At 63.7% G+C, this 57,671-nt stretch carries 46 protein-coding genes (2 of these 46 cut by a window edge); 12 read left to right on the top strand and 34 right to left on the bottom strand.

Translation table 11 applies throughout. The annotated features are described in order from the left end of the window. On the bottom strand, window positions 1-529 hold the beginning of the coding sequence (locus ISP15_RS06540; protein ID WP_404546298.1) for a murein hydrolase activator EnvC family protein. 674 nt of this gene lie to the left of the window's left edge; only the first 529 of its 1,203 coding nucleotides appear in the window; it begins with the start codon at window positions 527-529; the stop codon falls past the left edge of the window. Window positions 530-809: 280 nt separating this feature from the next. Here ISP15_RS06540 and gltB point away from each other — a divergent pair, with 280 nt between their 5' ends. The 5 genes from gltB to ISP15_RS06515 all read left to right on the top strand — a co-directional run bounded on the left by gltB (window position 810) and on the right by ISP15_RS06515 (window position 12,242). Then, complete coding sequence (gene gltB / locus ISP15_RS06535; protein WP_404546358.1) at window positions 810-5,240, top strand: glutamate synthase large subunit; 4,431 nt, start codon at window positions 810-812, stop codon at window positions 5,238-5,240. Continuing rightward, the gene (locus tag ISP15_RS06530) at window positions 5,237-6,670 is read left to right on the top strand and encodes an FAD-dependent oxidoreductase (RefSeq protein WP_404546296.1); all 1,434 of its coding nucleotides are present in this window, start codon (window positions 5,237-5,239) and stop codon (window positions 6,668-6,670) included. Before gltB ends, ISP15_RS06530 begins: the two co-directional genes overlap by 4 nt. 460 nt (window positions 6,671-7,130) lie before the next feature. Continuing rightward, a complete protein-coding gene (locus tag ISP15_RS06525; protein WP_404546294.1) occupies window positions 7,131-9,986 on the top strand; it encodes a TonB-dependent receptor in 2,856 nt (951 codons plus the stop codon). A gap of 351 nt (window positions 9,987-10,337) precedes the next feature. Further along, window positions 10,338-11,219, top strand: a complete 882-nt coding sequence (locus ISP15_RS06520) for a methylglyoxal synthase (RefSeq protein ID WP_404546292.1) — start codon at window positions 10,338-10,340, stop codon at window positions 11,217-11,219. Window positions 11,220-11,480: 261 nt separating this feature from the next. Beyond that, on the top strand, window positions 11,481-12,242 hold the full coding sequence (locus ISP15_RS06515) for an NRDE family protein (RefSeq protein ID WP_404546290.1): 762 nt from the start codon (window positions 11,481-11,483) through the stop codon (window positions 12,240-12,242). 30 nt (window positions 12,243-12,272) lie between these two features. On the opposite strand, the gene ISP15_RS06510 is transcribed toward ISP15_RS06515, so the two are convergent. From ISP15_RS06510 to folE, 12 genes are all read right to left on the bottom strand, one after another. Beyond that, a complete protein-coding gene (locus tag ISP15_RS06510) occupies window positions 12,273-12,674 on the bottom strand; it encodes a YchJ family protein (RefSeq protein WP_404546288.1) in 402 nt (133 codons plus the stop codon). Between the two features lie 392 nt (window positions 12,675-13,066). Next, window positions 13,067-13,663: a DUF938 domain-containing protein gene (locus ISP15_RS06505; RefSeq protein ID WP_404546286.1), complete on the bottom strand. Its 597-nt coding sequence runs from the start codon at window positions 13,661-13,663 to the stop codon at window positions 13,067-13,069. A 42-nt stretch (window positions 13,664-13,705) separates the two neighbouring features. Further along, window positions 13,706-13,903, bottom strand: a complete 198-nt coding sequence (locus ISP15_RS06500; RefSeq protein ID WP_404546285.1) for a hypothetical protein — start codon at window positions 13,901-13,903, stop codon at window positions 13,706-13,708. Between the two features lie 110 nt (window positions 13,904-14,013). Continuing rightward, window positions 14,014-14,592, bottom strand: a complete 579-nt coding sequence (locus ISP15_RS06495; protein ID WP_404546283.1) for a HutD/Ves family protein — start codon at window positions 14,590-14,592, stop codon at window positions 14,014-14,016. Further along, on the bottom strand, window positions 14,589-16,691 hold the full coding sequence (gene dinG, locus ISP15_RS06490; protein WP_404546281.1) for an ATP-dependent DNA helicase DinG: 2,103 nt from the start codon (window positions 16,689-16,691) through the stop codon (window positions 14,589-14,591). Before dinG ends, ISP15_RS06495 begins: the two co-directional genes overlap by 4 nt. Continuing rightward, window positions 16,681-18,336: an NAD(P)/FAD-dependent oxidoreductase gene (locus ISP15_RS06485; RefSeq protein ID WP_404546279.1), complete on the bottom strand. Its 1,656-nt coding sequence runs from the start codon at window positions 18,334-18,336 to the stop codon at window positions 16,681-16,683. Before ISP15_RS06485 ends, dinG begins: the two co-directional genes overlap by 11 nt. A 118-nt stretch (window positions 18,337-18,454) precedes the next feature. After that, on the bottom strand, window positions 18,455-19,114 hold the full coding sequence (locus ISP15_RS06480; RefSeq protein WP_404546277.1) for a DsbA family oxidoreductase: 660 nt from the start codon (window positions 19,112-19,114) through the stop codon (window positions 18,455-18,457). Window positions 19,115-19,244: 130 nt separating this feature from the next. Then, a complete protein-coding gene (locus ISP15_RS06475) occupies window positions 19,245-22,046 on the bottom strand; it encodes a TonB-dependent receptor domain-containing protein (protein ID WP_404546275.1) in 2,802 nt (933 codons plus the stop codon). Between the two features lie 318 nt (window positions 22,047-22,364). Continuing rightward, entirely contained in the window at window positions 22,365-22,871 is a 507-nt protein-coding gene (locus ISP15_RS06470; RefSeq protein WP_404546273.1) for a DUF1993 domain-containing protein, read from the bottom strand. Next, the gene (locus tag ISP15_RS06465; protein ID WP_404546271.1) at window positions 22,868-24,211 is read right to left on the bottom strand and encodes a TCR/Tet family MFS transporter; all 1,344 of its coding nucleotides are present in this window, start codon (window positions 24,209-24,211) and stop codon (window positions 22,868-22,870) included. The genes ISP15_RS06470 and ISP15_RS06465 overlap by 4 nt, the downstream gene beginning before the upstream one ends. Window positions 24,212-24,709: 498 nt before the next feature. Then, a complete protein-coding gene (locus tag ISP15_RS06460; protein ID WP_404546269.1) occupies window positions 24,710-25,036 on the bottom strand; it encodes an EF-hand domain-containing protein in 327 nt (108 codons plus the stop codon). Continuing rightward, window positions 25,036-25,638, bottom strand: coding sequence for a GTP cyclohydrolase I FolE (gene folE, locus ISP15_RS06455; protein ID WP_404546267.1), 603 nt, complete (start codon window positions 25,636-25,638; stop codon window positions 25,036-25,038). Before folE ends, ISP15_RS06460 begins: the two co-directional genes overlap by 1 nt. 127 nt (window positions 25,639-25,765) lie before the next feature. Between folE and ISP15_RS06450 the strand changes: the two genes are divergently transcribed. Next, complete coding sequence (locus tag ISP15_RS06450) at window positions 25,766-26,584, top strand: shikimate 5-dehydrogenase (RefSeq protein ID WP_404546265.1); 819 nt, start codon at window positions 25,766-25,768, stop codon at window positions 26,582-26,584. 177 nt (window positions 26,585-26,761) lie between these two features. On the opposite strand, the gene rmuC is transcribed toward ISP15_RS06450, so the two are convergent. Further along, window positions 26,762-28,198, bottom strand: a complete 1,437-nt coding sequence (gene rmuC / locus ISP15_RS06445; protein ID WP_404546263.1) for a DNA recombination protein RmuC — start codon at window positions 28,196-28,198, stop codon at window positions 26,762-26,764. A 105-nt stretch (window positions 28,199-28,303) separates the two neighbouring features. On the opposite strand from rmuC, the gene ISP15_RS06440 reads away from it, so the two are divergent. Continuing rightward, complete coding sequence (locus ISP15_RS06440; RefSeq protein ID WP_404546261.1) at window positions 28,304-28,948, top strand: Pr6Pr family membrane protein; 645 nt, start codon at window positions 28,304-28,306, stop codon at window positions 28,946-28,948. A 9-nt stretch (window positions 28,949-28,957) separates the two neighbouring features. On the opposite strand, the gene ISP15_RS06435 is transcribed toward ISP15_RS06440, so the two are convergent. The 4 genes from ISP15_RS06435 to ISP15_RS06420 form a co-directional block, all read right to left on the bottom strand. Further along, the gene (locus tag ISP15_RS06435) at window positions 28,958-30,130 is read right to left on the bottom strand and encodes a class I SAM-dependent rRNA methyltransferase (RefSeq protein WP_404546260.1); all 1,173 of its coding nucleotides are present in this window, start codon (window positions 30,128-30,130) and stop codon (window positions 28,958-28,960) included. Window positions 30,131-30,202: 72 nt separating this feature from the next. Further along, a complete protein-coding gene (locus tag ISP15_RS06430) occupies window positions 30,203-30,640 on the bottom strand; it encodes a hypothetical protein (protein WP_404546258.1) in 438 nt (145 codons plus the stop codon). A gap of 24 nt (window positions 30,641-30,664) precedes the next feature. Then, window positions 30,665-31,612, bottom strand: coding sequence for a serine/threonine protein kinase (locus tag ISP15_RS06425; RefSeq protein ID WP_404546256.1), 948 nt, complete (start codon window positions 31,610-31,612; stop codon window positions 30,665-30,667). 51 nt (window positions 31,613-31,663) lie between these two features. Then, complete coding sequence (locus tag ISP15_RS06420; RefSeq protein ID WP_404546254.1) at window positions 31,664-32,104, bottom strand: hotdog fold thioesterase; 441 nt, start codon at window positions 32,102-32,104, stop codon at window positions 31,664-31,666. Here ISP15_RS06420 and ISP15_RS06415 point away from each other — a divergent pair. Further along, complete coding sequence (locus ISP15_RS06415) at window positions 32,103-33,236, top strand: 2Fe-2S iron-sulfur cluster-binding protein (protein WP_404546252.1); 1,134 nt, start codon at window positions 32,103-32,105, stop codon at window positions 33,234-33,236. The genes ISP15_RS06420 and ISP15_RS06415 overlap by 2 nt on opposite strands. A 9-nt stretch (window positions 33,237-33,245) precedes the next feature. Here the strand turns inward: ISP15_RS06415 and ISP15_RS06410 are convergent, their stop codons facing one another. From ISP15_RS06410 to ISP15_RS06400, 3 genes are read right to left on the bottom strand one after another with little or no spacing between them, the layout of a single operon-like run. Next, window positions 33,246-33,689, bottom strand: coding sequence for a rhodanese-like domain-containing protein (locus ISP15_RS06410; RefSeq protein WP_404546250.1), 444 nt, complete (start codon window positions 33,687-33,689; stop codon window positions 33,246-33,248). A 52-nt stretch (window positions 33,690-33,741) separates the two neighbouring features. Continuing rightward, entirely contained in the window at window positions 33,742-34,158 is a 417-nt protein-coding gene (locus ISP15_RS06405; RefSeq protein WP_404546249.1) for a hypothetical protein, read from the bottom strand. Window positions 34,159-34,182: 24 nt separating this feature from the next. Next, window positions 34,183-34,668 carry a YiiD C-terminal domain-containing protein gene (locus ISP15_RS06400; RefSeq protein WP_404546247.1) on the bottom strand — a complete coding sequence of 162 codons (486 nt, stop codon included), beginning with the start codon at window positions 34,666-34,668 and terminating at the stop codon, window positions 34,183-34,185. A 92-nt stretch (window positions 34,669-34,760) separates the two neighbouring features. On the opposite strand from ISP15_RS06400, the gene ISP15_RS06395 reads away from it, so the two are divergent. From ISP15_RS06395 to ISP15_RS06380, 4 genes are all read left to right on the top strand, one after another. Then, entirely contained in the window at window positions 34,761-35,546 is a 786-nt protein-coding gene (locus tag ISP15_RS06395) for a uroporphyrinogen-III synthase (protein ID WP_404546245.1), read from the top strand. A 147-nt stretch (window positions 35,547-35,693) separates the two neighbouring features. After that, on the top strand, window positions 35,694-36,815 hold the full coding sequence (locus tag ISP15_RS06390) for a uroporphyrinogen-III C-methyltransferase (RefSeq protein WP_404546244.1): 1,122 nt from the start codon (window positions 35,694-35,696) through the stop codon (window positions 36,813-36,815). After that, on the top strand, window positions 36,812-38,071 hold the full coding sequence (locus tag ISP15_RS06385) for a heme biosynthesis protein HemY (protein WP_404546242.1): 1,260 nt from the start codon (window positions 36,812-36,814) through the stop codon (window positions 38,069-38,071). Before ISP15_RS06390 ends, ISP15_RS06385 begins: the two co-directional genes overlap by 4 nt. Window positions 38,072-38,604: 533 nt before the next feature. Then, entirely contained in the window at window positions 38,605-41,751 is a 3,147-nt protein-coding gene (locus ISP15_RS06380; RefSeq protein ID WP_404546240.1) for an autotransporter family protein, read from the top strand. Between the two features lie 70 nt (window positions 41,752-41,821). Here ISP15_RS06380 and ISP15_RS06375 read toward each other — a convergent pair whose 3' ends face one another. From ISP15_RS06375 to ISP15_RS06315, 13 genes are all read right to left on the bottom strand, one after another. Continuing rightward, complete coding sequence (locus ISP15_RS06375) at window positions 41,822-42,514, bottom strand: response regulator (RefSeq protein WP_404546238.1); 693 nt, start codon at window positions 42,512-42,514, stop codon at window positions 41,822-41,824. 73 nt (window positions 42,515-42,587) lie between these two features. After that, the gene (locus ISP15_RS06370) at window positions 42,588-45,242 is read right to left on the bottom strand and encodes an ATP-binding protein (protein ID WP_404546236.1); all 2,655 of its coding nucleotides are present in this window, start codon (window positions 45,240-45,242) and stop codon (window positions 42,588-42,590) included. A gap of 190 nt (window positions 45,243-45,432) precedes the next feature. Next, window positions 45,433-46,011, bottom strand: a complete 579-nt coding sequence (gene kdpC, locus ISP15_RS06365; protein ID WP_404546234.1) for a potassium-transporting ATPase subunit KdpC — start codon at window positions 46,009-46,011, stop codon at window positions 45,433-45,435. A 10-nt stretch (window positions 46,012-46,021) separates the two neighbouring features. Then, on the bottom strand, window positions 46,022-47,461 hold the full coding sequence (locus ISP15_RS06360) for an outer membrane beta-barrel protein (RefSeq protein WP_404546232.1): 1,440 nt from the start codon (window positions 47,459-47,461) through the stop codon (window positions 46,022-46,024). 109 nt (window positions 47,462-47,570) lie between these two features. Further along, window positions 47,571-47,774, bottom strand: coding sequence for a hypothetical protein (locus ISP15_RS06355; RefSeq protein ID WP_404546231.1), 204 nt, complete (start codon window positions 47,772-47,774; stop codon window positions 47,571-47,573). A 10-nt stretch (window positions 47,775-47,784) separates the two neighbouring features. Further along, window positions 47,785-49,857 carry a potassium-transporting ATPase subunit KdpB gene (gene kdpB / locus ISP15_RS06350; protein WP_404546229.1) on the bottom strand — a complete coding sequence of 691 codons (2,073 nt, stop codon included), beginning with the start codon at window positions 49,855-49,857 and terminating at the stop codon, window positions 47,785-47,787. A gap of 190 nt (window positions 49,858-50,047) precedes the next feature. Beyond that, the gene (gene kdpA, locus ISP15_RS06345; RefSeq protein WP_404546228.1) at window positions 50,048-51,826 is read right to left on the bottom strand and encodes a potassium-transporting ATPase subunit KdpA; all 1,779 of its coding nucleotides are present in this window, start codon (window positions 51,824-51,826) and stop codon (window positions 50,048-50,050) included. After that, window positions 51,823-51,915: a K(+)-transporting ATPase subunit F gene (kdpF, locus tag ISP15_RS06340; protein WP_404546226.1), complete on the bottom strand. Its 93-nt coding sequence runs from the start codon at window positions 51,913-51,915 to the stop codon at window positions 51,823-51,825. Before kdpF ends, kdpA begins: the two co-directional genes overlap by 4 nt. Window positions 51,916-52,263: 348 nt before the next feature. Beyond that, window positions 52,264-54,183 (bottom strand): 3'-5' exonuclease, encoded by a 1,920-nt coding sequence (locus ISP15_RS06335; protein ID WP_404546224.1) that lies wholly within the window; start codon window positions 54,181-54,183, stop codon window positions 52,264-52,266. 53 nt (window positions 54,184-54,236) lie between these two features. Next, complete coding sequence (locus tag ISP15_RS06330) at window positions 54,237-54,815, bottom strand: FUSC family protein (RefSeq protein ID WP_404546222.1); 579 nt, start codon at window positions 54,813-54,815, stop codon at window positions 54,237-54,239. A 13-nt stretch (window positions 54,816-54,828) separates the two neighbouring features. Beyond that, entirely contained in the window at window positions 54,829-57,117 is a 2,289-nt protein-coding gene (locus ISP15_RS06325) for a DNA helicase II (protein WP_404546220.1), read from the bottom strand. 71 nt (window positions 57,118-57,188) lie between these two features. After that, window positions 57,189-57,407, bottom strand: coding sequence for a hypothetical protein (locus ISP15_RS06320; protein WP_404546218.1), 219 nt, complete (start codon window positions 57,405-57,407; stop codon window positions 57,189-57,191). 108 nt (window positions 57,408-57,515) lie between these two features. Next, window positions 57,516-57,671, bottom strand: the end of a protein-coding gene (locus ISP15_RS06315) for a hypothetical protein (RefSeq protein WP_404546217.1). The gene runs 1,176 nt beyond the window's last position; 156 of the gene's 1,332 nt are visible here — the last part of the coding sequence; the start codon falls outside the window, past its right edge; it ends in the stop codon at window positions 57,516-57,518.

Raw genomic sequence — 57,671 nt, 5'->3', positions numbered from 1 at the left:
CCATCAATTGCTGGACCTTCTGCAGGCGATCCTGCTGGAAATATTTCGAATAGGCGAGCGAGCGCGCAATGCGCGCGATGTTTTCGTCGCCGAGCAGCAGGCGCAGGTCCGAACCTTGGCCGACCGCATAGGTGGCGCGAAGGAGGTCGGCGATGGCGGCGCGCTGGCTATCCAGGTTCTTGTCCAGCTCTGTTCGTTGCGTTTGCAACTGATCCAGCTGTTGCTGCTTGGCGGCGATCTGCGCATCGGTGTCGCGCACGGCGCGAGCGGCAGCGGCTACCGCATCCGATTGCCTGGCCAACGTGGCGTTCGCGCTGTCGCGGCGAGCGGCTGTGTCGGCCTGTTCCTTGGCCAGTGCCTGCATCTTGGCGCGCAGCTCGGCCAGCTGTTGCCGGGCTTGCGCCTGTTCGGCCTGGCCTTTGGCGTCCTGCGCCGCCTGGACCGGCGCCAGCGCAGTGGTGGAAAGGGTTATCGCGCAGGCGATAAGCGGGAAAGCGAGCAGGCGCAAGGTTCGGGAATGGGTCGGCATGCAGGCGATTATGTCGGAGCTGGCCTCATCCGGCGAGATGCCGCGGATGGCGCCGCCAAGCGCTCTGGCAGCCTTTGCCGCGCAACTGGTCTGTTAGCGCGCACTGTCACGCCGCGACGGTCTTTTTCATTTGGACGTCTAGGCGGCTTTGACGCGACGCACAACTTGTGCGTAAAGTCGGGCCGTAAGCCCTCACCGCGCTGCTTGCCGTTCCTTCGACGGCAGGCTGTTTGCGCCCCCAGCCAGCCGGAGCAAGCCAAGAGGTTTTTCGATCATGTCGGTGGCACCACGTTTGTACGACGCCAGTTTTGAACACGATAGCTGCGGCTTTGGCCTGGTTGCCCAGATCGATGGCCGCGCCAGCAAATGGATCGTCGATACAGCGTTCGAGGCACTGGCCAAACTTTCCCATCGCGGCGGCGTGAATGCCGATGGCGTCAGCGGCGACGGCTGCGGCGTACTGATCCATCATCCGAAGGCCTGGCTGCGCACGCTGGCGTTGGAAGCGGGCATGCCGCTGGGCGATCGTTTCGCCGCCGGGCTGGTGTTCCTCGATGCGGCGGATGGCGAGCCCGCCAAGGTGCTGGAGCGCTACATCATTGAAGAAGGCCTGCGCGTGGCCGGCTGGCGCGAAGTGGCGGTGAATGCGCAAGCCTGCGGTCCGCTGGCGGCCGCGGCCCGGCCACAGGTGCGGCAGATCTTCGTCGATGCCGCCGGCGACATGGACGATGCCGGCTTCGAACGCGCCTTGTTCCGTGCGCGGCGCCGCGCCGAGACCGCGCTGCTCGACGATCCGCAGTTCTACGTGGTGTCGTTGTCCGCGCAGGTAATCGGCTACAAGGCGATGGCCGCGCCGGGGCGCCTGCGCGAGGTGTTTGACGATCTGCGGCATCCGGCGCTGGTCGCGGACGCGGTGGTGTTCCACCAGCGCTTCTCCACCAACACCACGCCACAGTGGCGACTGGCGCAGCCATTCCGGCTGCTGGCGCATAACGGCGAGATCAACACCATTCGCGCCAATCGCCGCTGGATGCAGACGCGCGCGGAAATCTGGCGTTCACCGCTGGTGGAACTGGGCGACATCGGCCCGTTCGTGCGCCAGTCGGGCTCGGACTCGGAAAGCCTCGACAATGCACTGGAGCTATTGCTGGCGGGTGGCCTGGACCTGCTCGCCGCGATGCGCGTGCTGGTGCCGCCGGCGTTTGCCGCGCGCGAAGGCATCGACGAGGACCTGGCAGCGTTCTACGAATACTACGCACTGCACAGCGAGCCTTGGGATGGGCCGGCCGGCCTGGTGATGTGCGACGGCCGTTACGCGGCGTGTACGCTCGATCGCAATGGGCTGCGTCCGGCACGCTGGGCCTTGTCCGACGACAATCACCTGATCGTCGCGTCCGAAGCTGGCCTATGGGATGTGCCCAGCGCGCACGTGGTTGCCAAGGGTCGCCTCGCGCCCGGTGAAATGATCGCCGTGGACTTCGTCGCGCGCCGCCTGCTGCGCGATGCCGATATCGATGAAATCAACCGCAAGCGTGCGCCTTATCGCGATTGGCTGCGCGGCGGCGTGAGCTACCTGGAGTCGGACCTGATCGACCCTTCGCTGGCGGCCGAGCCGTTGGCGGCGGGTCAGTTGCGTTGCTACCAGAAACTGTATGGTCTTTCGCGCGAAGAACGCGAGACCGTATTGAAGGTCATCGCGGAACTGGAAGCGGAAGCCACCGGTTCGATGGGTGACGACACGCCCGTCGCGGCCATGTCGCGCCAGGTGCGTCCCCTGTTCGATCGCTTCCGGCAGGCGTTCGCGCAAGTGACCAATCCGCCGATCGATCCGCTGCGCGAAAAGCTGGTGATGTCGCTGGTGACGCAGATCGGGCCGGAAGGCAACGTGTTCGATCTGAAGCCGGAAAACGCCAGGCAAATCCTGATCAATTCGCCGATCCTTTCGCAACGCAAGCTGCGCCAGCTGCTGGCGATGCCGCAATACGTGGAAGCTCCGCGCTTCGATTTGATGTACGCGCCGGAGGAAGGCCTCCAGGCCGCGCTCCGGCGCCTGTGCCACGACGTGGCGCAAGCGGTGCGCAATGGTTGCGCACTGGTTTTCCTCAGCGACCGCTATCCGCAGCGCGATCGATTGCCGATCCATTCGCTGCTGGCCACCGGCGCCGTGCACGCGCATCTCATCGACGAAGGGCTGCGTTGCCAATGCAATATCGTGGTGGAAACCGCCACGCCGCGCGATCCGCATCAGTTCGCCTGCCTGATCGGTTTCGGTGCCACCGCGATCTATCCATGGCTGGCCTACCAAAGCCTGTTCGAGCTCGGTCGCGAAGGGCACATCGAAGGCGATCGGCAAGAGATCGGGCGCAGCTATCGCCGCGGTATCCGCAAGGGATTGCTGAAGATCTTGTCGAAGATGGGTATCTCGACCGTAGCCGGCTATCGCGGCGCGCAGCTGTTCGAGATCATCGGGCTGGCGCCGGAAGTGGTGGCGCTGTGTTTCCCCGGCACGCCGTCGCGCATCGGCGGCGCGGGCTTTGCGGAGCTGGAACACGAGCAGCGCCTGCTGGCGGCCGAGGCATGGAACGAAGCGCTGCCGCTGCGCGCCGGCGGGCTCTACAAATACGTGCACGGCGGCGAGTACCACATGTACAACCCGGACGTGATCGGCAGCCTGCAGAAGGCAGTGCGTACCGGCAAGCCCGACGACTACCGCGCGTATGCCGAGGTGGTCGATCACCGTCCACCGTCCGCCCTGCGCGATCTGCTCGGCCTGAAACTGGCGGCTACGCCGCTGCCGTTGCAGGAGGTGGAACCGGCCGCGGCGATCCTCAAGCGTTTCGATTCGGCCGGCATGTCGCTGGGTGCGTTGTCACCGGAAGCCCACGAAGCGTTGGCGATCGCGATGAACCGTCTCGGTGCGCGCAGCAATTCCGGCGAGGGTGGCGAAGATCCCGCACGCTACGGCACCGAGCGCGCATCGAAGATCAAGCAGGTGGCGTCCGGGCGTTTCGGTGTCACGCCGGCCTACCTGGTCAATGCCGAAGTGCTGCAGATCAAGGTCGCGCAGGGCGCCAAGCCCGGCGAAGGCGGACAACTGCCCGGCCACAAGGTCGATGCCACGATCGCGCGCCTGCGCTACGCCAGGCCGGGTATCGGCCTGATCTCGCCGCCGCCGCATCACGATATCTATTCCATCGAAGACCTTGCCGAACTGATCCATGACCTCAAAGAAGTGAATCCCGCGGCATTGGTTTCGGTAAAGCTGGTTTCGCACGCCGGCGTCGGCACGGTCGCCGCCGGCGTGGTGAAGGCCGGCGCCGACCTGATCACCGTCAGCGGCCACGACGGTGGCACCGGCGCCAGTCCGCTGACCTCCATCAAATATGCCGGTACGCCGTGGGAGCTGGGCCTGGCGGAAACGCAGCAGACCCTGCGCCGCAATGACCTGCGCGGGCGCGTGCGGTTACAGACCGACGGCGGCCTGAAGACCGGCCTGGATGTGATCAAGGCGGCCCTGCTTGGCGCGGAGAGCTTCGGCTTTGGGACCGGGCCGATGGTGGCGCTGGGTTGCAAGTACCTGCGTATCTGCCATCTGAACAACTGCGCGACCGGCGTGGCGACCCAGCATCCGGTGTTGCGCAAGGATCACTTCATCGGTCTGCCCGAAATGGTGATGAACTACTTCAGCTTCATTGCCGAAGACGTGCGCGCACATTTGGCGCGGCTCGGCGTGCGCACGCTGGGTGAGATCGTCGGCCGCACCGACCTGCTGGAGCAGCTCGAAGGCGGCACGCCGGTGCAGGACAAGCTCGACCTCACGCCGCTGATCGACGGCGCCGGGCTGAGCGCGCGCAGCGATTTTGCCTGCACGCTGGCGCGCAATCCCATGCGCGACGAGGCCGAGCTTGCTTCGCGCATCGATGCCGATACCGCCGACGCGGTAGTGAACAAGGGTGGCGGCAGCTTTGCCTACCGCATCACCAACACTGACCGCGCCATCGGTGCGCGATTGTCCGGCGAGGTCGCGCGCCGTTATGGCGATCACGGCATGGATGCCCATCCGATCGAGTTGAAGCTGGAGGGTGCGGCCGGACAGAGCCTGGGCGCCTGGAATGCCGGCGGCGTGCATATCGAACTCGTGGGGGAGGCCAATGATGGCGTCGGCAAGGGCATGGCCGGCGGCCGCATCGTGGTGCGCCCACCGGCCGACGCGCCGTATGCCAGCCAGGATGCCGCGATCATCGGCAACACCTGTCTGTATGGCGCGACGGATGGCGAACTTTATGCGGCCGGCCGCGCGGGCGAGCGTTTTGCCGTGCGCAATTCCGGCGCGCTCGCGGTGGTCGAAGGCGCCGGCGATCACTGCTGCGAATACATGACTGGCGGCGTGGTCGCCGTGCTGGGCAAGGTCGGCCTGAACTTCGGTGCCGGCATGACCGGCGGCTTCGCCTACGTGCTCGATCTGGAGCGCGATTTCGTCGACTGCTACAACCACGAGCTGGTCGACATCCTGCGCATTTCGCCCGAGGGGATGGAAAACTACATGCAGCATCTGCGGAAACTGGTGACCCGCCATGTCGAATTGACCGGCAGCGACTGGGGCCGGCAGATCCTGCGCGACTTCCGTGGCCTGCAATACAAATTCTGGTTGGTGAAACCCAAAGCCGCAAGCCTCGCCGTGCTGGCCGAAGAACTGCGGAGGGCGGCATGAGCGCAAAGCTTTTCCAGTTTCTCGATGTACCCCGGCAGCCGCCGCGCACGGTCCCGGTGGCGGTCCGCGTATTGGGCTACGGCGAAATCGGCGGTGACTTCGCCTCGCCGCAGGCCACGACCCAGGCCGAGCGCTGTATCGATTGCGGCAATCCGTATTGCGAGCACGCCTGCCCGGTCCATAACTACATTCCCAACTGGCTGAAGCTGGTGCAGCAGGGCCGCATCCTGGAAGCGGCCAGCCTGATGCACGAAACCAATCCCCTGCCGGAAATCTGCGGTCGCGTGTGCCCGCAGGATCGCCTGTGCGAAGGCTCCTGCACGTTGGAGCAAACCGCGTTTGGTTCGGTGACGATCGGCAGCATCGAGCGCTGGGTCACCGACGAGGCGTTGCGCCAGGGCTGGCGTCCGGATCTTTCCGGCGTGCGCGAAACCGGCCATCGCGTCGCCGTCATCGGCGCCGGTCCCGCCGGCCTCGCCTGTGCCGATCGTCTCCGGCGTGCCGGCGTTGCCGTCGATGTCTACGATCGCCAGCACGAGATCGGTGGCCTGCTCACCTTCGGCATTCCACCGTTCAAGCTGGACAAGGCCGTGGTGCGCACGCGGCGCGAGGTGCTGGAAGGCATGGGTGTGCGCTTTTTGCTTGGGCGCGAGATTGGGCGCGACGTTGAATTCGGTGCGTTGCTCGACGATTACGATGCCATTTTCGTGGGCACGGGCGCCTACACGTTTGTCGACGCCCGGCTGCCTGGGAGAGAACTGCGGGGCGTGCACGACGCCTTGCCATTCCTGATTGCCAACACCGAACGCCTGCTGCGCGACGAACCGGCATCCGTATTCGATTTCCGCGACAAGCATGTCGTGGTGCTCGGTGGTGGCGATACCGGCATGGATTGCAATCGCACTGCGATCCGGCTTGGCGCCGCGTCGGTCACCTGTGTCTATCGCCGCGACGAAGCGGGCATGCCCGGTTCCGCACGCGAGGTGAATTACAGCCGCGAGGAAGGCGTGGCCTTCTTGTTCCAGCGTCAGCCCGTGGCGATCCTGGATAATGGAAATGGACAAGTACGCGGCGTGCGCCTGGTGGAAACGCAATTGGTCGATGATGGCGACGGACGTCCAAAACCGCGGAATGTTCCGGGCACCGAATCGGAGATCGTGGCCGACGTGGTGATCCAGTCGTTCGGCTTCCTGCCCAGCCCGCCGGATTGGCTGGCCACGCACGGCGTCGAGCTGTCGCCCTCCGGCAAGGTCATTACCGGCGCCGCCGGCAGGTTGCCGCAGCAGACCAGCCATCCGCGCATTTTTGCCGGCGGTGACAATGTGCGTGGTGCGGACCTGGTGGTGCGCGCGGTCTACGATGGCCGGGAAGCCGGTGGAAGTATCGCCAGCATGCTCGCCACATCGTTGAAATCGGCGGCGGCTGGCTGATAAGCCACTCCGCTTTTCGCTTATGCCCGCCCGCGGCCCCTGTGCAAGGACGCGGTAGTGCGCGGCATATACACCTTCCGCACGCCGAACCGATCCGATGCCCTCTGGCCTCCCGGCGCGGAAGATGCCCTGTGGAAGGGCGCGCCGCGCGCCAAGGGCAATCCGTTAAGCGGCTGTCATCTCCTTTGCGGGAATCCCTGCGGTTTGTTCCCTTCCGATAACGCCGCCTGACGGCAGTCCCTCCCGGAAGTCCTTTCAATATAAGCATTAGCGCGCAGAGCTTGAGAAATAGCTCGCGGTTCGTCGCCGCAAGAAATTACGTGATGTTAAGGACTTGTCTGACGTGTACAGGGTGTGGAAGACTTCAGCAGTGTCCCCACACGCCCAACATCCCCACTCCTCTAAGCGTTAATTCCTGTTGGGCGTTTCACAATCAGCTGTACCTTGGAGGGTATTCAAAATGACTCGTAATAAGCTTGCGCTCGCTTTGGCGGGCCTGCTGCTGGCTCCGATTGCTGGAGCCGCCTTCGCCCAGACCGCCCCCACCAGCCAGGATCAGTCGCAACAGCCGGCTGCAGACCAGGGCAACCCCAAGCAGTTGCAGACGATCACCGTGACCGGTTCGGCCCTGCCGCGGGTAGATACGGAAACGCCCTCGCCGGTGACCGTGATCACCGCACAGCAAATTGCTCGCAGCGGCTACACCACGATTTCCGATGTGGTCCGTTCAATTTCCGCGGACAACAGCGGCTCGATTCCGAATGCGTTCACTAACGGTTTCGCAGCGGGTGCTTCGGGCGTTGCTTTGCGCGGTTTGACCGTGAACTCGACTCTGGTGCTGATCGACGGTCATCGCGCCGCCGACTACCCGGTCTCCGATGACGGCGAGCGTTCGTTTGTCGACCTCAACACGATTCCGCTTGCTGCCGTCGAGCGCATCGAAGTGCTGAAGGACGGCGCCTCTTCGCTGTACGGCGCCGACGCGATCGCTGGCGTCGTCAACATCATCCTCAAGCCCGGCTACAAGGGCGTGGAAGCGACTGCCGACATCGGCAATTCGCAGCATGGCGGCGGCTTCACCAAGAAAGCCACCTTCCTTGCCGGCGGCGGCGACCTGGACACCGATCACTACAACGCCTATTTCAGCGCGCAGTATGAGATGGACAATCCCATCTTCAATCGTGAGCGCAGCTATCCGTTCAACACCGCCGATCTCTCTGGCATCGGTGGTCCGAACAGCGCCTTTGGCAATCCCGCCACCTTCCGTGGTTCGACCGTTGGCGCCGTAGCGCCGGGTACACTGACCAACCCTGCGGCCGGTTACATCGGCGGCGTGACCCAGGTTCCAGGCTCGTCGTACCAGCCATTGGGCGCTTGCAACAACGGCACTACGCTCATCAACACGCCCGGCGTGGGCAGCTATTGCCAACAGAATCAGGTGGGCCAGTACGGCGAAGTGCAGCCGCAGACCGAGCAGGGTGGGCTGTACGGCCGCGTGACGTTCAAGATCAACGACACGACCAAGGCCTATGTATCGGCTAGCTACATGGAGTCGAAGCTGTGGGCGCAGTTCGCGCCGCAGCAGGTCCAGGTCTCCACGCCGAACAATACCAACGGTATCGCTCTGCCCCCCGTGCTGACCACTGGCCCGAATGCCGGCAAGCTCAACCCGAACGATCCGTTTGCGGCAGCGGGCCAGTACGCGCTGCTCAACTATGCCTTCGGCGACATTCCGCAGAACAATACCTACGATAACCACAACGCGCGCGTGGTGGGCGATATCTCCGGTACGGCTGGCGAGTGGAACTACGATGCCGCGGTCATCATCAACCATGATTGGCTCGATACGCAGCAGACCGGCTTCATCAGCTACGCAGCTTTGCAAAGCGCCATCACCAGCGGCGCGTACAATTTCGTGACCCCGGCCGCCAATAGTGCCGCCGTGCTATCGGCACTGTCGCCCAACCTGTCCAAGACCTCCACTTCTGACCTGGATTCGTTGGACCTCAGCGCCACCCGCGAATTGTTCGATCTCCCAGGCGGCGCCTCGGGTCTGGCCGTGGGTGCGCAGTTCCGTCGTGAAGCGCAAAACGATCCGGCACTCAATCCCGACCAGCTCTACCAGGGCCTGGGTATTGCGCAGACCCGTGGCCAGCGCGATGTGAGCGGCGCTTACGCGGAATTTGACATGCCGCTGCTCGACTCGCTTGAGCTGGACGCCGGCGGCCGCTTTGACCATTACAGCGACGTAGGTAACAACTTCTCGCCGAAGGTCGGTTTCAAGTGGAAGCCGCTGGATTGGGTCGCGGTCCGCGGCACGTTCTCCAAGGGCTTCCGCGCACCGAGCTTTGCTGAGAACGGCTCCAGCTCGGCCGAAGGTTTCGTTACGCTGAATCCGTCGCAGTACACCAGCTTCGTGAATGCCCACAATGGCAGCGCTTACGCCACGGTGCCCTATAGCTTGGCCGAGTACACGATCGCCAACCCGAACATCAAGCCGGAGAAGGCCACCAACTTCACCTTCGGTGTGGTGTTGCAGCCGACTAGCTGGCTGAATGCTTCGATCGACTACTACGACATCAAGAAGACCAATGTCATCACCGGACCTGACTTCGGCGATGCGATCAACAATTACTTCGCCACCGGCGCTACCGGCATCCCGGGCGTCACCGTGATCCCGGACAAGGCTGACTCGGCGGCGCCCACCGCGCTGGCGCGTCCGGCCGAATTCATCGGCGAATACATCAACGCCAACTCGCTCAAGACCGACGGCATTGATATCGACCTGCAGGGCCACTGGGACTTCGGCAGCATCCACTACATCAGTGAGCTGTCGGGCACGCAGATCTTCAACTGGCGCATGGTGCTGCCCAATGGCACGGTGGAATCGTTCGCCGGCACCCAGGGACCGTACAACCTGTCCTCGGGCGCCGGTACGCCGAGTATTCGTGGATCGTGGTCCAATACGGTCGAATACGGCCCGCTGACCGTCACCGGTACCGTGTATTACACCAGTGGTTACTCCGAGACGGCGATGGACGTGGGCGTGGGTCCTGGCTCCTGTCTGGCGCTCAACGCGGCCGGCACGGCGTTCCTGCCGTCCAACTGCCGTGTCAGCTCGTTCACGGATTTCGACCTGACCGGCAGCTACGACATCACGCACAACGTTGCCGTGACCGCGTCGATCATGAACGTGTTCGATCGCAAGGCGCCGTTTGATCCGGCCAACTACGCGGGCATCAACTACAACCCGACGTATTCTTACGCTGGCATCGTTGGTCGCTTCTACAACGTGGGCGTGAAGGTGAAGTTCTAAGCCCCAGGGCAAAGAACCGTCCTGCTGTAACGTGCGGCGCGTCGGGAAACCGGCGCGCCGCTTGTGTTTGCACGGTACGAGCCAACCGACGGATTATTGATACGGCCATGCCCATCCGTTGAGCGTGTCTTTCTCGCTCGTATTGAGTCGTCTCCGGTTCGTCCTGCTTTTAGCCGCCGCCATTGCAGCCGGGCCAGTGAAGTTAGTGTTACCGCTCGTCACGCTGGTGATGTATGCAGTGGATTTGCTTGTAGCATCCGATGATGCTGATGTACCTCATGGCGGAGCATGTTCGCTTCAATTGGCATGTGTCAGGGCTTCATTGAGCTAAGCAGATCAAGGGGAAACACCATGCGCATGGGCCTTGCCGCCAACGCGCTTCACCACGACCATGATGACGCGGCGCTGTTCCGCTGGCTGCGCCAGTGCGAGCCGGGCATTCGCGAATTGCGGCTCGGTTTGCATGCGGTAGGGCGGACCTATGCGGCGATCGATCGCGCCGGCCTGCTCGCCGATTACCCTGGGCTGGTGCGCTATCCCTATGGCCACGAAGGTGGCTTGATGAAACTGGTGGCGGAAGTGGTGGGCATGCCTGGTGCGGAGCGGGCACTGGATGGCGCGATCTATCTGATCAATCCGGTAGACCCATCCTCAACCTTTCCCGAAGCGGTGGCGCTGAAGCGCCAATGCGTGATCCACCAGAAACCCTTCATTTCGACGCTTGCCTCGGCGCGTGATTGGATCGAGATGGAGCGTATCCACGCCGGATTGCCTCCCGATCCCGGTGCCGATGCGTTGCACGCGCTGGAACAGCAGACTATTGCGCTGATCGCGCACGACGCAATGAAGCCGCAGATGGTGGCGTATGCGGCGGATCATTTCGACGTGCTCTCGCGCTTCGCACGTCGCATCGCCACCGGCACCACGGGCCAGCAGCTGAACGAGCTGGCGTGGAGCCAGGGCTGGCCGCAGGAGCAGCCATGGGTGGAGCGCTACCAGAGCGGCCCGATGGGCGGCGACGCACAAATTGCCGACATGGTGCTGGAGCGCTGCTGCCAGCGCGCGATCTTTTTCGAAGACGCACATGTCGCGCGCCAGCACGAGGCCGATATCCAATTGCTGGAACGTGCCGTCACCACGGTAACGGACGAGGCCGTCTGCATGACGTCGCCGCGCGTCGCCATGCGTTGGGCCGAAGCGGTGAGGCGGCGCAGGGGCCTGCGCGCGGGCTAGGCCCTGTCCACCTTATTCGCGCGGCCCGCGCCGCGCGCTGTTTGCTCGCTAGAGAGGGAAGCGCGAGAAGGGGCATGTCCGTACACACGCGAGTGATGACGCCGCCTGGCGGGCAAAACAGCCCTGGGCCTTCCGATTGCGTGGTCGTCATGCGGCAGGACGCGGCTTGGCAGCCACGCCTGCGCCGCACTATGCCCGACGGCCACGCAACGCTAACGTGGGCTACGCGAATAGTGCGAATCGCCCTAAGATGTAAACCTTATGTGCCTGATCGCGTTTGCCTGGCAAGTCCATCCCCGCTGGCGGCTGCTGCTGGCCGGCAATCGTGATGAATTCCATGCCCGGCCGAGCGCGGCCTTGGCGCGTTGGAACGATTTGCCGATCATTGGCGGCCGCGATCTGGAAGCGGGCGGAACGTGGTTGGGTGTTACCGAAGCGGGACGTTGCTGCGTGGTAACCAATGTGCGCGATCCGCGCGATCCGCAGCATGGCGTATCGCGTGGCTTGCTTGCCACGGATTATCTCGCCGGTGCGGACGATGCGCCTGGGCATGCGCGCAAGCTGCTCGCGGCGGCGACCGGCTATCGTCCATTCAACTTGCTTACGTTCGATGCCGGTCACGGTTTCTATATCGGCAACCGTCCGACGGCCCGGGCGCAGCCCATTGCGGCCGGCGTGCATGGCCTTTCCAACGCCGATTTCAATACGCCGTGGCCGAAGACGCGGCTGCTGATGGAGCGCTTGCAGGCATGGATGGACGCAGGCCGCGACGCGGATTTTGCGCCGATATTCCACGCGCTGGCCGACGAACGGCCCGCGCCAGACGAAGCGCTGCCGGACACCGGCGTGGGATTGGAGCGCGAGCGCTGGTTGTCATCGGCGTTCATTCGGGGCGAGACCTATGGCACCCGCGCCAGCACGATCGTGGCCATCGGCTATGACGGAAGCGGACTGGTGATCGAGCGACGCTTCGGGCCTTCGGGACATTTCGAGGGCGAAAGCGAATGGCGCTGGATCGCCTGATGTGCCTTCCGATGGCGTTTGGCCGTCTGTTCAATGTTCCGGAAAATGGCCGTCCAAATAATACCAGCGGTCGTGCTTGCGCACGAAACGGCTGATTTCATGCATGCGCTGCGCCTTGCCGCCGCCGTGGCGAAGACGCGCCACGAATTCCACCGTGGCCTCATCGCCCTCCTGCGCGTGATGCTTGACTTCCAGGCCGAGCCACGTGGGCGAAGGGTGTTGCGCCGCGAGATTCAGGCTGGCGGGACGTGTATCGGGGTGCCAGGTGGCGAGCAGGTAGTCTTCACGCTTGAGCACATAGGCGCTGTAGCGCGAACGCATCAAGTGCTCGGCGGTGGGAGCGATATCGCCTTCGTGCAGTGGCCCGCAGCAGCGCGCATAACCGGCGGCGTTGCCGCAAGGGCAGGGTGTGAGCGTGTCGATGGCTTGCAAGGCTGCGTCCGGCGATGGCTAAGGCGTCCATCCTCATGCGTGGTCACCTCCTGCGCAAGGGCTGCTTGGGCCTGTTCACGCTATTGGCGTGGCCTGCGCCGAGAGCCGTTTGCTCGCCAGGCATGAACCCAAGCTCTTCGCTTCCTCTCCCCTTTTTGGGGAGAGGACTGAGGTGAGGGCCAATCTCGCAGCGATGCAACATCGAAGCATTAGCACGGGCTCTTCGCTTCCTCTCCCCTTCGGGGAGAGGACTGAGGTGAGGGCCAAATCTCGCAACGATGTGGCATTGAAGCGAGATGAACATGCTTGCTTGTGCAAACACGCACAGCCCATCCGTGCCGGTCGCCATCGCTTGGCCGATGCATGTTCCGACGTTCGAAAGGCAGACGCCGCTATCCGCTTCGCCGCCACAGCCGCATGCGATTGTTGGATGGCATCGCGACGTCCTCGACCAGGCCGAATCCGGCGGCAGCTGCAAGCGCATCCACCGCGCCGGCATCGCGAATGCCCATGTGCGCACCGCGCCGCTTCAAGTCGCGATCGAAAGCCGCATTGCTTTCGCTGGTGAAATCACCATTGATGTTGAACGGACCATAGATGGCCATACACGCATCCATGGTCGTGACCGTGGGCAGTTGCGCGAACCAGCGCTCGATTTCAGGCCACGCCATGATGTGCAGGGTGTTTGCGCTGAAGATGGCGTCATAGCGTTCGGACGGCCATACGTCCATTACGTCGAGCTCAAGCGGCGGCGGCGTATTCGGAAGCGCTGCTTCGTCCAGCCACTGACGGATGCCAGGCAAGTAGGCCGCGCGATCCGAACATTGCCAGTCCAGCTGCGGCAGCAAGGCGGCGATATGCACGGCATGCTGGCCGGTGCCGCTGCCGATCTCCAGCAGGCGCCGCCGATCGGCAAGCCATTCGCGCAGGACCGCCGCAATCGGAAGGCGATTGCGGTCAGTGGCTGCCGAATAAGGTTTTCCGGTCACGGCGACGTGCGCGCGATCAAGCGCGCGCGTGGCATGGAGGGTTCACACCGGTCGGCCGCGCAATACTCTCGCCGGCAGCATCAGCATCGCGCCAAGGAACGCGAACGCCGCCGTTACGGTGATCCCGACCAGTCGCAACGGCAGCAACATCAGCCATACGATCGGATAGAACACCAACGCCAGCAATGCGAGCGGCCAGCAGAACACCAGTAACAACAGCCAAAGCAGGAAGCCGACCATGGCGCGTCCCTCATGTTTTTGGAGGTATTGACTGTAGCGCAGCCGGCAGCCCGGGCGTAGATGACCACCGGCACCCGTGGAAAAAGGCACGGCGCAGCGGAGTGTTCCGGTCAGGGAAAAGCAGGGCCCGGCCGCCCGTCCGATTCGACCCGCGCCACGAGCGCCAGGGCGCCCGGCTCGAGGGTGACCCGACCGGTCAGCCGGTCCGGGAGCCATGCATCCCCGGCGTGCAGGCGTCCTTCGGCGGTATCGATAGGTCCGCGTGCGCAGTAAAGCAGTGCCACGGCGTCATCGACCACCTGTCGTCCCGGTTCTTCCCACGTCACCAGCTCGCCGCGGACCGTGCCTCGACGAAGCATCAGGTTGAAATCGCGGGTCGGGCCGCCGTGCAGGTGCGCCGCTACCCGGGCTTCGCCGGGAAACGCGAATGGCGCGAACGGCGTGGTCAGCGCGTGCGCATGCTGGCCGTCCAGCGTCATGGTGAAACCCGCGCCTTCGAGCAGGGCGATATGGCGATCGATGCCGGGAAACGGCGAGAACGGCGCGGCGCTGTCGACCTCGGCCACGCTGACGCGCCATAGAAAATCGTCGATGCCCGCGCCAGCCGGATGGACGGCCAGCTCGCGGGTGCGGCCCATACCGTTCTTCCAGGGCAGGGCCGGACAATCACGCAGGTGGATGATGCTCATGCGGTACGCTCGATCACGCGCTGGAAAGGTGGCAGGGCTTTCAGCATCTGGCTGCCGTATTGGCGTGTGACGACACGGCGATCCAGCAATACGATGCGGCCACGATCCGTCTCGTTGCGGATCAGTCGTCCGCAGTACTGCGTAAGCAGGCGTGTGGCCTCCGGCACGGCGACTTCCAGAAACGGATTGCGCCCGCGCGATTCCAGCCACTCGGCGTAAGTGGCGCCGACCGGATCGGTAGGCACTGCGAACGGCAGTTGCGTGATGACCACGGTCTCGCACAGCTTGCCGGGAAGATCCAGTCCTTCGCCAAACGAAGCGAGCCCGAACAGCGTGCTGCCCTTGCCGGCTTCGATGGCGGCCGTGTGTTCGGCAATCAATTGCGTTTTGCCGAGCGAACCTTGTGCGCGCACCTTGCGTACCTTGTCGATCGGCAGGCGTTGCAGCACGCGCTCGAGTTTCGCGCGCGAGGTAAATAGCACCAGGTTACCCGCATCCCAATCGAGGTGGGTGGCGAGCCAATCAGTAATCTCCTGGGTATGTTGTTCGCGGGCGTCCGGCAACGCGGACAAGGCCGGCACTTCAAGCCGGGCCTGCGTGCCGAGATCGAAAGGCGATGGCAGGCTCACGGTCAGCGCATCGTCCGGCAGACCCACCGCGTCGGCAAAGCCGCGAAAATTACCGCCCGCGCTCAATGTGGCGGAAGTCATCACTGCGGCGCTGGCGTTGTCCCACAGGATATTGCGCAGCAACGCGCCCGCCGAAACCGCCGATGCATGGCAGACCAGCTGCTGGTCATTGGCCAGCGTGACCCATCGCGCAAGCGGCGGCGCATGCTCGGGATCGTCGCTGGACCATGCGCGCCAAGTGCGGGCCTGGCGATCGATGCGTTCCAATGCCATGCCCAGTTCGCGCGACAGTGCTTCCTGCGTCGGGCCGCCTTCGCTCATCTCGGTAACCGTGCGGCGCACCGCGGTGAGCCAGCGCTGGATATCGGTGGTCGCGACGTGCAACAAGGTAGCGTGGTGCACCCAGTTTTCCGGCAACTGCCCCATCGAACCGCGATACATCGGTTCGGTTTCGCCCGGATCGGGCAGCCAGGATTGGCGGATTTCCTTCTCCAGGCCTTCCAGCGCGTCGCTCAGTTCCTGCAGTTTTTCGTCACCGACGTCGAGGGTCAGTTTGCCGATCACTTCCTTGTCGGTCAGCGAATAGGCGGCATGCACTTGCCGGCCAAGCCGGCTGATTTGCCGCACCGCCATGCCCAGCGCCACGTCGGCGGCGCCGCGGTCGATGGTCTTGGCGGGCATGTGATGCGCTTCGTCGAATACGTAGACGGTTTCTTCGGGCTTGGGCAGGAACACGCCGCCCCAGCTGTCCTCGCCGCTGGCAAGCGTGAGGTCGGACAGCACCAGGTCCTGATTGGCGACGATGATGTCCGCATCGGCCACGGCGCGACGTGCGGCGAAGAACGGGCATGCCATGAAATACGCACAACGCCGGCTGGTGCAACCGCCCGCGCTGGTGGTGATCATGATGCGCAGCATGTCGCCGGGCGTTTCCGGCGCGGCATCCATGTCGCCGTTCCATTCGTGGTGGTCGAAAGCCTCCGTGAGCTTGCGCAAAACCAGTTTGTCGCGCTCCGCCGGCGGTTTGCTCCACAGTGCGAGATCGGCATCGAAGCCAAGGCCCATCTGGCCGCCTTCGCCAAGACTGCCGCTGGCCATGCGCAGGTTGCGCGGGCACAAGTAACGGCCACGGCCCTTGGCCAGGGCCACCTTTGCCTCGCCGCCGTTGAGTTTCAGGTAAAGCGGAATATCGCGTTCCACCAGCTGTTCCTGCAATGCCACCGTGGCGGTGGCGATCAGCAGTTTTTTCTTCTGCGCTCGCGCCACTTCCGCGCCGGCGATCAAGTAAGCCATCGACTTGCCGGTGCCGGTAGGCGCTTCGATCACCGCCGCGCCGCCCGGTTGCGCCAGCGCCTTGGCGACCTCGGCAATCATGCGCAACTGCGCCGGCCGCGCGCGAAAGCCGGGCAGGCCTTCTCGCACGCGCGCATAGGCATCGCGGATGCTGTTCTTGAGGGCGTCAGTGAGCATCGATCGCTTGCGGAATGCCGACGATGCTCAAGGCCACGGCTTCGGCGACGCGGATGCCGTCGACACCGGCCGAAAGAATGCCGCCGGCGTAGCCCGCGCCTTCTCCGGCCGGAAACAGGCCGCGCGTGTTGAGGCTTTGGCAATCACTTTCATTGCGACGAACGCGAACCGGCGATGAGGTGCGCGTTTCCACGGCAGTGAAAATGGCATCGGGTCGCGCGTAACCCTTGATCTTGCGATCAAAGGCCGGCATCGCCTCGCGGATCGCTTCGATGGCGTAGCCAGGCAGCGCCTGGGCCAGGTCGGTGAGCCGCACGCCAGGCTGGTAGGAAGGCAGCACCTCGCCGAACGCGGTCGATGCACGGCCGGCCAGGAAATCGCCGAGCAGTTGTCCCGGCGCCTCGTAACTGCCGCCGCCCAGTTCAAACGCGCGGCTTTCCCAATGGCGTTGCAAGGCGATGCCGGCGAGCGGACTGCCGCTGCCGTCATACGGCAAGAAATCGTTGGGATCGATACCCACCACGACAGCGGCGTTCGCATTGCGCTCGTTGCGCGAATATTGGCTCATGCCGTTCGTCACCACGCGCCCGGGTTCGCTGGTCGCGGCCACCACCGTACCGCCCGGACACATGCAGAAACTGTAGACCGAGCGGCCATTGCGGCAATGGTGCACCAGCTTGTAGTCGGCCGCGCCGAGCAGCGGATGGCCCGCTTGCGGACCGAATCGGGCACGGTCGATCATCGATTGCGGATGCTCCACGCGAAAGCCGATCGAGAATGGCTTGGCTTCCAGATATACGCCGCGCCGATGCAACATGTCGAAAGTGTCGCGGGCGCTGTGGCCCAGCGCCAGCACCACGTGATCGGTGCGCAACTGTTCGCCGTTCGCCAGCACCACGCCGCGCACGTGGCGCTCGCCGTCCGCGTCGGTTTCGATCTCGATATCGTCGACGCGATGCTGGAAGCGGATTTCGCCACCGAGCGATTCGATGGTATGGCGCATGTTCTCCACCATCGTCACCAGGCGAAAGGTGCCGATGTGCGGCTTGCTCACATAGATGATTTCTTCCGGCGCGCCCGCCTGCACGAATTCGACGAGTACCTTGCGGCCGTAATGATGCGGATCGGAAATCTGGCTATACAGCTTGCCATCCGAAAACGTACCCGCGCCGCCCTCGCCGAACTGCACGTTCGACTCCGGATGCAGGTTACGCTTGCGCCACAGGTCCCAGGTATCCCTGGTGCGCTCGCGCACCGCCTTGCCACGCTCCAGGATGATCGGCCGAAAACCCATCTGGGCCAGGATCAGCCCCGCGAACAGGCCGCACGGCCCAAGCCCGACCACCACCGGCCGATGTGGCAGCTGCGCGGGCGCCCTGGCGACGAAACGATAATTCGTATCCGGTGTGGGCCGTACATGCGGGTCGTCCGCAAAGCGCTGCAGCAGCCGGGTTTCGTCCGCTACGTCCACATCCAGGGTATAGATGAGCTGGATCGCGCCGCGCTTGCGGGCATCATGGCCGCGCCGGAATACGCTGTAGCCACGGATCGCCTCGGCGCCCACCTTCAGCCGGGCGCGGATGGCCGCCGCCAGCGCCTCTTCGGCGTGGTCCAGCGGGAGCTTGATATCGGTGAGTCGCAGCATGCGGGGCGGAGCGTTACGGGAGGGTGGATTGTCTCACGTCGCCATCCGGCATTCCCCTTTTGCAGCCGACCGGTCCGGGAGCCGGCGCTGGTGCGGCCGTCAGTCGTGTCGACCGGCTTTATTGGCCCTTGCCGGCTTCGGTCGCTATCTGTCGCAAGGTTTGCTCGAACGCCTCCGGCGGCTGTCCGCCCTGGATCAGGTAGCGTTCGTTCACAATCACCGAAGGCACCGCCCGAATGCCGTGTTCCTGGTAAAAACGTTCCTGGGCGCGGACTTCGTCTGCATATCGTCCGCTCTCCAGTACCTGCCGCGCCTGGGAAATATCGAGCCCAGCTTCGCCGGCAACCCGCACCAGCACCGCGTGCGAGGCGATGTTCTCACCTTTGGTGAAATAGGCTTCCAGCAACGCCAGCTTCAATGCGTGCTGCCGCCCTTCCTGCTCGGCCCAATGCAACAGGCGGTGCGCATCGAAGGTGTTATAGATACGGCTGCGCTTGTCCATATTGAAGGTAAACCCGACCTCCAAGCCGCGTTGGCGGATATGGTCCTGGTTCTTTGCCATCTGCTCAGGCGTACTGCCGTACTTGTGCGCCAGATGCTCGGCGACGTCTTCGCCCTGCGGATTCATCTGCGGATTCAGCTCGAAAGGCTGGAAATGCAGCTCGGCCGTCAACTCGCCTTGAAGCTTTCGCAGGGCCTGCTCCAGTGACTTGAGGCCGATGGCGCACCAGGGACAGACGACGTCGGAGACGAAGTCGATTTTGAGGCGATGAGTCATACGCTTGGCACACCATTCAGCACGCGAATAGGCACAACATGAGGGCCCTCTCCAGGCTATCAAGCTCAGTATCCAAAGCACACGGACAAAAGGCCCCGCATCGGTGCGGGGCCCTATGCAGAAGGGAAGGCTATCTCTTAAATTTATAGGTCGCCTCGAGGTACATCGTGCGACCGTAAACGTTGTAGTTGCCGGAGTTATAAGGGCCAGACGTATAGCCTGGATAGCTATCGTCCCTAGGTGGCATCTTGTTGAATAAATTGTTGACCAGGAACGACAGCGTAAGATTGCTTATCGGGTTATACGACACACTTGTGTTGTAAAGCATCCATGGAGCCAATTTGCCTGAGCCTGGAGTGCCGTAGTTGTTAGTCAGCGTAGACAAATAATTTGGCGTACTTCCAAGCCGACTGCCGTAAAGCGTGGCGCTCCATTGATTTAGGTTCCATGTAATGGAGGCGTTCGCCTTTGTTTTGAAATCGGTGCTATACAGCGGGGACCGGAGCAAATCGATGCTTGGATCGCCAGCGTATTGTTGCAGAGTGTGCTTCAAGGTATTGCTGTAAGAGGCGCTGAGGGCGACATTGCCGCCGTCGCCTATACTGAATCCGTAGTTGAATCCCACCACCAGAGCATCGAGGAGTTCATTGGCGACATTGACCTTCGGGGTAAAGATCGATGTGATGTTTCCAAGTGCGTCACGCTTTATTTGGTTCAGCGCGGCAAGGCAGGTAGGAGACTGAATTTCCAGTTGACCAAGTCGGCATAACGACTCTTGCTGCAGAAGTTTCACTGGATCTTGCGGCTCGATTTCGTTCTTGATGCTCCAGTGCAAGATATCTGCGGTCACAGACATGCGCGAAACTGGCGACCAAACCAGGCCGTAACTCCATACTTTGGCAGAGATGGGCTGTAACTGGGGATTGCCTGCCTGCGTGGTAATAAATTGAGCGTTGTTGTATTTGGTTGGACAATTTCCTACTTGGCTTGCGCTAAATCCAAGTTTGGCGCAGTTGTAGTAGTCCGGCGCAAAACTATAGCTACTACTTTCACCCTGGAACTCATCGGACAGCGATGGTGCTTTGAACGCAGAGCCATATTTGGCGCGTAAAAGTAATGTATCGAAAGGGCGGTACTCAAGGGCGACGTTGTAAGTGGGTTTGCTGACGGTGGCATTCGCGACGTTATAAGCATCGTAGCGAACCGAGGCATCCATGGTTAACTGCTCAAGTAACGGAAGTCGCAATTCGGTCGTTGCGGCATACCGTGACCGATGGCCTGCGCCGGAGACCGAAGATGTCCCCCATATATCGCCATTCAACAGGCGAGGGTCGGGTGAGTAGTCCCAGCCTTGGTTGCCGGCCTCCACCAAAAATGCAATGCCCGCATCGCCTCCGGGCATTTGCGTAAGTGACGCATTAGTGACGACTGCTCGAAGCAGGTTGTCCCAGCTCTTGCTGCGTGTATCCGTATAGCCGGTAAAACTACGGAAGTCGGTATTCGATATCGGCGTGTAGAAAGTTTCGTAATTAGGGGCGTAAGTGTCATAACCATTGCCGTAAGGATCCTGGCCCAGGTTGGGTCCGAGCACGTGTTCGGCGAAATAAGCTTCCATAGGGTCTTTGAAGCGTGCAAACGACCGCTCGATAAGCTTGTCATCCGAATGGGTAAGGCTGGCGTCATAGTCCCAGTTTGACGAACCGATGCCACCTTTGGCGCCCAAGGTGAGCATGTAGGTGTTTTCGATCGTCTTGCTCATGATTGAGTTGTAGCCGCCAACTTCCTCCGGAGCAAATGCTCTTTGCGTGTTGACGAAATCATCCAGGTTCGGATCGTAGAAGGCGCCATAGCTGGGCGATGTTCCCCACCAATTCGTGGCCGGACCAGCCGTGAATTTTTCTTGCTGGTAGCTATAGAGAAAGTCCCCATAGAGTTGCATGTTTTCATTGACGTCATATGTGGCGTGCGTGTAACCCTGGGCAGTCCTGGTGTCGTTTGCCAGAGTGCTGTAGCCGGGGGAATAGAACGAACCGCAGAAGTCGCCGCTGTTTACCCGATGGCGCAAACCTTCAGTTCCGCCATATTGGCTAGCTACGCGCGAGCATTGATTTGGATCCAGCATGTAATACCCGTTACTTTCAGCCGTGGCGCTGTAGACCAAATAGTCGCGGCTTGCCGTGGGGGGCGTGGTGCCGTGTTGCACCACAGTCGAGGTCAGGGGGCGATCATAAGCCCAGATTGGCTTGGTGCTTTCCAATTGCAATCCAGCGATGATGTTGAGGCTTCCGGTCTGGAGGCTATCGGCGAAGCTAAGGCGCTTATCCACGCCGCCACCACCAGTGGTCCAGCCATAGCGTGCGTCGATTACTGGAGCATCGAGTTTTTTCTTCAAAATTATATTGACGACGCCGGCAATGGCGTCAGAGCCGTAAAGCGAGGACTGGCCGCCCGGGAGGATGTCGATATGATCGACCATCTCCGTTGGAATGCTGCTTAAGTTGTTGAATGTCTCGCTGCCGTTGTAAAGGCTCGGAAAACTACCCATTGGACGGCCGTCGATCAGGTACTTCACATAACCGACTGGCAAGCCGAACATGCTTAGCGTCTGGGCGCCAGGCGTAAAACTATTGGTGTCTTGTGGTCCCTGGGTACTGCCGCTGGCGAACGAGGATTGTTGAAGTGCGTCAGCAACCGTGGAAAACCCATTGGCTTTCATTTGTGCAGCGGTGATCGTGGTAGTTGGTGTTGCCGTTTCAATCTGCGCTTGCGGGATGAGCGAGCCGGTGACCGTTACCGTTGCGAGTTTTTTTGTCGGCCCTGTCTCTTCTTTCGTTGGGTTGTCCTGCGCAAACGCACTCGTGCATCCCAACGCCGCCGCGCATGCCAGCGCCAGCACCCTGTATCCCTGGTGCCCGTGCTTCCCTGTCTTCATGAAGTATCTCCCTGGTGTCGTGAGTGTCTTGGGGGTATCGCCAAAATCGGGCAATACGAATCCGTCGAGCTGCTTTTGGGCAACTCGTAGTGCAATGAAAGGTGATCCCGCTAGAGCTTCCGAAATAAAGCGTGAGCAACCGTGAGGCTCACAATTAATACCTGTAAAGCGAGTAAGGCAATCAGATTGGCCTTAAAGTCTTTCGGGGGGATTGGGGCGGAACGCCAGGGGCGCGCACGGAACACTTCGGATGCGTGCTTGGGCAAAAAAAAGGCGCGGACTGCGCCGCGCCTTTCGCTCACATCGCGAGGGATATGCTCAGGGCTTACCGATAAAATCCGACTTGCCGATGTTCGCGCCAGCCACCCGCAGGATGTTGTAGGCCGTGGCGCAGTGGAAGAACAGGTTCGGGATGACAAAGTGCAACAGGTAAGCCTGACCTTCGAAATGCAGGTCGCCGTTGCGCGTTTTCAGTTCGATCGCGCGCGTCTCGCTGCCGTCGAGCTGCTCGGCCTTGAAGCTCTTGATGTAGTCGATGGCGCGGTCGAGGCGGGCGTGCAGTTCCTCGAACGAGGTTTCATTGTCCTCGAACTTCAAAGGTTCCACGCCGGCCAGGCGGGCGGTCCCGTTCTTGGCCATGTCGGTGGCGATCTGCACTTGCTTGACCAGCGGCAGCATGTCCGGGATCAAGCGCGTCTGCAGCATCACGGACGCTTCAACGCTCTTTTCGCTGGCATGCTTTTCGCCGAGTTTCAGCACGTGTTGCAGGTTGCTCAGCGCGCGGACGAAGACGGGTACGGAGGCGTGGTACATCGAGAGGCTCATGGGGATGACTCCGGTTGATCGGTGGGGTGAGATTGGTGGTCAACGAGATCGGCCATCGGCGAAAACTCGCCGGGTTGCGAGGGCGCTGGATTTTTCGCAGGGCGCGCCGCGCGCACGTGGCGGATGGCATAGCCGGCAAGCACCGTGGCGGCGGCCAGCAGCAGTGCGGCCAATACAAAGGCGATGCCGGGCAGGTGTGCCGGGGCGTGATCGCTGATGAAAAGCGCGAACAGATTGGCGAACAGCGCCGGCCCAAAGATGCCGGCCAGGCTGGCCAGGCTGGTGAGCGCGCCCTGCAGGCGGCCTTGCTCGTGTGGATCAACCTGTTGCGTCATCAGGGCCTGCGCGGGCGGTCCGGCCAGGCCACCGAGGCAGAGGAACGGAATGCCCAGCAGGAACAGCCAGCCTGCCGATGACAGGCCGAAGAACAGATAGCCGACCACGCAGATCGGCAGGCCGATCATGATGAGCTTGCGTTCGCCCAGCTTCGGCATCAGCCTGCGAACCAGCACGGCCTGCACCAGTCCGCTGCAAAGGCCAACCAGGCCCAGCGTGTAGCCCACGATCTGCGGGCCCCAGCCGAAGCGATAATCGGTGTAAAGGACGTAGGTGGAGTTCAGCGAGAACTGCGCCAGGTTGATCAGGAAGAACACGGCGGCCAGCGCGAATACCTGCGGATAGCGGCGCAGCAGCACCAGCGCGCCGAACGGATTGGCATGGCGCCAGTCGAAACGCTGGGTACGGCGCTCCGGCGGCAGCGATTCGGGCAATACAAAGAAGCCGTAGCAGAAATTCAGCAGCGAAAGCACCGCCGCGACCCAGAACGGCAGGCGGATGCTGAGATGGCCCAGGAAGCCCCCCAGCGCCGGACCCACGATAAAGCCGATGGCGAACGCGGCGCCCATCATGCCGAAGGCCGCGGCGCGCTTTTCCTTGGGCACGATGTCGGCGATGTAAGCGTTGGCGGTGGAGAAGCTGGCCGCGCAAATGCCCGATACGATGCGGCCTGCGAATAGCAGCCACAGCGCCGGGGTCATCGCCATCACGATGAAATCGATGCCCAGGCCGAAACTCGAAATCAGGATTACCGTGCGCCGGCCGAAGCGGTCCGACAGCGTGCCCTGCACCGGCGAGAACACGAACTGCATCAGCATGTAGACCGTGCCGAACGCGCTCGACCATACCGCGGCCCGCGCAATGCTGCCGCCGATCAGGCTCACGATCAGGTGCGGCAACACGGGAATGATGATGCCGAAGGCCAGCATGTCCAGCATCACCGTGACGAAGATGAAGGCAAATGCGGCCGTGCTGCGGGGCTTGGTGGGCTGGGCGGAATCCATGCTGAAGGCGCGGCTAGATGGCGGCTGGGACCAAAGTGTCAACGATAGCGGATGCCGCCCGGGTTGGCATGAGCATAACGTCGCGGGGCAACTACTTTTCCAGTCTGGATCGAGGCGGGGCAAGTCATGAACGCTGCGCATTCCTTCTTTTCCTCTACGGGGAGAGGATCGAGGTGAGGGTGGTCTTGCGATGAGCTTGCATCGAAGCGGGTCTGCGACGTGGGTCTGTCGCGAGGTTGGCCCCTCACCCAACCCTCTCCCCGGAGGGAAGAGGGCTAAGTTCGGCTAGGTGGTGAGCGATGCGCATTTCTTCCTCTCCCCTGCGGGGAGAGGATCGAGGTGAGGGGGCGGTCTTGCGATGAGCTTGCATCGAAGCAGGTTTGCGATGTGGATCTGTCGCGAGCTTGCCTTTCGCCCAACTCTCTCTCTCCGCAGAGAAGAAGTCCCAGTCAGGGGCGGCCAAGCTCACGCGCAGTGCCGCGCAGGCGACGGCCGGCATCAGCGCGGTGGCTGCATCAATTCCTGGGGGCTGAGGTAGCCATCGTGGTTGCGGTCGAGCTTATGGAACTCGCGGCGCAGATTGTCCTGCCAGGTTTGCAGGGTTATCGGCCTGCCGCGTCCGCCGGGTAGTTCGTCCGTTTCCAGCGTGCCGTCATGGTTGCGGTCCAGGCGATAGAACCCCTGGCTCATGTAGGCCACGTATTCGGCTTCGCTGATGCGGCCGTCGCCGTTGCGGTCCATGTTCTGGAACAGGCCCGTGGTCGAGGTTTGCGCAAGCGCGGCACCGGGCAGCGAAAGCAGCAGCGCGACCGTGGGCAGGCGCATCAGCGGCGGCCGCCGTGGATGCCGATGAAGTCCAGGAACTCGGCGCGGGTCCGCGCGTCGTCGCGGAAAGCGCCGAGCATCTGGCTGGTGATCATGGATACGCCCCGCTTGTGCACGCCGCGGGTGGTCATGCATTCATGGCTGGCGTCTACCACCACTGCCACGCCGGCAGGGTGGAGGTTTTCCTGGATGCAGCGGGCGATTTCCGCGGTCATTTTTTCCTGTACCTGGAAGCGGCGCGCGTAGGCATCCACCACGCGGGCCAGCTTGCTGATGCCGACCACGCGGCTGGTCGGCAGGTAACCCACGTGGGCGCGGCCGATGATCGGCGCCATGTGGTGTTCGCAATGGCTTTCGAATTCGATATCGCGCAGCACGACCATTTCGTCGTAGCCGGCCACTTCCTCGAAGGTGCGGCGCAAGTATTCACCCGGATCGATCTGGTAGCCGCTGAACCAGTCGCGGTAGGCCTTGACCACGCGCCTGGGGGTATCGAGCAACCCTTCGCGCCGCGGGTCTTCGCCGGCCCAGCGCAGCAGGGTACGCACCGCCTCTTCGGCTTGCTCGCTGGTAACGTCGGTGGGCTGGTGCTGTTCGCTCATGCGGCTTCCTTGGTGCTGACTTAAGGCTTGCAAGTCTTGCAAGTGTAGCGCCCGCGTCAAGATGGTAGGGTCGCGGGCCTGGGCTGGCGCCAACGCCGGCCTTTCGTCAGCGCCGCGAGCCACGCCTATGTCCCGAGCCATCAACCGCGATACCCAGTTGTGCATGTCCCTGTCCGGCCGTCCGGGCAACTTCGGCACGCGCTTCCAGAATTTTCTTTACGAAGCGCTGGACCTCGATTATGTCTACAAGGCCTTTACCACCCAAGATCTGCCGGCGGCGATCGGCGGCATCCGCGCGTTGGGCATCCGTGGTTGCGCTGTCTCGATGCCGTTCAAGGAAGCCTGCCTGCCGCTGGTCGACGTGATCGATGCGTCGGCGCAGGCAATCGCATCGGTCAATACCATCGTCAATGACGGCGGCCGTTTGCATGCATACAACACCGATTACATCGCGGTCCGCACGTTGATCGAGCAGCATCGGCTATCGCCGCAGATGCGTGTCGCGTTGCGAGGCAGCGGCGGCATGGCCAAGGCGGTGGCGTGTGCGTTCCGCGATGCGGGTTTCGGGCACGGACATATCGTGGCGCGTAACGAAACGGCGGGTCGTGGACTTGCCGCGGCGTGTGGGTTTTCCTGGCAAGCCGACATGTCCGGCTTGCAGGCCCAGCTGTTGGTCAACGTGACGCCGCTGGGCATGGAAGGCGCCGAGGCGGAACGGCTGGCTTTCGACCGCGCCGAGGTGCAGCGCGCCGAGGTCGTGTTCGACGTGGTGGCGCTGCCGCCCGAGACGCCTTTGATCCAATTGGCGCGCACCTTGGCCAAGCCCGTGATCACGGGCGCGGAAGTGATCGTGCTGCAGGCCGTGGAGCAGTTCGTGCTGTATACCGGCGTGCGTCCAGACGACGGTCTGATCGCACGCGCGGCCGCGCACGCATTCGGGCGCTAAGGCTGCGGATCGCTTCATGACGCATCGCGTGCCAGGCCCGAACGCATGACGTGTTCGGGCCTGCTCGGTGTGCGCGCCTTCGTCTATTGCCTGGCTATCGCGCGCGCGTTTCGCCCCGCGCATGGCGCTGATCCGACGGCAGGTTTGAGGCCCGCCTATGTCGATAGGGCGTCCGGATCAGGCTTCACCCGCCTCGTCATCCGCGGCGAGCGCATCCCCCAGTAACGCCTGCGTCTGTTCGCCGGGCAGCGATTCCACATCGCGCAGCCTTCGTTCGATGGCGCGCGTGCGCACCGTGGTCGCGTCGATATGCTTGCCGGCCTCGTCCAGCTTCTTGCGCACCATTTTCATCACGTCGCCGAACTTGCCGAACTCGTTCTTTACTGCCCCCAACAGTTGCCATACTTCGCTGCTGCGCTGCTGGATCGCCAGGGTGCGGAAACCCATTTGCAGGCTGTTGAGCAGGGCCGAAAGCGTGGTAGGCCCGGCTACGGTGACGCGCTGTTCGCGCTGCAGGCTTTCGAACAGGCCGGGGCGCCGGATGATTTCGGCGTACAAGCCTTCGGTGGGCAGGAACAGGATGGCGAAATCGGTGGTGGCCGGCGGCGAGATGTATTTGGCGCGAATGGTCTTGGCTTCCTCGCGGATGCGTCGCTCCAGCGCGGTGGCAGCGCGTTCGACCGCATCGGCGTCCGCCTGTTGCTGGGCATCGAGCAGGCGTTCGTAATCCTCGCGCGGGAATTTGGCGTCTACCGGCAGCCATACCTGGCTGTCGCGATCGCCGCCGGGAAGCCGGATGGCGAATTCCACGCGCTCGTCGGAGCCCGGCACGGTAGCGATGTTGGCGGCGTATTGTTCGGGCGTGAGCATCTGGTCGAGCAGCGCGGCCAGTTGCATTTCGCCGAGGATGCCGCGCGTCTTGACGTTGCTCAGCACACGCTTGAGGTCGCCGACCCCGCTGGCCAGTGATTGCATTTCGCCCAGGCCGCGCTGTACCGCTTCGAGGCGTTCGGAGACGAGCTTGAACGATTGGCCCAGGCGGGTTTCCAGCGTGGATTGCAGTTTCTCGTCGACCGTGGCGCGCATCTGCTCCAGCTTGGTGGCGTTGTCCTGCTGGATCGCGCCGAGTTTGCTTTCCAGGGTGGCGCGTACTTCGCCCAGGCGTTTTTCGTTGCTGGCGGTGAGTTCCGTCAATCGTTGCTGCTGTTGCTCGCCCAGGCGGGTGAGGCTGGTGGCCAGTTCCTCGCGGCCGCGGCGGGCGTCTTCGGCAAGGCGCTGCGCCAGCGCCTGCATGCCGTTGTCGGTGCGCTCGGTGAGCAGTTCCAGGCGTTGGCCGAACTGGCCCAGGCGTTCCTGCTGCTGTGTGGCCGTGAGGTCGAGTTGCTCCTGGACCAGCCCGCGAAACTGCACCAGCGCCTGGGCCAGTTCGCTGCGTCCGGCGCGCTGTTCCTGCGCCAGTGCTTCGCGCAGGTGGCGGTTATCGTCCTTGAGGGCATCCAGCCGTGCGTGCAGGCCGGCATCGCCGCGGCCCCGCGACAGCGTGAATACCTGCAGGATCAGCAGGATGATGAGCAGGACAATGAGCAGGGCGAGCAGGATGTCGATCAGGGGCATGAGTGCGTTCCGCGATGATGCCGGTACAGTTTACGCGCTGGCGTATCAGTCCATGAGATTGAACCATCAACGAAAAGCCATTGGAGCCGCCGCGTGGGAGCTGCCATGAATAAGAAACATGCCGGAAGCACGCCGTTGCTGGCGCTGATCGCACTGGTCGCCTGGATCGCCGTGTTGCTGCAGCTTTATCTGTCGCTGCGTTTTGCCATCGGCAGCGGACGCACGGTGGGGCAGGGACTGGTGATGTACTTCGGTTTCTTTACCGTGCTGACCAATATGCTGGTTTGCCTCGCGGCCACATGTCCGCTGCTGGCTCCGGCATCGGCGCCCGGCCGGTTCTTCGGACGACCGGCGACGATCGGCTGGGTCGCGGCAAGCATCGCCTTCGTGGGGATCGCCTATTACATGCTGCTGCGTCACGTCTGGCAGCCACAGGGCCTGCAATGGCTGGCGGATGTGTTGCTGCATTACGTAACGCCGATCCTGTTCGTGGTCTACAGCAACCTGGCGTTGCGCGGCATCGCACTGCGCTGGACGGCGCCGTGGTGGTGGAGCATCTACCTGGCCGTGTATTTCGTTTATGTGCTGGTGCGCGGCGCGGTGATCGGCAGCTATCCGTATGGCTTTATCGACGTGTCGAAGCTGGGTTATGCCGTGGCTGTGCGCAACGGCGGCTTCCTGCTGCTGGCATTCTGGATCGTGTCGTATCTGTTGCTGTTGCTCTGGCGCGTGGGTCCCAGGCGCGCCTGACGGGAATGCTCAATCCACGCGGCAGAATACCGCCTTGAGATAGCGGCTTTCCGGCACGTCGGTGCGCACGGGATGGTCGGCGCCGGCGCCGCGCACTTCCAGCACCTGGATCGCGCGTCCCGCATTCAGCGCCACGCGCCGCAGCATTTCAAGGAACTCGGCCTCGCTCACCAGGCCGGTGCACGAACACGTCAACAACAGGCCGCCGGGCGGAATCACATCCAGCGCCAGCCGGTTCATGGCGAAATATTTCTTGAGCGCGTCCATCACTTTGTTGCGATCGCGCGTGAGCTTGGCCGGATCGAGGATGACGGCGTCATAACGCTCGCCGCGCGCGATGGCCTGGCGCAGCCATTCGAAGATATCGGCCTGCTCGAACCGCGCCGCCAGGTTGTTTGCGCTGGCATTGGCGCGTGCAATCTCCAGGATGCCGGCGTCCATGTCCACGCCGACGGCTTCGCTGGCTCCGCCCGCCATCGCATGCACGGCGAAGCCGCCGGCGTTGCAGCACAGGTCCAGCACGCGGTGGCCGCGCGCCAGTTCGGCGAAGCGCCGGCGGTTGTCGCGCTGGTCAGCGAAGAAACCGGTTTTGTGGCCATAGCCCGGCGCGGCATGGAAGCGCAGGCCGTGCTCGTGCACTTCCACCGGTGTCGGCGCTTCCATCGCGCGGCAGTCGAACGACTCCTGTTTCTGCACGTGGCTTTCGGCGAACCAGTACAGCCGCGCGCCCGGAAACTGCCGCAGCAGCGCGGCGTGGATGGCGTCGCGGAATTTCCACATGCCGGCGGCGAAGTATTCGATCACCAGGATGTCGGCGTAGCGATCCACGATCAAGCCGGACAAGCCGTCGCCTTCGCTGTGCACCACGCGCCAGGCGTCGGTCACGCGGTCCAGTTGCAGCAGTTCGCGGCGCAGCGTCACGGCGCGGTCGATGCGCGCGGCGATCCACTCCGCATGGATCGCCGCGCTGGCATCCGTGGTGAGCAGGCGCAGCGCGATGCGCGCGTGCCCGTTCCAGAATCCGCGTCCGACGAAGCGGTCTTTCGCATCGAGCACGTCGACCACGCTGCCCGGCGGGAGCCGGGTATCGGGCTTGTGGACCTGCGCCGACCAGACCCAGGGATGGCCGGGCGTGCGGTCGGATTTGAGGCGGATGACGGGCAATTCGGCGGGGCTGTTCATCCGCCTATGATAGCCGGGAGTGCGCGCGGGACTTCACCGCGCCAGGGGCAAGCGCGCAGGCCGTGCGTGACCTCAACGCAACTTCAGCACCAGCCACGACAGCAACGCCAGCACATTCACGCCCAGCCGCGACACCGCCGGACCGGCGAAAGCGAGCCGGAAATTCTGGCTGCCGAACTGCCAGCTCAGCTCCGGCCGGGTGGGCAGGTGCACGGCGGCGAACAGGTCGATGCAGGCGCCGGAATGCATGGCGTAGCTGAAGATCGGCGTGGCGATCAATGGCAACTGCAGCAGTTGCGCCACGCTGGAGAAACGCACGCCGCGCTCGCTGTTTTCCAGCAATAGCACGCCGGCCACCAGCACGAACGCATAGAACGCGAACGCGATCAGCCCGATCGCCGCCGTGCGCAGCGGACCGAACGCCAGCAGGCGCGGCAACAGCGTCGCCATGCCGTAGAAGCCGCCGGCCACTTCCAGGATACCGATCAGGCGAAACAGGATCTGACGCATTCACTACTCCATCCAAAAGCGAAATTATTCGAGTTCATCCGCCTGCTCGTGCAGGTCGGCGATGTGCTGTTCCCACCAGCGCGGTTCGGCGGCGAACGGGAACGCGGCGGGAAACGCCGGATCGTGCCAGCGCGACGCGATCCAGCCGGCATAATGCACTTGCCGCATGGCGCGCAGGGCGGGTACCAGCGCAAGTTCCGCGTGATCGAAGTCACGCATCGAAACATACCCGTCGAGCAGCGCCTGCATGGCGCCTTCATCGTGGGCCAGCATCCATAGATCCTGCACCGCCGGTCCCATGCGCGCGTCGTCGAGGTCGACGAAATGCGGGCCGGCGTCGGTCCACAGCACGTTGCCCGGATGGCAGTCGCCATGCAGGCGCAGCGTGCGCACGGTGCCGACGGCCTCGAAACGCGCCGCGACCTGGCGATTGACACGTTCGACGGCCTGGCGGTAGCGGTCATGCAGCGAGGCAGACAGCAGGTTCGAGGCGAGTACCGCGTGCATGGGCTGCATGATCAAAGTCTCGCGGTCGATCCGTCCACGATGGACGAACGCCGCACGTGCGCCGACGCCATGCATGCGTGCGATCAGCCGGCCCAGCCATGCCAGTTGCTCGGCCGATTCGAGCATGGGCGCGCGGCCGCCGTGCCGGGGCGACAAGGCGTAGCGATAACCGTCGTGGTGCAGCAAGCTGCGCCCGGCGAAGCTGAGCGGCGCCACCACCGGCAGCTCGGCGTCGGCGAGTTCCTGCGCGAAGGCGTGCTCCTCCAAAATGGCCGCGTCGCTCCAGCGGCCAGGACGATAGAACTTCGCGATGACCGGCGCGGCCTCTTCCAGGCCGACCTGCCAGACCCGGTTCTCGTAGCTGTTCAGGGCCAGCAGCCGGCCATCCGGCCAGTAGCCGCAGGCGGTGATCGCATCCAGTACCAGGTCCGGAGTGAGGCGGGCGTAGGGCGTTTCGTCAGACACGCAGGCCGCTCGCGATCCGCGGAGGAAGGGGCAGCGGAAGGCCGATGCGCATCAACGCGCGCCTGCCGCTGCCGCCGGCACGACCGCCATGGTCAGGCGCGACATGCACACCAGCTTGCCGCCCTCGTCTTCGATGCGGATCTCCCAGACCTGGGTCGAGCGGCCGATATGCAGCGCTCGTGCGGTGCCGGTGACGCTGCCGCTGGTTACGCCGCGGACGTGATTGGCATTGATGTCCAGGCCTACCGCGCGTTCCTTTTCCGGATCGAGCGTCAGCATGGCCGCGCTGCTGCCCAGGGTTTCGGCCAACGCCACCGACGCGCCGCCGTGCAACAGGCCATACGGCTGATGGGTGCGGCGATCCACCGGCATCGTGCCCTGCAGCCAATCGTCGCCGACCGCGGTCATGCGGATGCCGAGGGCCTCCATCAGGGTGTTGGCGCTCCAGCTGTTGAGGCGGTCGAGGTCGGTGCTCTGCTTCCAGATGCGCATGCGTGTTGATACTCGTGCGGGGAGCCCGCATTGTCCGCTTACCGCCACCGCGGCGACAATGCATCCCGTGTATACCGTCACCCTCAAGCATTCCGGCCGCCGTTTCGCGGTGCTGCCGGGCGAAACCGTGCTGGAAGCCGCCCAGCGCGCCGGCATCGCCTTGCCGTATTCCTGCCGCGCCGGGGTATGCGGCAGTTGCAAGGCTACCTTGCTTGAGGGCCGCTGCGACTACCCGCGCAACCCGCCCACCGCGCTGGACGTCAACGATCGCGTGCATCATGCCGTGCTGCTGTGCCAGGCCGTGCCGGCCAGCGACCTGCTGCTGGAAGCACGCGAGGTCACCTCGGTAGAAGATGTGACCCGTCGTCAACTGGCGGTACAGGTGCGTCGCAAATGGCAGCTCGCGCCGGACGTGATCGGCCTGCAACTGCAACCTGCGCCAGGCGAACTGCGCTTGAACTGGCTGCCGGGCCAATACCTCGACGTACTGCTGGATGAAGACCGGCGGCGCCCCTTCTCCATCGCCAATGGCCCGCAGGCGGATGGCGCCATCGAACTGCATGTGCGCCACGTGGCGGGCGGCGGCTTCACCTCATGGGTCAGTGACGTATTGCAGGAAGGCGACACGCTGCGCATCGAAGCGCCGCTCGGTACCTTCGTGCCGCGCGAGGATTCGGAGCGTCCGATGGTGTTCATGGCGGGCGGCACCGGTTTCGCGCCGGTGAAGGCGATCCTCGAACATTTCCTGGTACTGGGTACGCGCCGCGCGATCGATGTTTATTGGGGCGCGCGCAATGCGGCGGATCTTTATCTGCATGCGCTCGCCGAACAATGGGCGGCAATGGCGCACAACCTGCGTTTCCACGCCGTGCTGTCCGATCCGGAACAGGCGCGCCACGCCGGCATGCGCGCGGGGCTGGTACACGAGGCGGTGCTGGAAGACCATCCCGATCTCCGTGGCCACGACGTCTATATGAGCGGGCCGCCAGCGATGATCGATGCCGGGCGCAAGCTCTTCATCGAGGCCGGCCTGCCGGAAGACCGGCTCTATTACGATTCGTTCGATTACGCGCCGGATGTATTGGCACAGATCCTCGCCGGACGGGCAGGCATCAAGATGACGGCCGGGTAAGGGCCAACTTCAGTTTTTGCCCTTCGCCACCGGCAGTTGCGCCTGCTGCCAGGCCAGTACGCCACCGCCGAGCGTGTAGACGCGGGTGAAGCCGGCCTTGATAAGGCGCTGGGCGGCCTTGTCCGAATTGCGGCCATCCTTGTCCATCACCACCACCGGCAATTCGCGCGCCTTGGCCAGTTCCTTGCTCTCCGGATCGAACTGGCTCATCGCCACGTGCCTGGCACCCGGCACGTGCATCTTCTCGAAATCGGCGATGGCGGACAGGTCGACCAACAGCGGATTGTCGCGATTGATCAGCTGGGTCAGGCCGGCCGGGGACAGTTCCTGGTACTTGCGCAGCCATACCATCAACTGGGTGACGATCAGTGCGACCACCAACGCCACGAACAGCAGGGACAACGCCAGATGGTTGCCCGCGAACTGGGGCAGCTTGTGCAGGAAATCGTTCATGAATAGGCCAGGTCGACGGCAGGCAAACGCCGATTATACGGGAGGGACCGGCTCAATCGGCCGGTGCGATATCCGGTATCCCGCTCTCCAGCCACCAATGATTGGTCTGCGGGTCGTACTTCCATAATTGATGGTCGACGACGGTGCGCACGGACTGGGTGTGGACGTTGGTCAGGCTGAGCTGCACCACTTGGCGCACCTGGTTCTCGCCCGCCGGTACCGGGCCGTTGCCGTCGTCGTAGTCGCTGACCTGCACCTGCTTGAACCGCTGGCGGTCCAGGTCCGTCAGCGGATGGGCCGCGCGCACCTTGGGATCGACGAATTGCTCAGCCGCCTCGAAACCGTCCCAGCGCATGGCGTTGGCATAGGCGAGCATGGTGCGGTCGAGCGCGTCGCTGCGCTTGTCAGTGGCGCAGCCGGACAACAGCAACACGCTCGACAACAGAATCGAACCGGCAATACGGCGCATAGGACGTGCTCCCCTCAGGAATCCTTATTCTGCCGCAGCGGCGCGGCGCTTGGCCACGAACTGTGCCGCAAGCGTGGCGGCCGGCTTGCCTGTTTCGCCGGGCACTTGGCAGCTGACCTCGATACGGGCGCGGCCGCGGGCGGCCAGGGTGGCGAAAAAGGTCGTCCAGTTCGCGCCTTCGGCCGCTTGCGCCTCAGCCTGGAAATCGCTCCACACCGGACTGAGGTAGCGCACGGTGGATTCGCCGACGTACACATCGCAATCCTCGCCGCGCTGACGTAGCGCCAGTTCGACCAGGCCCCAGCCGGCCAGGGTCATCAGGCTGGTGAGGCTGCCACCGAACGCGCAGCCTTTGTCGTTGATGTTCGGCGCCAGCGGGCAGCGCAGCAGCAGCCGCTCACCGTCGTAACTGTCCAGTTCGAGCGCCATGGCGCGCGCCAGGGGAATGCCATCGTGAATGAATGCCACCAGGGTTTGCGCGGCGGCGTCGGGTGTGTCGATCGAGTTCATTGCGTGGGGAAGAAGAGCCAGAAAACGGGGACCACAGTCTAGAGGCTACACTGTCGATTCGATGAAGCTGGACCGTTCCGGTGGACACTGGCGTGCGCGCGCATTCATCACAATCCGATGCACTGGCCGGTTGCGCGATCGTGATCACGCGCCCGGCCGGGACGGGCGCGTCGCTCGCGCGCCGGATCCGTGCGCTAGGCGCGATACCCGTGATGTTGCCGGGGTTATCCCTGCGGCCCGCGCTTGATCCGGTGCTGGCGCGCGAGCAATGGCGCAAGGCGCAGCATGACGATGTGCTGGTCTTCACCAGCCCGGCCGCCGTGCGCTACGCATTGGCGCTGCATGCCTGCCACACCCGGGCCACGGTGATCGCCACGGGGCAGGGTACCGCCAGCGCATTGCGCCGGCATGGCATCCAGGCGCAGGTTCCATCGTTGCGGCAGGACAGCGAAGGCATCCTGGCGCTGTCGTCGTTGCAGCCGTTGCAAGGCAGGCGTGTTGCGCTGGTGACCGCGCCAGAGGGACGCGGCCTGTTACAGCAACAACTGGCAGAACGTGGCGCCAGTTTGCGCGAGGTACATGTCTACCGCCGTGGTCCGCCACGGCTTGACCGGCGCCACGTGCAAACCGTATCGGCGTTGCCGGAGCGAACCTGCGTCTTGCTTTCCAGCGCACAGGCGATGAAAAACCTGATGGAACGGCTGCCAGCCACGGCATGGCGACGGCTGTGCCGCGCCGACGCCATCGCCAGCAGCGAGCGGATCGCGGCGCTGGCGGACGAGATGGGATTTTCGCGACGGCGAGTGGCAGCCTCGGCGGGACCCGATGATCTGCTGGCGGCGGCCTGCGAGAGCCTGTCGAACGACCCTGCGGATTAGCCCGCAGCTCGGGTATTGGCGTCCTCGCTGCATGCAAGGCAAGCGCCTTGCGCAGGGCGGCGCGCAGGCGCGGGAAATCCCGAGCCGCGCGCCATCCATTCACACGCATGCCACGAAGCCTGCCGTCCAGGCTGTTAGCATGCGCGCATGAGCCAGGACGACCTCACTCCCGAACGCAGCGCGCCCATCATGGGTGCATCTTCCGATACCCCGCGCGCCGGCCGTCCGGCACCGCCACCGCGCCCGGCAGGCGGTGCCTTGGCGCTGGCCTTGCTGCTGGCGCTGCTCGCCATCGTCGGCGTGGGCTATATCGCCTGGCGGCAGTGGAAGCTCATGCACATCGATGCCGCCGCATTGCGCAGCACCGCCACGCTGGAGCAGCGCGTTACCGGCATGGATCGCACGCTTTCCGCCACCACCAGCCAGGGCGGCCTGCTGGCGCAACGCCTCACCGATGCCGAGCAGGTGAATCGCTCGCTGCGCGATGAACTGTTGTCACAAGACCAACGCATGCGCGACCTGGAGGACGCGGTTGGCCGCCTGTCCGAAAAGACGCTCTCCGGGCAGGACGCCATGCGCCTGGACGAGACCGAATCGCTGCTGCGCATGGGCGCCGAGCGCTACACCTTGTTCCATGATGCGCAAGGCGCAGCGCAGGCTTTCGCGCTGGCTGGACAAACGTTGGCGGGCGTCAACGACAGCGCCTTCAACGACGTGCGCCAGAGCATCGACGCTGAGCACGAAGCGTTGCTGAAAAGTCAGCCGACGCAGCGCGAACCGATGCTCGATAGCGTGGTGCAACTGCGCAACGACCTGCCCGACCTGCCGCTCAAGCCGCTGGACGAACCGGCCACGACGGAAAGCTCCGGCGCCTGGGCGCGCATCCGGCGCGCGTTGTACAGCGTGATCCAGATCCAGCGCGACAACGGCGCGCCAGTGGACATCGCCGACGCCCGCATCGCACGCGAAATGGTCGCGCTCGACCTGGCCCAGGCGCAGGCCGCATTGATCGCGTGGGACGATAACGCCTGCGCCGCGGCACTCAAGCGCGCGGACGCGGGCCTTGCCGCGCAGTTCGACCCGCAATCGCCGTCCGTGCAACAGGCGCGCGAGCGCATCGTCGCCTTGGGCAACCAGCTCAAGCCGACCGCGCCGGTGAAACTGGGTGCGGCATTGGCCGAATTGCGCAGCCTGCGCGCCGTGCATGCACTCAAGCCCGACGCCGCGCCGGCCGCTCCTGCCGCAGCGTCGAGCGGGACCAAGCCATGAAATTGTGGCGATGGATTCTCGCGCTGGTGATCGTTGCCGCGGTTGCGGCGTTCGGCTGGCACTGGGTGGCCGAGGACCCCGGCTACGTGCTGGTGCGCTTCCGTGGCGTCACCGCACAGACCAGCCTGCTGGCCGCCGTCGTGCTGTTGCTGCTGGCGTGGGCGCTGCTCATCGTGCTATGGCGCGCGTTGCGTTGGCCGTTCGGCGCGTTTTCCCGCCGGCATCGCCGTGTGAGCCAGCAGCGCCTTGGCGAAGGGCTGGTCGCGTTGATGGAAGGCCGGCATGGCGATGCCGAGCGCGATCTGCATCGCGCATCGCGCCTGAAGACCTTGCGCGGTCCCGCCCTGCTGGCCGCTGCCGAGGCAGCTTCGCGGCGTGGCGAACATGGCCGCGCACTGGAAGCACTGGATGAGGCTGCACAGGTGGCGCCGCGTGCCGCACGGGTATTGCGTGCCCGCGTGTTGCGCCGCGATGGCAAGCCGGCCGAAGCGCTGGCGCTGCTCGCCCCTGAAGCCGATAGCGGCAACCTGAGTCCGGGCGGCTGGCGCGAATACGCACTCGCCGCGCTGGCCAGCGGCGATACGCGCCGCGCCCGCGCCGCGCTCGAACCGTTACAGAAAAGCGGCGTGATGGGCGCGCGTGCTTACACCGCACTCGAAACACAGATACTGGTCGCCAGCATCCAGGCCGCCGGCGATGGCGCCGTGCTCAACACCTTGTGGCCGCAACTGCCTAAGGCACAGCGCCGTGCGCCCGCCGTGATCGATGCCTATGCGCGCAAGGCCGCCAGCTACGGACTGGTGCTGCCGGCCATGGACGAAGTGGAATCGGCGCTGCGCCGCGAGTGGTCCTCGCCACTGGTGGAAACCTATGGCGCCCTGACCGGTGGCGATCCGGAGGCGCGTCTGCGCCGCGCCGAAGGCTGGCTCGAAGCGCATCCCAACGATCCCGGCCTGCTGCTTGCGCTCGGCCGCATCTGCGTGCGAATGAGTTTGTGGGGCAAGGCACGCACCTATCTGGAACGCTCGCTAGCCTTGGCGCCCAGCGCGAATGCGTGGGAAGCGCTGGGCGATGCGTACGCCGGCCCAGGCGATGCCGCGCTCGCGCAGCGTTGTTATCGCAACGCCATGGCGTTGGCGCGCGGCGACAGCACTGAACCGTTGCCCATCGCGCCGATCGTCGGCGGCCGCCTCGATACGCGGCCGGTCGCGATCGAGGAGCGCGACGAACATGGCGTGCCGCGCCTGCGGCCATGACTTTCGCGATAAATCGGAACTTGCGGTATTCGCATCCTGCGATTCATTGCCGTGCTTTTTACCGTAATGGTGGATCTCCCTCCTGAGCGGGCCGCGAAGGTGAGTAGCGGTGGACGCGCGCGTCGAATCCTCGTTCGCGCAAGCTCCGAAACCTTACCTCGTTCCTCAGGGCAGGGAAGCGTCACGTTCGAGCCGTAGCCAAGTGGGATGCGCGCGCAAAAAGCGCCGTATGGCAGCGGGCGGCGTGTGCATGGCGTGATGTTTTTCCGGCGCCGATCCGTTTGGCGGGCGTGGCCGGATGAGCTTTGGATTTCGGCCAAGTCTGATATCTGGCCCTTGTTGCTCCTTCTACATTCGTCCAGCCACTTTTTTGAAGTGGCTCAGTGGCGTGCGCGGAGCAACAAGACAGGGACGTCTCACAATGAAGGCGAGTCGAGATATGCGCGATACGCCATCGATTCCCGACACGTCCACCCGTCCATGCTTTGCCCGTGCGCCAACGTTGATGCGTTCCTTTGCTATGGATGCGACCGATGATTGGACGACACGAATATTCTTTTACCCGGGGCCGTGTGCTCAGCCTGGCGATTGCCAGCGCATACCTGTTGCCGGCGGCTGTGCGGGCTGACAATCCGCAGGTTGCCGACGGCACGTCTGTGAACTTGTCTGCAGGCAACTATGCGACCAGTGCAGATGGCGGAACCGTGCTGTTCGCACAGCATGGCGGCGCCATCACCGCCGATGGTCCCGTCAATCTGTCCAGCACAGGGGCGACCGCCTATGGTGCACTTGCCATGGGCGAGGGAAGCAGCATGGCGCTTACCGGTGGCGTATTCAGTACGCAGGGCAGCAATAGCCATGCCTTGTATGCATACGCTGGCGGTAGCCTGTCGGCCGCCGGCGATCCCGGCTATTCCAATCTGGTAATCACGACGACCGGACAGGGAGCCTACGGCGTATTCGGTGCAGGCAACGCAACGCTCAAGCTGGATCATGCATCCATCTCAACGCTCGGCGCTATCGCCATGGGAGCCAGCATCGGTGGCAGCATGCTTGATTTTTCGCATGGAAGTATCATTACAGGCGGTGACAGCGCCTTCGGTATCCAGGCGTCTTACAATGCCAAGCTGCATGTCGCCGACGTTACAGCGATCACCCTCGGATATAGAGCCGATGCCGTCAATCTCGATGCATCCGCGGCCATGATAGAAGACAGCGCGCTCACGACCAGCGGTGAATCGGGTACTGGTCTGTATATGGTGAACAACGCCGCCGCCGATGTCGCCAACACTATCATCCACACGAATGGCGAAGGCAGTGAGGGCATCGTCTTCGACCGCGGAAGCAAGATGCTTCGGCTGAGGCAGGTCGATGTGGTCACGCAAGGTGGAAACGCCAACGCCATCACGGCCATCAACGGCGGCAAGATCGACGCAGCCGGGTTCAGTCTCCAAACCTCGGGCGAGCATGCGCAGGGCGTGGAAAATCATGGTGCCGACATCACGATGCGTGGCGGCTCCATCGAAACTCTCGGGCACGACGCATACGCGCTCTATGCGGCGAACGATTACCCGGCCGGTGCCAGCATCAGTACGGATGATGTCGAGATACGCACCGATGGCGACGGATCGCATGGCGCGGTGTCATGGAATGGCGCCACCTTGTCGCTTGCCCAGAGCGGCATAACGACCAAGGGAGAGGAGGCCGTCGGCGTCATTGTCAATCATGGCGGAACGAACCATGGCGGCTCGGCCTCGCTGCTCCGTTCCGATGTACATACCGAAGGCGCGCGGTCCTGGGCCGCCTATGTCAGGGGAGCAGGAGCCGAGTTGGACATTGATGGCAGCTCGCTGGTCTCCGATCAATTTGGTGCCCTGTTTGCATCCGGGGCGGCAAGGATCCGCGCTTCCAGCCAAGCATACGTGCGTGGCGGCAATGGCCTGCTGTTAGGTATCGACAGTGAGACGAAGGATCTCGTGCAATTCGATGTGCGGGATAGTTCGGTCGAAGGCGACATTCGTTGGACCGACCCGGCCGGTATGCTTCAAGTCGTGGAAGGTCCCGCCATGGCCGATGCCACGCTGGATCAGGAGGCGTACTGGACAGGCGCCACGGATGCGGTTCGCGACCTGACCGTAGCGAATAACAGCCTATGGACCATGACTGGCGATTCCACGGTCGGCGAAGCGCATCTCGATCAAGGCACCATCGCTTTTTCCTCTCCCTCGGCAGGCGGCTACAAGACGCTGAAGATTCTTGGCAACTTTGGTGGCAGCGGGGGCGTGATCGCGATGAATACATGGGCGAACGAAGGCGGCTCGCTGGCGAACCAGCAGACCGACCGCCTGCTGATCGAGGGCGACGTCACCACTACGGGAACGACTTACCTGCACATCACGCCACAGGGCGGTGGCGCGCTGACCGACAACAACCGGAACGGCGTGGTCGATGCTTCCGAAGGCGTATCGTTGGTACAGGTGGCGGGTCATTCGCGTGCCGGCGCGTTTGCGCTGCAAGGCGGCTACCTGGCGGTAGGCCCTTGGCAATATACCTTGCATGCCTTTGGACCCGGCGACGCCGCAGTCGACCAAAAAGCCCTTGCGTCCGACGCTTTGCATTGGGATTACCGCCTCGGCAATGAATATGTAAGCGATCAAGGTGGCCCGGGCCCGGACGATGGCGGTGTTACCGAGGCGGGCGGCATCGACCCGGATAAGCGTCCGGCGCTGGTGCCGCAGTTGCCTTCCTACCTGATCGCGCCGACTGCGTTATTGCATTACGGTGCGCAGCTTACCGATACCTTGTACCAGCGGTTGGGAGAAATCCGCCTTCTGCCCATTGGCGATGGGGTCGCTGGCGAGGTGTTCGCCCGCTATGTCGGCAGCCAGCAACGCTACCGGTCGGATAAATCGTTCGTGGACGACGGGTTTGATTTCGACCAACGCAGCAATGCATTGCAGGTCGGCGGCAGCCTGGTGGGCTGGACGGGTGACCATTCCAGCTTGCGTACTGGCTGGGCGTTGGACAAGGGCAGCACCCATATCCGTCCAAGGGCGGCCGACGGTGACAGCACTACCGATTACACTGCCTACGGTTTTTCCGGATGGCTGACCTGGCAACAGGAAAATGGCTTCTACGCGGACGCAGTCATTGGCAACGAGCGCTACAGCGGCAAAGTCAATGTCGCGGCGCGCGGTTATGAAGCCACGGTACGAGCGCATGGCTGGATTGCATCGCTGGAAACAGGTTATCCGTTCCATCTTGGCCGCGGCTGGTCGATCGAACCGCAGGCGCAGTTGAGCTACCAGTCGCTGCGTTTCCAGAATATCCTGGACAATGATGGCTTGTTGACGCAGATCGCTCAGGTCGGGCAAACCACGAGCCGTCTCGGCGTCCGCCTTGCCAAGACCGACAATGCTTTGTTATCACCGTATATGCGCATTGACATGATCGATACGGTCGGCGGACGTGCGCAGGTCACGACAGCAAGCAAAGCGTGGAACGTCAGCCATACGTTCACGGGTGGCCGTGCCGGTGCGCAATATCGCGTCGGCGCAGGTCTTTCCAGCCAGCTGGCGCGGCACGTCGCGCTTTATGGTGAGGCGGATTACCTGGGCGACCTGGCTAGCCATGGCTTTAGCGGCTGGACGATGAATGCCGGCTTGCGCGTCGATTTTTGAACCTTGACGGCAGCATGCGCCGCTCCTGCAATAAGGAGCGGCGCAACAATCAGCTGAGCGCGCGAATACATCATTTACTCGGCAGGAACCGGTAACCCACGCCGGGTTCAGTCTTCAACCAACGCGGCGCGGCCGGATCGTCTCCCAGTTTCTGGCGCAACTTGCCGAGCACCACGCGCAGATAATGCGTGTCCTGCACATGCGTGCCGCCCCAGATCTCGCGCAGCAATTGCTGCTGGCTCACCACCCGCCCGGCGTGCCGCACCAGCATGGCGAGCACGGCGTATTCCTTGCGGGTGAGCGCGAGCGGGCGGCCGTCCAGGCACACTTCGCGCAAGCCGAGATCGATGCACAGGTGTGCGTCCTCATAACGCGGCGCTGCCTCGGCGCCGGCCACCCGGTTACGCAGCAGCGCACGCAGGCGCGCCATCAGCTCCTGGATGCCGAACGGCTTGGTCATGTAATCGTTGGCGCCGCCATCGAGCGCTTTGACCTTTTCCTGCTCCGCATCGCGCACGGACAACATCAGCACCGGTACCTGCGTCCATTGGCGCAGTTCGGCCAGCACCGCGTGGCCCTCGCGGTCGGGCAAGCCGATATCCAGCACTACCACATCCGGATCGCGCGTGGCGGCGAGGGCAAGGCCTTCCGCGCCATTGGTGGCAAGCAGCACCTCATAGCCTTCGGCGCGCAGGCCGATGTCGAGAAACTTGCGAATCTGCGCCTCGTCGTCGACGACCAGCACGCGCGGATGGGCGGTCATGGCGCCAGCGCCTCCACGTCGCGGTTCAGGCGCCGCGCATCCGTCGGCTGGAACAGGTCGATGGCATCCATCATCACGTCGGCGGCGTCGGTAGCGGCAGGCAGATGCGGATGGTGGTACCGGCGCCGTCGCCGGGCAAGGCCTCCACGCTGCCGCCGTGCGCGCCGATCATGCCGCGGCAGATCGCCAGCCCCAGGCCGGTGCCTTGCGGGGCGCGATCGCCGCGCGCGACCGAATAGAACATATCGAAGATGCGCGCGCGCTCTTCCTCGGGAATGCCTGGGCCGCGATCGATTACCTCGATGAACAGGCGCCCGTGCGCCACCCGCACGATCACGCGCACGGCCTCGCCGGGCGGCGAGAAGCGCGCGGCGTTTTCGAGGATATTGAACAGCGCCTGCTCGATCAGCGCGGGGTGCACGAACAGCAATACCGTTTCATCCGGCAACGTGGTGTCCACGCGCAAGGCCGGAAACAGCTTGCCCAATCGCGCAATGGCGCAGGCGGTGATTTCGGCGGCGTCGGTCCAGTCGCGATTGAGCTTGAGCGTGCCGTGGCCGAGCCGGGTCATGTCGAGCAGGTTCTGGATATAACGATCGAGGCGCTGGCCTTCGCCCAGGATGGCATCCAGCAGTTCCTGGCGTTCGGTGGCGGGCAGTTGCGGCCAATAGCTGGAGAGCGTGCCCGCCGAACCGATCATCGAAGCCAGCGGCGAGCGCAGGTCGTGCGACACGGAAGAGAGCAATGCATTGCGCAAGCGTTCGGTTTCGCCCTGTACGCGCGCGCCTTCCAGTTCGGACGCCAGCCGCGCACGTTCCAAGGCCTGGCCGATATCCTGCACCATCGCCAGGGCCAGGCTGCGCCGCTCGGTATCCGGCGCCTGGCTGTTGCCGAAATGCAACGCCGCCACGCCGAGCCGATGATCGTCATGGCCCAATGGCAACATCCAGCAGTGCGCGGCGTTGAGCGTGTCGGTGAAGCGACCGGCCGGTTCGGCATGCCGCTCGCACCATTCGGCGGCCGCCATGTCCTGGGTCGTCAAGGCCAAAGCAGGTAAACTGCTGGCACATACCTGCAAGCGGTGCTCGATGTCGCGCGAAAGGATCGCGGCCTCGCATCGCAAGCCATGCGCCAGTCCGGCCGCGCCCACCTCACGCACGCCCTGCGCATCGGCGCTGGTCGCCAGCCGCTGGCCGAGGGTCAGCAGCGCGCGCGAGTAATCGTGCGCCGCGCGCAGCGATTCCACCTGCGAGGCCAGACGTGTCGCCAGCCGGCTGCAGATCAATGCCGCCAGCAGGAACAATGTCACGGCGAGCACGTCGTCCGGATTGGAAATAGCCAACGTGTAGCGTGGCGGCGCGAAGAAAAAGTTGTAGCCGACGAAGCACAGGATGGCGGTATAGACCGCCACGGTCATGCGTGTGCGCACGGCGACCGCCATCACCGCCGTAAGGAAAATCAGCGCCAGGTTGGCTACCGACAGATAACGATCGGCAACAAAAGCCAGCGCGATCGCGACGGCAGTCACGATGGTGGCGAAGCTGTATTCGTCACGCCGTCCCTGCGCCGGCATCAGGCGCAGCCGGCGCCGCGCGCGCACGCGCTCGGCCGGGGTGGCGATGATGGTCAGCTCGAGATGGGCGCCGCGACGCAACAGCCGCTGGGTCAGCGAGTAGCCGATCATGCGCGCCAGCGGGCGCTCGCGCGTGCGGCCGATGATGATCTGGCCGACGCCTTCGCGGTCGGCATGCACCAGCAGTTCGTCGACCACGGTGTGGCCGCGCAGCACCATGGCGTCGCCGCCAAGCCGGCGTGCCAGGCGCATGGCCAGGTCGACACGCTCGCGCCGCGCGGGATCCAGCGCAATGCCGGTATCGACGAAGACCACGCTCCACGGCGCACCGCGCCGTTCCGCGATGCGGCGGGCCACGCGCACCAGGTATTCGCTTTGCCCGTAGCCATCGATGGCCGCCATCACGCGCCGCCGCACCGGCATCGCGCCGCCGCGGGCGAGCATATGCTCGCGCAGGTCGCTGTCGACGCGGCCGGCGATCGTATCCACCGCCAGTTCGCGCAACGCGGCCAGATGGGTGGGCGAGAAAAAGGCGTCCAGCGCCGCGGCAGCCGTTTCCGGCACGTAGACCTTGCCCTGGCGCAGGCGCTCGATCAGTTCGCGTGGCGGCAGGTCCACCAGCACGATGTCGCGCGCGCGATCGAGGAAAGCATCCGGCACCGTTTCGCGCACGGTAATGCCGGTGATGCGCCGCACCTGGTCATTGAGGCTTTCCAGATGCTGCACATTGAGCGCGGTATACACCTCGATACCGGCATCGATCAGTTCGGCGATATCCTGCCAGCGGCGTTCATGGCGGCTGCCGGGAACGTTGCGATGCGCCAGTTCGTCGACCAGCAGCACCGCCGGCCGGCGCGCGAGTGCGCCATCGACATCGAACTCGGTGAATTCGCGGCCCTGGTGCGAAAGCGTGAGCCGCGGCAGCATTTCCAACCCTTCCAGCAACGCGGCGGTTTCAGCGCGGCCATGGGTTTCGGCCAACCCCACCACGACATCCACGCCCTGCCGTTTCAACTCGCGTGCGGCGGAAAGCATGGCGTAGGTCTTGCCGACACCGGGTGCGGCGCCCAGGAAAATCTTCAGGCGCTGGTTGCTTTCTTCCTGCACGGCATCGAGCAGGGCATCGGCGCGCGCGTTGCGGGAAGGTTCGGTCATGGTTTGCATCTTAGCGCCTTCTTCCCGGGGGAGAAGACGCTGACGGCAGCGCCTGTCGTGATCCGCGCTCTTCTTGAATGAAAAAGAGGAGGCGCGCAACCTTCGAGGTTGCCAACTGCAACATGATGCAGCTTCGTCGCACGATGGTTCTGCATGCCGACGTCCTTCAAGGGAAGGGCAAGCCTATGCATCAGCGCGTGGTTAGCTGATCCAGTGCCAGATTCAGCTGCAATACGTTTACGCGGGGTTCGCCAAGCACTCCCAGCTGGCGTCCCTCGGTGGCTTGCGCCACCAGCCTGCGCACCTGTTCTATGTCGAGCTTGCGCGTCCGCGCCACGCGCGCCATTTGGTATTGCGCTGCCGCGGGACTGATGTCCGGATCCAGCCCGCTGCCCGATGCGGTCACCAAGTCCGCCGGTACCGGCGCGCGGTTGCCAGGATCTGCCTTATGCAGTGCATCGATGCGTTGCTGCACGGTATCGCGCAACGCCGGATTGGTTGGGCCAAGGTTGGAGCCGTTGGATGCGATGCCGTTATCGGGCTGCGGCACGGTCGCTGACGGGCGGCCCCAGAAATAGCCGGGCGCGTCGAAGGCCTGGCCGATCAAGGCGGACCCGATCGGCTTGCCATCGCGCATGATCAGGCTTCCATTTGCCTGCCGCGGGAACAACAGCTGCGCCACGCCGGTAGCGAGCCATGGATAGATCACGCCGGTGAGCACGGTCATCACCAGCAGCAGGGAGCATGCGTTGCGAATCAAGCGGCTCATGTTCGCGGCCTCAGTAATGCAGGATGGCGTCAAGCAAGGCGGTAACCTGGTAGTTCTTCTTGCCATCGTTATAGGCAGGGAAGTCGTAGGCACGCTCGTAGCGGAATTCAGGCCGGATTTCCAGGTCCTGCGAAACCCAATGCGTCAGGCCGATGGTGTGACTGGAATAGCGCGTGGCGAAACCGGTGCGCTGGCCTTGCACATCATCATAGAACTCGTTGCGGATCGAGATCATGTTGTTGGCGTCCAATTCGATGTTGAAGTAATTCACGACGCCGTAGGCAGGATTGTTGCCAACCGGGAAGTCCGGCGCCTCGCCCAGGGGATAGCCAGGTACGCCTTCGGGCGCGCCAGGCTGGTCGCGCACGTAGATGTAGTAAACCTCGGTCAGCGTATGCACATTGCGGCTGAAACGATGGCCCCAGGTGGTGACGAATTCCTGCAGGTTGTTGTACGTCTGCTTGTCGCCGTTATAGGACTCCACGCAGGGATAAAGCATGTCGTTGTTGGAGGCCGACACCCAGCGCACGCAGGCTTGCAGGCTTGCGCGGCTGGAGCGGTTCCACGGCGCCGAATCGTCGCCGCCATGCACGCCCAGTTGCACGGTCCACTGATTGGTGAGCTTGGTGGTGGTCAAGATGCCGACATTGGTATAGGCGTCGACCGTGTAAAGGATCGAATGCGTCAGCAGGTAATTCTCGGGCGCGAACTGGGCTTCGATATCCGGCAACGACAGATAGCGGCCGGCGGTAATTTGCATGCCCTGCGCGATCCACGGAATGTACATGTCTAGGTACCCGATCATCGGGTCGTCGCCATAGACCTTGCCGGCCAGCGGCTGGCTCGTGCTCGGATGGTTTAAAAGCTGATTGCTGAAGACCCCCTTCATGGTCGTGTAGTGGTAGTCGTAGCCCCACAGGTTGTCGACATGGAAGCCCCAGTCGATATGATCGGTTTGTACCGTGTCGGGCAGCCGCTCGATGCGAAACATGAACTGGTCAAACTCGACCCGGTTCGGCCGGGTTTGATACGACAGCGGATAATTGGTGAAGCTGGACGTACTCAGGTTGACCGATGGATTGATCCAGCCGTAGGTCTCGATGCGGTTGCGCTGCATCCATTGCCCGAGCCGGGTGCAACCCAGGGCTGTTTCGAGCGGATAGCGGGAATTGGTATCCGGCACGCCGATCGGGCTGTCCACGCCGCCGAGCTGCCATTCGGATGAAGGAAACGGTTGCGAGTCGAAGGGCGATTCCATCGCGCGCCGCGCGGGTGCTGCGGCACTGGAATCGCCGGGTTGCGCGTCTTCGCGATAGGCATCGGCCAGCCGCGACAAAAAACCGTGGCCGCAGTCGCTGCTTCCACCAGGCAGCGGCGTCGCCGGAAGGCTGGTGCTTGCCGGCAGGATGCTGGCTTCGGTCGTTTGCGCCAACGCCTGCGCTATCGGCATGGCAGCCAGCAGAATCGAAACAACAAGAACCTTCTTGCAATACATATCATCCTCTCAGACAGGGCCGTGGCCGGAGCGGAATCGTCCGGCACGCACCTCGAATGGTTAGTCAGATGCCGGCATAGCCACCGAGCACGTATTCGTCTCCCAGCGTGATCGGCGTATCGAATGCGGAGCTGGTGTCCGCCCTGGCCTGGGCGCGTAGCGGTAACTCGATCACCACGCCGCAATCGGAGTCGCCGGACGAGACGCGCAGTTCCATATGCGGATGGATGGCATCGGGCAGCGAGACGGACAGTTTCAGGATTTGCATGGCAGCCTCCTCAGGCGAGTCCAGATACGACCAGCAGCATGTCGATCAACTTGATGCCGATGAACGGCACGACGATGCCGCCCAGGCCATACACCAGCAGATTCCGGCGCAGCAGCGCGCCCGCGCCGAGCGCGCGGTACTTCACGCCTCGCAAGGCCAGCGGGATCAGGAACATGATGATCAGCGCATTGAAGATCACCGCCGACAAAATCGCGCTCTGCGGCGTCGCCAGCTTCATCACGTTCAGCGCATTCAGCGCGGGATAGGTGGTGGCGAACGCGGCGGGAATGATCGCGAAATACTTGGCGACGTCGTTGGCGATCGAGAAGGTGGTGAGCGAACCGCGCGTCACCAGCATCTGCTTGCCGATGGCCACCACTTCGATCAGCTTGGTCGGATTGGAATCCAGGTCGACCATGTTGCCGGCTTCCTTCGCTGCCTGCGTGCCGGAGTTCATGGCGACCGCGACGTCAGCCTGGGCCAGCGCGGGCGCATCGTTGGTGCCGTCGCCGCACATCGCTACCAGCCGGCTGTCCGACTGCATGCTGCGGATCAGCTTGAGCTTGGCTTCGGGCGTGGCTTCGGCCAGGAAATCGTCCACCCCCGCTTCGGCGGCGATCGCGGCGGCGGTGAGCGGATTGTCGCCCGTCACCATCACGGTCTGGATGCCCATGCGGCGCAGTTCGGCGAAGCGTTCCTTGATGCCGCCTTTTACGATGTCCTTCAATTCGATCACGCCCAGGGCCCGATCATCTTCGGTGACGATCAGCGGCGTCGCGCCACGGCGTGCAATATCTTCGGCCATCCGCTTGACCGCCGGCGGCAGGTGGCTGCCCTGGTCATCGAGGTAACGCTCTACCGCGTCCAGTGCGCCCTTGCGGATGCGGCGCCCGCCCAGGTCCACGCCGCTCATGCGGGTCTGGGCGGTAAACGGCACGAACTGGGCGTGCGCCGATGCCGGGTCGCGTTCGCGCAAGTCGAAGCGTTCTTTCGCCAGCGCCACCACGCTGCGGCCCTCCGGTGTTTCGTCAGCCAGCGAGGCGAGTTGCGCGGTGTCGGCCAGCGCGCGTGCGTCGATGCCCGGCGCGGCGTGGAAGGCAACGGCCTGGCGATTGCCGAGCGTGATGGTGCCGGTCTTGTCCAGCAGCAGCACGTCCACATCGCCGGCCGCCTCCACCGCACGGCCCGAGGTGGCGATAACGTTGGCGCGGATCATGCGATCCATGCCCGCGATGCCGATCGCCGACAGCAACGCGCCGATGGTGGTGGGAATCAGGCACACCAGCAGGGCAATCAGCACTGTCAGGCTGATCGGCTGGCCCTTGCCGGCGGCATGCACGCTGTAGATGGAGTAGGGCAGCAAGGTGGCGCAGGCGAGCAGGAAGATCAGCGTGAATTTCGCCAGCAGGATGGTCAGTGCGATTTCGTTCGGCGTTTTGCGTCGGGCCGCGCCTTCCACCATGGCGATCATGCGATCCAGGAAACTTTCGCCCGGGTTGCGGGTGATCCGGATCACCAGCCAGTCCGACAGTACGCGCGTGCCGCCGGTCACGGCGCTGCGATCGCCGCCGGCTTCGCGGATCACGGGCGCGGATTCGCCGGTGATGGCGCTTTCGTCCACGCTGGCGGCGCCGGCCAGCACTTCGCCATCGCCTGGAATCGGTTCGTTGGCCTCCACCACGACGTAATGGCCGGCGCGCAGTTCGCTCGATGGCGTGAATACGCTGGCACTATCGCGCCTGGGTTCGACCAGTTTCCTGGCGATGACATCCTTGCGCGAACGGCGCAGCGCGGCCGCCTGCGCCTTGCCGCGCCCTTCGGCCAACGCTTCGGCGAAGTTGGCGAACAGCAGGGTGAACCAAAGCCACATGCTCACCCAGAAGATGAAAGCGGCAGGTGCTTCACCGTGTCCGGCAACGGCCTGGATCCAGAGCAGCGTGGTCAGCACGCTGCACACGAACACCACGAACATGACCGGGTTGCGGAACTGCAGTCGTGGCGAGAGTTTGCCGAATGCATCACCGATCGCCTTGAAAATCAACGCACGATCGAAGTTGCGGACGGCACGGGAATGGGAAGTCATGTGCACCAACTCCAGGATGGTTTCTCGCGGCCCCGAGGGGAGGGCCGCTTTGCGAATCAGCCGGTTATTGCGAAGCTAAAAAAGCTTGTGAGACCTTGTCTGCCGGTTGGAATTTTCTGCGAGTCTTCCCCTCACTCCAGCCCTCTCCCCGGAGGGGAGAGGGAGTTGGCTGGCGGGAAGAAGAAGTTGATCAGTGCGCCGACATCAGGTATTCGGCGATCGGGCCCAGCGCGAGTGCGGGCAGGAAGGTCAGTGCGCCGACGATGATCACCACGCAGGCCAGCAAGGTGACGAACAGCGGCGTATGCGTGGGCAACGTGCCGGCTGAAGCAGGGACATGCTTCTTCGCGGCCAGCGCGCCGGCCATCGCCAGCATCGCGATCGCGAGCGTGAAGCGCGCCAGGAACATGCATGCGCCCAACATCACGTTCCAGAACGGAATGTCGGCAGACAGGCCCCCGAATGCACTGCCATTGTTGTTGGCGGCAGACGTTACGGCGTAGAGCATTTCGCTGAAACCATGCGCGCCGGGATTGCCCGCCGTCGCGGTGGCTGCTGGCGTCATCACTGCAATCGCCGTGCAGATCACTACCAGCGCGCAGGGAATCAGCACCGCCAGGCTGGCCATCTTCATTTCGTAGGCTTCGATTTTCTTGCCGAGGTACTCCGGCGTGCGGCCCACCATCAGGCCGGCGATGAACACCGCCACCACCGCGAAGGCGAGCATGCCGTACAGGCCCGAACCCACGCCGCCGAAGATCACCTCGCCCAGCTGCATCAGCCACAGCGGTACGAGGCCGCCGAGCGGTGTCAGCGAATCGTGCATGGCATTCACCGCGCCGCAGGAAGCGGCCGTGGTAATGGCGGCGAACAAGCTGCTGGACGCGATGCCGAAGCGTGTTTCCTTGCCTTCCATATTGCCGCCCGATTGCAGCACCGAGGCGTGCTGGTCGATCGACAGACCGTGCAGGATCGGATTGCCGGCCTGCTCCGCGGCGGTGAGGCCAACCGTCAACGGGATGAAAATCACCAGCATGGCGGCAAGCATGGCCCAGCCCTGGCGGCGGTCGCCCACCATCTCGCCAAAGGTGATGCAGAGGCTGGCGGGAATCAGCAAGATCGCCAGCATCTGCAGGAAGTTGGACAGCGGCGTCGGGTTCTCATAGGGATGTGCCGAGTTGGCGCCGAAGAAGCCGCCACCATTGGTTCCCAGCATCTTGATCGCGACCTGCGAGGCGGCCGGGCCCATTGGCAGCACCTGGGTGGTGACGGGTTCGATCCGGTTCGCGTCGTGGCCGGCGGCATCCTTCACCGGTTCGATATAGGTGCTTGCTTGCAGCACGGGTACATCGACATACGGCCTGACGTTCTGGATCACGCCTTGCGATACCAGCAGCAGGGCGAGCAGGAACGACAGCGGCAGCAACACGTATAACGTGGTGCGCGTCAGGTCGACCCAGACATTGCCGACACCGCGCGCGGTCTTGCGCGCAAAGCCGCGCACGACCGCCAGCAACACGGCGATGCCGGTCGCGGCGGACAGGAAATTCTGCACCGCCAGCGCCGCCATCTGCGTCAGGTAGCTCATCGCCGACTCGCCGGCATACGCCTGCCAGTTGGTATTGGTAATAAAGCTGATGGCCGTATTGATCGACAGATCCGGGCTCGGCGCCGGGAAATGTTGCGGATTGAGCGGCAGCCATGCCTGCATGCGCTGGAAGGCATAGACCGCCAGCATCCCGCACACGTTGAACAGCAGCATGGCGATCGCATAGCGCTTCCACCCCATGTCTTCGTCGGCATCGATGCCGCAAAGGCGATAAATGGCGTGTTCCAAGCCGTGCCCAAGCCGGGTTACCCGGTTGGGCCGGTCGGCGTATACCCGCGCCATATAACAGCCCATCGGCTTGACGAGCAGCAGCAGGACCACCAGGTAAATCCCGATCTGGATAACATCGTTGGCGGTCATTCGAACCACTCCGGTTTCAACAACGCCACGCACAGGTAGCCCGTCAAGGCCACCGCGACGGTGGCGGCCAGTCCGTAGAAAAAGTTCATGGAATTTGCTCCGTCAGGGAGGCTCGGCGGCGTGCGTGGTCAGTGACGCGGGCCGAGGCGGTCGCAAAGCAACAGGAAGCCCAGCGTGGCCGCGGCCAGCACGAAGCCGAAAAGCAGGTAGATGACGTCCATGGATATCGCTCGATGCTTACAGCTGCGCACTGTAAGGAGCGGCGCATAAGAAACGGGTAGCGAAAATCCCGCTGCGCGTATAGAACACGTAAATTTTTCGGAGCTTCGCTTTTTAGCCCTCTCCCCTGCGGGGAGAGGGTTGGTTGAGGGGACATGCTTGCGAAGAGCAGCCATCGCTACCGTATGAAACTCGCGCAACATGCTCTCGCAGTTGCTTCATCCCGGCGAGCATCCCTGGCAGGCGGACACGATGGCGCCGGGACGGCCCGCCGGTTCACCCAGCTGCGCCTGGATATCGTTGATCGAGGCGCGGATGCGCGCGCTGAACACCGATTCCTCATGATGGATCAGCACCAGCTGTTCGGTGGCGCGCGTCATGGCGACGTACAGCAGCCGCGCTTCCTCGGCTTCATCCTGGCCTTGCTTGGGCAGTGCGCCGAGACCCGGAATGACGACCAGTGGAAATTCCAGTCCCTTGCTGGAATGCATCGTCACCAGCTTCACGCTGTCCTCGGCGCTGAATAGCGAGCTTTTGCCCCGCGTGTCGGCCACCCGGCTGGCCAGGCCCGCCTGCTTCAAGGCCTGGTGCATCTGCTGGCCTTCCCAGCCGTTGCGGTAGATCACCGCCATCTCCGACAAGCGCCGTCCGCGTTCGTGTTCGTGACGCAGCCGATCGACCACGGCGCGAAGTTGCGCGTCGGCGTTTTCAGTGCGGATCAGTTCGGGCACCGCGCCGCGCCGCCCGGCGCTTTCGGGTGCGACCAGCGGCACGCCATCGTCTTCATCCGGTCGTTCGTCAAGCAGTTCGTGGGCGAAGCGGCGCGCCACCGACAGGATTTCCAGCGTGTTGCGATAGTTGATGCGCAGGATGGTGGTGCGTCCCTGCGCCTGCACGCCCACGCTTTTCCAGGTGAACTTGGCGCGGCCGGGCTTGCCGTAGATGTTCTGCGCATCGTCGTAAAGCACCAGCAGCGCGTTGGTTTGCGGATCGACCATTTGCACGATCAGCCGATACCAGGCCGGCTCGAAATCGTGACCCTCGTCGATCAGCACCGCGCCGTATTGGAAGCGCGGAATCTGGCCGCGTTCGACGCCATCCATCACATGCTCGATCATGCCCTCGAAAAATCCGTCGCCCTGTGCCGGCAGCGGCACATGGTAGGCGTCCAGCATCTTCCGGCACCATTTGTGGAAGTTGTAGACCTGTACCTTGTCGCTCAGGCCGCGCTCGCCCATCAATTGGTCCAGGCGTGCCGCGAGGGTCTTGTTGTAACAGAGGATCAGGATCGGCTTGGCCAGCGAGCGCGCCAGGTGGATGGCGCGATAGCCCAGGATCATGGTCTTGCCGGAGCCGGCCACGCCATGGATGATGCGGTGCTCGTCGCCCAGCGAGCGCGCCAGCTGTTCCTGTTGCGTGTCCATCACGCGGATGAGATCGGGGATGGCGATCGGCGCGGGAGCCGGCTGCTCGTTGTCGTAGGGCAGGCCGAATTGCCCCTCGCCCCATTCCACGCGCAACTCCGGAAACATGTGCCAGCGGATGCGATCGATCTGCGGCAGGGTCAGCGCGCAGGGAAAGGCTTGCACGAACATCGCCCATAGCCGCTGCTGGAACGCTTCCGGATCGACCGTCTCGACCATCTCATCGCGGCAGATCACCAGATGTCCGGGAATCACTTCATCCAGCTGGCCGTCGCTGAATTGCTTGCGGCTGATGTTGCTGAGCACCACCCCATAGGCCCAGGGCATGACCATGTGTCCGGCGTGGCGATGGCTGGCCGGGTGGCGCAGCGCCGGATCGCGTTCCAGCAGCACCTTGATTTCCAGTGCATACGCGCGTGCCTGCAGCAGCGGATTGTGCGTTTTGGTTGCGCCCTGGCCGGTGATGAGCGTGAACTGGGTCTTGTCGGCGCCAGTGATGGTTTCCGCTTTCCAGTCCTTGACCTCCAGCACCAGCAAGCCGCGCCTGGGATGGAATACGGCAAAATCGGGACGGCACTGGCGCGGGCCGATGGGCACGTCGTACCAAAGCAGGTAATCGTTTTCGAGCTTCTGTTCCAGCCGTTCGGAAAAGCGCTTCTCGCCGGCCTGCATGCGTGCAAGGCAGCTGTTGCGGGTAGGGACCAGCTTGGCCATCCGTGTTTGTCCTGGATCAGGCGGCGTTCCCGCCGATCATAGGCCATCGCCGTTCAGTTGGCGGCATCCTGGCTGTCGCCAAACCAATGGGTTTCCAGCTTGTGCGCCAGGCCGGTGACCAGCAGCGCGCTGGCGATACCGAGGGTGACTTCGCCCAGGCGCGTGAGCGCGATCGTCCAGAAAGCGCCGGTATGCGGTACCAGCATCACGATGGTGACAGTCGTGGCGCTGAGCTTGCCGGCGTTGCCGATGTTGAAGCACCAGCACAGCACGATCGCCGCGGCCATGGTCAGCGCGTAGGCCAGGTAATTGTCTTGCGCCAGATACGAGCCGATCATCGCGATGACACCGCCGATCGCCGCGCCGATCACCTGGTCGCGCGAGGATTTGCGCGTATCCAGGTAGGTCTGCTGAGTGACTGCGATGGCGGTAAGGGCGCCCCAGAAAGCTTGCTGCGTATGCAGCAGCAAGCCCAGCCCGTAACCGAGGCTGGCGCCGGCCAGTGCCTGCAACGCCATCGACAGGCCGTTTACCAGCCGATGGCTCCAGGGCAGGCGCTGATAGACGTCTTGCAGGCGGCGGTGGAATTGGCCGAGTTCGCGGCGGCGCTCGAGGATGGGCTGGTCACTCATCGAGACAGCCTCGCTAGAGCGGCGTGAGCTTGGCGTAGGCAGCCACCAGCCATTTGCTGCCGGCACTTTCGAAATTGACCTGCAGGCGCGTATGCGCGCCACTGCCTTCGGCGCTGACTACCACGCCTTCGCCAAAGCTCGGATGGCTGACGCGCTGCCCGAGCTTCACCGGCAGGTCTTCTTTCAGCGACGGCGGCGTTGCGGCGAAACGGCCGGCATAGAGGGGACGGCTTACCTGCACGCGCGGCCGGACCTCGTCGACCAGCGACGGCGGCACTTCGCCGAGGAAGCGCGACGGTCGCGCCAGCATTTCCGAGCCGTGCATGCGCCGCGATTCGGCATGACTGATCACCAACCGTTCGCGCGCGCGGGTGATGCCGACATAGGCGAGCCGGCGTTCTTCTTCCAGGCGGCCTTCGTCTTCGATTGAACGCTGGCTCGGGAACAAGCCTTCTTCCAGCCCGACCAGGAACACCAGCGGAAATTCCAGGCCCTTGGCCGAATGCAGCGTCATCAGCTGCACGCAGTTGTCCCACGATTCGCCCTGGCCTTCGCCGGCTTCCAGCGCCGCGTGCGAAAGGAAGGCGGACAGTTCGTTCAAGCCGGCCTCGATATCGTCCGGCGTCATCTCGAAACGGCTGGCGACGTTGACCAATTCGTCCAGGTTTTCCACCCGCGATTCGGCATTGCCGCGGCTGTCCTTTTCGTAGAACTCGCGCAGGCCCGATTGCACGATGGCGTGGTCGATCTGTTCGGCCAAAGGCAGTACAGCATTAGCCCTCTCCCCGCCGGGGAGAGGGTTGGGTGAGGGGTTGTCCGGAGCGGAGTCTTTCGGCAAGCCCAGCTCCTCACTCCAGCCCTCTCCCCGCGGGGGAGAGGGAGCGAAAGCGTGGGCCATCTCGTCGATCATCGAGAGAAAGCCTTTGACCGCGTTCTTCGCGCGCCCCGCCAGTTCATTGCCCATCGACAACTCGCTTAGCGCCGCCTCCCACATCGACATCCTTTCGTTGCGCGCGCGCCGGCGCAGTACATCCAGTGTGCGGTCGCCGATGCCGCGTGGCGGCGTGTTCACCGCGCGCTCGAAGGCCGCGTCATCGTGGCGATTGGCGGTAAGGCGCAGGTAGGACAATGCATCCTTGATTTCCGCGCGCTCGAAAAAGCGCAGGCCGCCGTAGACGCGGTACGGAATGTCGTGCTGGATCAGCTGCTCTTCAAAGTTGCGCGATTGCGCGTTGGAGCGATAGAGGATCGCGCAGTCTTTCGCCTCGCCGTGTTCGGCGATGTATTCGCGGATGCGCTCGATCACGAAGCGCGCCTCGTCCTGTTCGTTGTAGGCGGCGTAGACGGCAATGCGTTCGCCTTCCTCGCCGGCGGTCCACAATTGCTTGCCGAGGCGGCCGCCGTTGCGTTCGATCACGCTGTTGGCGGCCTTCAGGATGTTCGAGGTGGAGCGATAGTTCTGTTCCAGCTTGATGGTGCGCGCGCCGGGAAAATCGCGCAGGAACTGCTGCACGTTTTCCACCTTGGCGCCACGCCAGCCGTAGATGGCCTGATCGTCGTCGCCGACTACGAACACCTGGCCGGTGCTGCCGGCCAGTACGCGGATCCATGCGTATTGCAACGCATTGGTGTCCTGGAATTCGTCGATCAGCAGGTAGCGCCAGCGTTGCTGGTAGTGCTCCAGGATCGCCGGCTGCTTCAGCCAGAGTTCGTGCGCGCGCAGCAGCAGTTCGGCAAAATCCACCAGGCCGGCACGGCGGCAGGCATCCTCATACGCCTGGTAGATCTGCACCAGCGTGCGCGTGACCGGATGCTGGCCGTGCTCGATGTTCTCCGCGCGCTTGCCTTCGTCCTTCCAGCTGTTGATCTGCCATGCGGCCTGGCGCGGCGGAAAACGCGCCTCATCCAGGCCCAGGCCCGCGACCACGCGCTTGACCAGCCGCTGCTGGTCGTCGGCGTCCAGGATCTGGAAGCTTTCCGGTAGCCCCGCTTCGCGCCAGTGCCGGCGCAGCAGGCGATGCGCGATGCCGTGGAACGTGCCCACGGTGAGGCCCTGCGTGCCGCCTGGGATGAGCTGCTCCAGGCGCGCGCGCATCTCGCCGGAAGCCTTGTTGGTGAACGTGACGGCGAGAATCGCCCACGGCGGCACGTGCTCGACCTGGTTGAGCCAGCCGATACGGTGTGTCAGCACGCGGGTTTTGCCGGAGCCGGCGCCGGCCAGCACCAGGTAGTGGCCGGGCGGTGCGCAGACGGCTTCGCGTTGCGCATCGTTGAGCGAATCAATCAGGTGGGAGACATCCATCCAACGGATTGTAGCCGCTACGCGGCGGCTCGTTGCTCCCTCGCCCGGCGAGAAGAGGGAGCTTGCGCACCTCAACGCTTGGAGAGAAATCCACCCAGCGTCAGCAATGCGCCAACCACGATACCGCCGATGCCCAACCACTGCGGAATACCCTTGTCATGGGTGGCGGTGAGCTTGGCGGAGCCCACCTGCAGCAAGGTATCGGTCTGTGTGTAGCTGCCGTGACCGAAGACTACCCACAGCCCGCCTATCAGCAGTACAAGTCCCAGGACGATCAGGATGGCGCGCATGCTTGTCTCCGTAACAAAGGTGCCCTGATCATAGGGTGCGACGCGAGGCGAAGAAAGGCCGCGCCGTCGTCGCCCATCGCACAGGCCTCAGCGCAGTTTCATGCGCGCTCAGAACTTGTAGTCGATCATCAGGCGGTTGTAGACGAAGGCCTTGTTGCTCGGGTTGAGATTGTCGACGCCGCCGTTGGAAAGCTCCCAGCGGTCGCGCAGGGTAAGGCCGCGCAAATAGCCGTCCAGATGGTAGATCACGTCGAAATACAGATC

The sequence above is a fragment of the Dyella jejuensis genome (assembly GCF_044904675.1).
In the GTDB taxonomy this organism is placed as follows: Bacteria; Pseudomonadota; Gammaproteobacteria; order Xanthomonadales; family Rhodanobacteraceae; genus Dyella_B; species Dyella_B jejuensis.
The sequence above is the reverse complement of the archived record's forward strand: the minus strand, read 5'-3'. Positions and strand labels throughout refer to the sequence as shown.

Coding starts and splice junctions, on each gene's coding strand:
- folE (WP_404546267.1), bottom strand. CDS start 25,638: ATGAGCGAACAGCACCAGCCCACCGACGTTACCAGCGAGCAAGCCGAA.
- kdpF (WP_404546226.1), bottom strand. CDS start 51,915: ATGAACTTTTTCTACGGACTGGCCGCCACCGTCGCGGTGGCCTTGACG.
- kdpC (WP_404546234.1), bottom strand. CDS start 46,011: ATGAGCCGCTTGATTCGCAACGCATGCTCCCTGCTGCTGGTGATGACC.
- dinG (WP_404546281.1), bottom strand. CDS start 16,691: ATGCTCACTGACGCCCTCAAGAACAGCATCCGCGATGCCTATGCGCGC.
- ISP15_RS06460 (WP_404546269.1), bottom strand. CDS start 25,036: ATGCGCCTGCCCACGGTCGCGCTGCTGCTTTCGCTGCCCGGTGCCGCG.
- ISP15_RS06415 (WP_404546252.1), top strand. CDS start 32,103: ATGCGTGTTGATACTCGTGCGGGGAGCCCGCATTGTCCGCTTACCGCC.
- ISP15_RS06355 (WP_404546231.1), bottom strand. CDS start 47,774: ATGCAAATCCTGAAACTGTCCGTCTCGCTGCCCGATGCCATCCATCCG.
- ISP15_RS06405 (WP_404546249.1), bottom strand. CDS start 34,158: ATGCGCCGTATTGCCGGTTCGATTCTGTTGTCGAGCGTGTTGCTGTTG.
- ISP15_RS06530 (WP_404546296.1), top strand. CDS start 5,237: ATGAGCGCAAAGCTTTTCCAGTTTCTCGATGTACCCCGGCAGCCGCCG.
- ISP15_RS06520 (WP_404546292.1), top strand. CDS start 10,338: ATGCGCATGGGCCTTGCCGCCAACGCGCTTCACCACGACCATGATGAC.
- ISP15_RS06475 (WP_404546275.1), bottom strand. CDS start 22,046: ATGAAGACAGGGAAGCACGGGCACCAGGGATACAGGGTGCTGGCGCTG.
- ISP15_RS06465 (WP_404546271.1), bottom strand. CDS start 24,211: ATGGATTCCGCCCAGCCCACCAAGCCCCGCAGCACGGCCGCATTTGCC.
- ISP15_RS06495 (WP_404546283.1), bottom strand. CDS start 14,592: ATGAGCATCATCCACCTGCGTGATTGTCCGGCCCTGCCCTGGAAGAAC.
- ISP15_RS06420 (WP_404546254.1), bottom strand. CDS start 32,104: ATGCGCATCTGGAAGCAGAGCACCGACCTCGACCGCCTCAACAGCTGG.
- ISP15_RS06400 (WP_404546247.1), bottom strand. CDS start 34,668: ATGAACTCGATCGACACACCCGACGCCGCCGCGCAAACCCTGGTGGCA.
- kdpA (WP_404546228.1), bottom strand. CDS start 51,826: ATGACCGCCAACGATGTTATCCAGATCGGGATTTACCTGGTGGTCCTG.
- ISP15_RS06330 (WP_404546222.1), bottom strand. CDS start 54,815: ATGAGTGACCAGCCCATCCTCGAGCGCCGCCGCGAACTCGGCCAATTC.
- ISP15_RS06480 (WP_404546277.1), bottom strand. CDS start 19,114: ATGACTCATCGCCTCAAAATCGACTTCGTCTCCGACGTCGTCTGTCCC.
- ISP15_RS06320 (WP_404546218.1), bottom strand. CDS start 57,407: ATGCGCGCCATCCTGATCGTCCTGGGACTTGTACTGCTGATAGGCGGG.
- ISP15_RS06450 (WP_404546265.1), top strand. CDS start 25,766: ATGTCCCGAGCCATCAACCGCGATACCCAGTTGTGCATGTCCCTGTCC.
- ISP15_RS06470 (WP_404546273.1), bottom strand. CDS start 22,871: ATGAGCCTCTCGATGTACCACGCCTCCGTACCCGTCTTCGTCCGCGCG.
- kdpB (WP_404546229.1), bottom strand. CDS start 49,857: ATGACTTCCCATTCCCGTGCCGTCCGCAACTTCGATCGTGCGTTGATT.
- ISP15_RS06380 (WP_404546240.1), top strand. CDS start 38,605: ATGATTGGACGACACGAATATTCTTTTACCCGGGGCCGTGTGCTCAGC.
- ISP15_RS06375 (WP_404546238.1), bottom strand. CDS start 42,514: ATGACCGCCCATCCGCGCGTGCTGGTCGTCGACGACGAGGCGCAGATT.
- ISP15_RS06335 (WP_404546224.1), bottom strand. CDS start 54,183: ATGGCCAAGCTGGTCCCTACCCGCAACAGCTGCCTTGCACGCATGCAG.
- ISP15_RS06525 (WP_404546294.1), top strand. CDS start 7,131: ATGACTCGTAATAAGCTTGCGCTCGCTTTGGCGGGCCTGCTGCTGGCT.
- ISP15_RS06390 (WP_404546244.1), top strand. CDS start 35,694: ATGAGCCAGGACGACCTCACTCCCGAACGCAGCGCGCCCATCATGGGT.
- ISP15_RS06370 (WP_404546236.1), bottom strand. CDS start 45,242: ATGACCGAACCTTCCCGCAACGCGCGCGCCGATGCCCTGCTCGATGCC.
- ISP15_RS06430 (WP_404546258.1), bottom strand. CDS start 30,640: ATGCGTCAGATCCTGTTTCGCCTGATCGGTATCCTGGAAGTGGCCGGC.
- ISP15_RS06360 (WP_404546232.1), bottom strand. CDS start 47,461: ATGCCGATAGCGCAGGCGTTGGCGCAAACGACCGAAGCCAGCATCCTG.
- ISP15_RS06410 (WP_404546250.1), bottom strand. CDS start 33,689: ATGAACGATTTCCTGCACAAGCTGCCCCAGTTCGCGGGCAACCATCTG.
- ISP15_RS06485 (WP_404546279.1), bottom strand. CDS start 18,336: ATGCTGCGACTCACCGATATCAAGCTCCCGCTGGACCACGCCGAAGAG.
- ISP15_RS06385 (WP_404546242.1), top strand. CDS start 36,812: ATGAAATTGTGGCGATGGATTCTCGCGCTGGTGATCGTTGCCGCGGTT.
- ISP15_RS06435 (WP_404546260.1), bottom strand. CDS start 30,130: ATGAACAGCCCCGCCGAATTGCCCGTCATCCGCCTCAAATCCGACCGC.
- ISP15_RS06500 (WP_404546285.1), bottom strand. CDS start 13,903: ATGGTCGGCTTCCTGCTTTGGCTGTTGTTACTGGTGTTCTGCTGGCCG.
- ISP15_RS06515 (WP_404546290.1), top strand. CDS start 11,481: ATGTGCCTGATCGCGTTTGCCTGGCAAGTCCATCCCCGCTGGCGGCTG.
- ISP15_RS06325 (WP_404546220.1), bottom strand. CDS start 57,117: ATGGATGTCTCCCACCTGATTGATTCGCTCAACGATGCGCAACGCGAA.
- rmuC (WP_404546263.1), bottom strand. CDS start 28,198: ATGCCCCTGATCGACATCCTGCTCGCCCTGCTCATTGTCCTGCTCATC.
- ISP15_RS06440 (WP_404546261.1), top strand. CDS start 28,304: ATGAATAAGAAACATGCCGGAAGCACGCCGTTGCTGGCGCTGATCGCA.